The following is a 57671-nucleotide window of genomic DNA, read 5'->3' as shown; positions in this document are numbered from 1 at the left end:
GTCTTAACAGCTGTACAAACTCCTCTTTTCTGTGGTGAAGAGATATCGGTTGACTTCTTGTGAAGTGAGTTGAATCCCTTCTGAAGAGCAGGAGCTGTAGACTTTTTTACTGAAGTCTGTCTGCCTTTTCTAACTAACTGGTTAAATGTTGGCATTCCTTTTTCCTCCTTTTTTATTGGTTGCTTTACATTTTTGTTTTAGTGAACATCATCGCCTATTCACTGTATGTGCAAATATCATCGCCTACTTACACAGTATTTAATTCTACTAAAATAAATCTGTATTGTCAATTGTATTTACCGGTGATAAATCTGACTATTTTCTTACAATGTAACAATAAGTCCCGACCTTTCAGCCGGGACTTATTTAAAAGATTTAGTCTTCCTTATTTTTTACTCTTGCAAATGCCGTCAAAGATAATGTAAGCATCAACAGATAAATATATATATTATTTCTGTCTTCTGTCTTCGGTACAGGCAGCTTCTCTCTTCCTACCGCACTTCCTTTTGCAACAACCTGTCTGTCTACAGTTGCAGGCTGTGCATTTGGAGTTTCTATAGGTTTAACTTCAGGATTCTCTTTCTTTATTCCTGAATCTATAAGCTGTACCACTCTTTCAGCTCTTATATTTGCATTTGAGCTTCCTCCGGAACTTCCGCTTCCGCCTCTTCCTGCATTTGATCTTGTTGCTGTTGACGGTGTCGCTCTGTTCGGTCTTATGATGTAATCATTGTTTCTGTCCCCCGGTATTGTTACATTGCTTGGGGTTGCAGGTATCAGAGGGTTTGGTATTATGATTACACTTGGATCTTTTAAGTATACATAGGTTACTTCCTGATCATTTACTCTAAAGATTCCGTCCGTATCTCCTTCCGATCTTAAGAAGTGATAGCCGTTTATCTCTATTGCGCTTGTACTGTATGGTAAGCCAAGCTTTCTGCTTCCGTTTAATACATCATCCGCGCTTAAGCTTCTTCCTGCAGGATCTACATAATGAATTGTTACATTTCCTGCATTCTTTCTTCTATATACATACACTACTGTCTGCTCATCTTCTACAAATACTCCGTTTGCATTTGCAGGCATACTTATTAGATCAAGGTTTTCTATTGTTTCTGCATCTGTTGTATAGCTAAGGCCCAGCTTTCCGGCTCCATCTATTACCTTTGGTGCCACCAAGTCTTCTCCGCTTTCCTCATCCACGTAGAATACTTTAACGTTTCCTCCGTTCTTTCTTCTATATGTATAGGTTACTGTCTGTGGACTTGATGTTATTACTCCGCTTGCATTTGCAGGCATACTTATAAGGTCATAGTGAGCTATTGTCTTTGCTGTTGTTGTATATGGCAGGCCTACGTTTTCCACTCCTGATATACTCTCAGCATTTGCAAGCTCTACTCCCGCCTCATCTACATATACAGCTTTTACTTCACCTCCATCCTTTCTCTTATATACATAAGTTACATTCTGAGTTGAAGTTGTATATACTCCGTTTGCATTTGCAGGTAGGCTAAATATCTCATAGTCAGGTATTGTAGCCATGCTTGTGCTGTATGCAAGGCCAAGCTTTCTGCTTCCGTCAAGTACTTCATTTCCTATCAGATCACTTCCGTCATACTTTGATATATGATGGACTATTACATCTCCCGCATTCTTTCTTGCATACTCGTAGTTTACTGTTTGGGCTCCTACACTAAACACTCCTGTTGCATTTGCAGGTACCGTTATAAGATCGTATAGATTTATGTTTTCACTGTTTGTACTGTATGGTAAGCCAAGCTTTCTTGTACCGTTAAGTATTGTAGAGGCATATAATACATCACCTGTTCCAACCTCTATATGATTTACAGTTACATCTCCGGCATCTCTTCTTCTGTATACATATGATACCGTTACATTTGTATTTGAGAAGGTGCCTGACTTGTTTGCAGGTAGAGCTACCAAGTCATAGTCTGCAAAGCTCTTTACCTCCGTATCATATGGGAGTCCGAGCATTCCGTCTCCACTTTGTCCTACCGGCGCGGTAAGTGCGCTTCCGTCAGCTTCGTCAGTATATGTTGCTATTACATTTCCTGCATTCTCTCTCTGATAACGATAGGTTACTACTATTTCCGCTCCTGAACTGTATGTTCCTGTTGCATTTGCAGGTATACCGCCTACAAGCTCATAGTTTGGCAAATCTGCAGCTGTCTTTGCTGATGTTGTATATGCAAGTCCAAGTCTTCCTGTTCCGCTTAATACTTCATCAGGTGCAAGGCTTGCTCCTGTTATTGCATTTATATGCTTTACTCTTACATTTGCAGCATCTCCACGCTTATATTTGTACTCTACCAATACCGGTGTTGTAGTAAAGGTTCCACTCTTGTTTGTAGGTACTGCTATTAAATTATAGTTTGCAAAGCTCTTTTGATCTGTGTCATATGCTAATCCAAGCTTATTTGTTCCTGACTGTACTACAGGGGCATGTAGTACACCTCCGGTTATATCATCTACATAGGTTGCCGTTACATCACCTGCATCCTGTCTCTTATAAAGATATATTATCTCTACAGGTGTTGCCTGCTCTATATAGCTTCCCGTTACCGATGCAGGAACTCCCGCTACCAATTCATAGTTTGGCAACTGGGCTGCTGTCCTTGCTAAGGTTGTATATGGAAGTCCAAGCTTTCCTGTTCCGTCCAACACCTCATTAGGATAAAGTACTGCATTAGTTCCCTGCTCAAGATGCTTTACTATTACATTTGCAGCATTCTTTCTTCTATATACATAGGTTACTGTCTGCTCTGTTGTAGTAAATGTTCCTGTTGCATTTGCAGGATTTGCTGTCAACTCATAGTTTGCTACTGTTTTTGCTACTGTAGTATATGGGAGTCCAAGCTTTCCTGCTCCGTTTTGGGTCTCATCACTTGCAAGTACCGTATTTGTTGTATCCTCTAAATACTTTGCTACTACATTTCCCGCATCCTTTCTCTTATAGTAATAAGTTATGGTTATCGGTGCTGTAGTATATACTCCGTTATCATTTGTCGGAAGATTTGTAGTATCAAGGTCAAAGTTTGCTATAGTTTCTGCACTCTCTGAATATGGGAGTCCAAGCTTCTTTGTTCCGTCCAGTATCTTATCCGCATGTAGCTGGGCATTGCTACCTACTTCTAAGTACTTAACTGTTATATTTCCTGCATTCTTTCTTCTATAGTAGTAATCCACTGTCTGAGCTGCTGCTGTGAAGGTTCCGTTCTTATTTGCCGGCTGGGCTACCAACTCATAATTATTTATGGTCTCTTCACTTGTAGTGTATGCTAAACCAAGCTTATTTGCTCCGGGCTGTACCACTGTTGTTGCAAGCTCTGTCGTAGAGTTCTCCTCATAGTGATGCACTGTCACATCTCCCGCAGCCTTTCTTACATAGTAGTAAGTTACTGTGGTATCTGTAAGTCCATACTCTCCGGTTGCATTTGTCGGAAGTGGAGTCTCCGCCTCATAGAAGTTATCTGTTACAGGGGCTGTTGTATATGGTGTGCCGTTTGGCTGTCTTGTTGTTACTGTCGGTGAAAGTTCGGTATTGTCCTCCCTCTTTATATGCTTTACAACAAGATTTGTATATACAGACTTAAGTCCCAGATTCTTTATTTTACTTGTATTTGTTCTTGTAAGAGGAACTTCAAGTTCTACCCAGTTTACATTCGGTACAGGAACCTGATTTTCCTTCATCTTTGACGGAAGACTTACTGTATTTGTAAAGTCATTTCCTATCGTTGTTGCCGTACTTGCATTTAAAGGTCTGATAATATCTCCTGCTAAAGTCTCGATATATACCTTATAATCACCCTCTGTACTTATCTTATCTTTAAATGTATAGTTTCCGTCATTGTCTGTAAGTATTGTATCTATAACAGTCTCAACACCGCCGTCTACCTTTACAAGTCTTACAGGTCTGTTTGCCGCTACAATATCTCCCGTATTGAAGCTTCCGTTCTCATCTACATCATAGTATGCCTTACCGGCTATGATGTATTTATTTATAGTAACCTTTGAGATAAGTGACTCAGACGCACCGTTTAGATTGTTTCCATACCATGATGCTACTGAGTTGTTTGCACTTGAACCTGCTTCCAGCTCCTTGGTCTCAGGTATCTTCACTCTATAAGTGAATACATCTGTACTTCCCGGAATCAACTGATAAGAATTATTCATCACAGCCTTAAACATAGTAACACTTGACCAGTCTGTGATATCTCCTGCCTGCACCCAGTTGGCTGCAACATTCGCTTCAATAGTTCCTGCAGGTTCATCAGTAGAATAGTAAACTGTATATCCGGCAGGAGCAGTCACAGGCCCTTGCAATATAGGATACATCTTTGAGCCTCTGGCTATATAGTTTCCATGCTCATCCTTTACTATTTCCTTATCGTTTTCATATGGGAATATATCCATTACATTAAGCTGTCTCGCATTATCTATGGAGTTATTCCATGCTGATAATTTGTACTCTACTATATCTCCGCTCTCTGCATTGATAGCTGCACTATAGTTTGTTTCTGTAGTAAGCTTCTGCCTCTTTGTTAAGATAACTGCCCTTGGTGGTATAAAGTTAAACTTAAAGCTCTGGTATGAAAGTCTGTCAGTAGTGCTTCCGTTATTATTTGCATCATACTTATCAAGGAAATCTACAGTTGCACTGGAATATACTGTATTTGGAGCATATCCGCTTGCATCGGTTGAGTTATTATCCCAACTAAGGAATGCTTCTACAGTATGCTCACCCTCTTCAAGACTTGTGGTAGGTTTAAAATCTATATATAATCTATCCACTCCCCAAGCCTCACCTTTTGGATAAGTAAAATTATCCAAATCAAACACATAGGCAGTTTTTCCGGTACCCTTATAATTATCCACTCTCTGTGGTGTGGTATTTAGGGTAAATCTATATTGAGCCTGATATGGATGGTGCAATGCACTTTCAAACTCCAACTCAGGATCTACCAGGAATATAAGTTTACCGTTTTGTACGGTTCTCTCTGTCCCAAGAGATGAATAATATGTAGGTACCACATGATAACGTATGGTATCTCCCAGTTGTGCGTTTGTAACTGACGGATTTCCCTGAATGTTTTGAGAATGCTTATCCAATCTCAACTGTGCCGTATCATTCTTATAATGTCTTCTGATAAGATTTTCTCTTATTACAGAACCTGTATTTGATAAAGCATATGCCCTATTGTACACAGTATAATTCTGTCCTATTGCCAACTTGTTTTCTATAGTTGTAACAACAGGTGCTGTAAGCTTGGACTCTACGAAAAGTCCGATAGCATTTTCAGCATAACCTGATATGGTTATTTCATCATCAAAGTCAAGTCTTATAGCTTTATAATACTTGGCTGTCATACTATGCTCTGTATTCCATGCAAAAAATTCATTTGTATCTGTTACAGGAGTATAGTTTATATTTGTAGCAATTACTTCTTCACTACCGTCATCATTTATTCCTATAAGTTTATTATGATTTAGCTTTGCCAAATTTGCCGCATCAAATCTGTCTTCCCAAACTCTGATACCATAGCCTGTAAACTCTACTTTTTCATTTGGTACATCTTTTATAGACTTAAACTTTGTTGTAGAACCTGTTACCGGCGTAGTACCCCAGTACTGTGCCACATTGATTATCCACTTATCCTTACCGCCATTATCACCTAAATGTACATATCTATCACCTGTAACAACTGCCTTTGTCTGACCGTTCTCTGTTGTCTCAGGGAATATATTTCTCTTATAAATATAAAGCTTAGGTACATACCTGTAAGTTTTATAAACAAATGACTTTCTCTCTGTACTCATATCCACAGTACCGTTATCATTTATAAGATATGTAGTCTGCGGTATATTAACCGTGGTATAATTTGTTCCGTTTACACTCTGTGTACCGTTATGCTTTGCAGTAAACTTTAATAAATAGCTTAATGCACCTACATTCATAGTTACATCCTGTGTAATGGTATGATTTACCGGATCATAGGTCCAGTTTGCATTATCAGGTAGACTTGGATCCCATACTATGCTTGATGGCAAAGTCAAAACAGTTCTTTTCTTTCTTCTATCCACACCATAGTTATTACCGTTTATCTCTGTATCATGTATATGCTTTGTACCGTTTTGTGCATATGAATACCATGTATCTGTAAATCCGTTCTTTATATGTGTATGGCTTGCATCCGTCTCATCATCTGATACTGCTACATTGGCATCTGTACCACCCCTGCTCCATCCATTGATTGTACCATTATCCGGACTGTTTATACCCATAACATAGGTTTCTGCAGTAACTTGCTTTGTATCATTTGCAAGTTCTACACCATCCTTTGTATAAAGTCTGGTCTCTATAGTGGCGGTCTCGCCCTTTGCAAACTTACCATTTATCATGGTTGCTCTGAAAGGGTTAGATACCATCGGCCCCGGTGCAAGTATATTATATGTCACCTTTATCTTCCAATATGTAGCATCCCATGTCACAGACACATTCTTTATAGTAGGAGAGCCTGAGACATCCGCAACGCTTGGCTGATTGAACTCACTTCTTTTTAAAGTAATTATTGAATACGGTTCCGTATAAGTGTCACTTGACACGGTTACATTCAAATAATATGATTCCGGCTTTCCCGGAAGAGAAGTGGTCTGAGTTCCCTCCACATACGATATATTCGTAGTGGCTGAAGTTCCACCACCGGTTGCCAGTGCTTCAATGGCGAAGAATTTCGACATCAAAAACAGAATTGTTACCAGTGTAAACAATAGAATATTTACTCTTTTACTAATTCTAAACAAAATACACCTCCATAATTTTTTCTCTTATCACTCCATATTTTTCGATCACCAAGTCTAAATACCGAGTCTTTTGCATTAAATAAAGAGCCACATTTCCACAAAATTTTATATAATATGTAACCCTTTAAAACACTTCTTTACTTATATAGCATAACATTTTAAAGAAATGAATTCTATGCTTTTCTTTCCCATTCATAAATTTTGGCAAATCGCATTATTTATATAAAAAACCTCAAATATTTTTTATCCGAAGTTTTTACAAATAATCATATAATCTTTTTTATGATGATTTTCTATTCTTATATTTATAGAATACTGAAAGTTTTTATCAAATCAATATTCATCTTTATTTTGGTGTACCTAACATTTTTTCAATATTAATCATTTTATTAAATAGGTTTTGTTTAGATTGTTAACTTTATTGTATTTTAGGTTGACATTTCTTTTCTTTTATAATATCATTTTCTTGTATTTTATTTTTACAGTAGGAGATTTTTATGACAAAGACTATTACAATAAAGAAAATGGCCATAGTATCGCTTATGACAGCAATACTATGTATTTTATCACCCATTTCCGTACCTGTTTTTATAAGTCCGGTACCTATTTCTTTAGGTGTACTTGCAATTTATCTGACTGCATATGTACTTGAACCTGTAGAAGCTCTTATATCGGTAGTTATCTTTTTATTGCTTGGTGTATTCGGTTTACCTGTCTTTTCAGGATATTCAGGCGGTATAGGAAAAGTACTCGGACCTACAGGTGGATATATTATCGGATTTTTATTTACAGTATATACAAGTTCTGTTTTTATTCACTTAAAGAAGGGTATTGCCTTTGATATTATAGGAATGATTATCGGACTTGGAATTTGTTATTTCCTTGGTACAATGTGGTTTTCATTACAGCAGGGAAAGGGATTTATAGCTTCACTATTATTATGTGTGGTACCTTTTTTGATAGGAGATGCAATAAAAATAGCTATTGCCGCTATTATCGGACCTGAAATAAGTAAAAGATTGAATAAAGCAAATATATAAAAAATACGGCTATGAAATTTGATTTTCATAGCCGTTATTTTATCTTTCTCTATATCCCAAAGCCTGCTCCAATACTATTTTTTCCTCATCTGTAAGTACCTGATCTGTCTGACCGTTTTCAACTATTTTTATATAATTAAAAGTAGTCTCTCTGGAGTGAATACTGTTTATTATATATCCGGAATTTCTGTAATCTAAAAGACAAAGCGCAAAACTTAATTTACCGCCCATTCCTTCAAATGCGTCATATTTTAATATTCCAATTTTTTGCAGACAGTCCCTTTCAAGTCTGTTAAGCTCTCTTATGGCCTCTCTGTTTAATCTGCTTTCACTTTTTAAACTGCGAATATCTTTTCTAAGCAAAATTATAACATCCTCAAGATTCCTTGCAGATTTTCCTGCCATAAAATTATCATAACTCTTGAAAAGTCTTCTGTACTTTACTCTATGTCTTACCATAGATATAAATAATATAAAGTTAAAAATAGCTACCACCAGGATAAAGCCAAACAAAATCCTATTATCAATTGTCAAATTTATCATCTTTTTATCCTAATGTCTTAAAAATATCCATTATTCTATCAAGCTCCACTTGAGAATAATATTCTATTTCAATTCTTCCCTTATTTTTATCTTTCTGGTTTATATGTACCTTGGTTCCCAGAACACCCTGGATACTGTCTTCATACTCCTTATAAAATAAAGATAAATCTCTTGCAGTATCATCATCCCCCTTACTTAACTCTTCAAGATCTACCTTTTTCTTTTTTGATAAAGCCTTTGCAGCTTTTTCAGTATCTCTTACACTGAGACTTCTCTTAATTATATCCAGAGCAAGCAATTCTCTTTTTCCTTCATCTTCAAGACTTAATAAAGCTCTTGCATGTCCTGAAGAGATCTGCCCGTCTATCATATACTGCTGTATATTTTTACTGAGTTTTAAAAGTCTTAGAGAATTGGTAATAGTAGAGCGGTTTTTTGCTACCTTATCTGATAATTCTTCCTGAGTTAAGTTATATTCCTCAATCAAACTTTTATACGCCAAAGCTTCTTCAATAGGATTCAAATCAGTTCTCTGAATATTCTCTATGATAGCAATTTCCTTAGCCTTTTGCTCATCATAATCTCTGACAACAACCGGAACTTCTGAAAGTCCTGCCGCCTGTGCGGCTCTCCATCTTCTTTCACCGGCAACTATTTCATATCTGTTTCCTACTTTTTTTACCAAAATAGGCTGTAATACTCCATATTGTTTCACCGAATTTGCAAGTTCATCAAGGCTTTCCTTATCAAACATCTTTCTGGGTTGATTTCTATTCGGCTCTACCAATGAGATTTTTACCATCAACTCACCGGCACCTTTACCTGCATCTTCTTCTATATTTCTGTCAGTTGTTTCATCAATAGACGCTTTGGTTCCGTTAATATTTCTAAGAAGAGCATCAGCTCCCTTTCCAAGTGCCATTCTCTTTGCCATTTTTACCTCCCGCTTTTACTTAGTACTTCTGATGCCAACATTCTATATGCCTGTGCTCCGGTTGAAGTAGTGTCATATTCTGTTATTGGCATACCGAAGCTGGGAGCCTCCGCCAATTTAACATTTCTCGGTATTATAGTTTCAAAAATATTCTCATCAGATATAACGCTCTTAACACCTTCTATAACCTGTCCGCTTAAGTTGTTTCTTGCATCATACATTGTAAATACAATGCCTTCAATTTCGAGGGTAGGATTAAGTCTTTCTCTGATAAGATTTACAGTTCTAAGCATCTGATTTAATCCTTCAAGAGCGTAATATTCACATTGAATAGGAATAATTACACTGTCAGACGCCATAAAAGCATTTATAGTCAAAAGGCTCAAACTTGGTGGACAGTCAATCAAAATATAATCATACTGCTTATATATTTCACCTATTTTTCTTCTTAAAGTTCTTTCTCTGTCTTCAAGTTCCAAAAGCTCGATTTCTGCACCTGATAAATCCACATTACTTGGAATAATATCAAGATTTTCCACCTCTGTATTTAGTATGGTATCATTTATATCTTCATCACCTATAATAACCTCATATATAGTCTTTTCGGTATTGGTTTTATCTATTCCAAGTCCACTTGATAAATTCCCCTGTGGATCAAAATCTATTGCCAAAACACTTTGTCCTGCCTCAGCTAAGGCGGCTGATAGATTAACAGCAGTAGTAGTTTTACCTACACCACCTTTTTGATTTGCAAATGAAATAATTTTTGTCATAATATCATTCAAGCAATTGCTTGTCCTTTCTATATTTATGTTTCCCGTGAAACATTTTTATTTTTACTATTTTTGTTCTTTATTTTATCCGAAAAGAGCTATATATTTCCTTGTCTTTTTCGAATTTCCACTATAATATATTTTTAAATAAATGTTTCCCGTGAAACATTCTCTATAGATATATATTCAAAGCTTTTAAAAATTCCTTTTCATTCTCTATGTGAGGATATTTGTTGGAATCATCTATTATCACAGCTTCAATAGCAGGATTTATCTTTACATATTCTTTGGTTATATCCGAAGAATCTCTGTTAAATCTGCCCTCAAATATTATAATACTGTTATCTATTTGAGATAATTCAAACTTTATGTTTTTCTTAGTATAGAAACATACAATACTGGAATATAGTGATTTTGGAGACAAACCTCTATGTGCAGCTTCATAACATTTATCCAACATATCATCTGTAAATTTTTCTTTTCTATAGAAGTCCTGCTTTATATTATGTTTTATATTAATTTTGTATACCGCTATATTATATAGTAGAGTTCCTAAAATCGATGTACTGAGTATTGCCTTATATGTTCTGGCCCTTTTTCCCGGTATAAGATGACCGTTTGACAATTTTTCAGGTGAGATAAGTATTATTTTCTCAAATAATGTGCTGTCATTATCACATGCTGAAATAACAAAAGAAGAGCTGTTTCCACTGGTTATTACTGTTGTCCTTTTACCTATAACCACCTTTATAAAATCAGAAATCAACTGAGAAAATATATGATTTGTATATGTCATAAAAGGCTTTTCAGAAAGGCCGCAACCAAGCAAATCAATAGTATATATAGTATGTGTTTTAGCAAGATTATCTATCACCTTGAACCATTCCTCAGATGATGATGCCACCTCCAAAGAGTGTACAAGCAGAATAGGATTACCATGCCCTTTTTTTCTGTATTTTATATTTCCAAATCTCCACTCAAACTCTTTTGTTTTATCTTTCTCAAGAAGATTTTTTGAAACCGCATGAATTTTTGTAATTTTATTTAATAATGATACACCTATCAATGTAGAGGATGAAATCACCATAGCAGTTAAAATTTTTAGGTATTTTTTCACTTTTTAAACCCCTTATTTTATAGAATAATATAAGCCAATAATTAAATTCTGTACTTATATTAATTCGATATATAATTACTTTTATATTTTATCATACTAGTATTTTCTAATCAATGCGATACAGTTAAAATAAATTTATTATTTTTAATGTTTCACATGAAACATTACTTTGTTTCACACTATAAACTATTCAATTATTTATAATTATATATAAATAAAAAACACTGAACATAAAACCGGTTATATCTGTACTTTTTCTAACTTACACCATGTTAAAAAATACATTATGACTATAAAATATACAGACAAAAAAATCCATACAGTACGATGTTTCACATGAAACATTACTGTATGGATAAAATATATGTTTCATGTGAAACATATATTTACTTTATAGGTTCCTTGGTCGGTAAACCGGCTTTTCTGGGATATTTATTAGGTGTAGATTTAATTTTCTTTATATTAAGTAAAATTCTTTCACCATATTCACCCAACTCAAACTTTTCAATATTTCCTGTTTCTCCACCCAACACTTTTATTGCCTTTTGTGCTTCGGATATTTCTACTTCATATCCCTTTGATTTGTATGATACAAAACTTCCTCCAACCTTTACCAGAGGTAAACAATATTCTGAAAGTGATGCCAGATTTGCAACGGCTCTGGATACACATATATCAAATTTCTCTCTGTAATCTTTATTTCTGTCTATATCTTCAGCTCTTGAATGTATTGCATCAACATTTTTTATATCCAAAACATCACAGGTTTCTTTTATAAATTTAATTCTCTTATTCAGACTGTCTATCAAGGTTAAATTCAAATTTGGATATACTATAGCCAAAGGTATGCCGGGAAAACCTGCACCTGTTCCAAGATCTGCTATATTATAGTTATTACTGTCAAGGTCTTTTACTATTTTTTCCAAAGCAATACTGTCTATAAAATGCTTATATGTAAACTCCTTAATTTCTGTTATTGAAGTAAGATTCATAAACTTATTTTTCTCGACCAAAATCTCATAGAATTTATATAGCTTTTCTTTTTTTTCATCAGATATATCTACATCCAAAATATTGCTTTCTGATAAGTATTTTACCATATCATTATACATTCTTTTTCTCCTTATAGGTCTCTAAATATACCAATAATACTGTTATATCTGCAGGTGATACTCCCGATATTCTTGATGCCTGACCGATAGAGCTTGGTCTTACTTTACTTAACTTTTGTACCGCCTCTATTCTAAGACTGTTTACATTATTATAATCTATATCTACAGGTATTTTCTTGTTTTCAAGTTTTTTAAACTGCTTTACCTGTGATTCCTGCCTTTTTATATATCCCTCATATTTTATATTTATATTTACCTGATCCCTGACTTCTTTTCTTAGCTCTTTTCTGTCTTCATCAAGTTCTTTTGTAAGATCGTAATTTAACTCAGGTCTTCTTATTATTTCTGCCAAGTTTGCCGAAGTTTGAAGCGGTGTAGATCCGTTTCTTACTAAAAATTCCTGTACTTTGGAATTTGCTCCTATATGTATATTTTTGAGTCTTTCTATTTCTTCATCTATCTGTTTTTCTTTTTCCAGAAGCCTTTGATATCTTTCCTCAGATATAAGTCCTACTTCATAGCCTATTTTTGAAAGTCTGATATCAGCGTTATCCTGTCTTAAAAGAAGTCTGTATTCAGATCTTGATGTCATCATTCTATACGGCTCATGACTTTCTTTTGTAACAAGATCATCTATAAGCACGCCTATATATCCTTGATCTCTACCTATTACAACCGGTTCTTTTCCCATAACTTTCATGGATGCATTTATACCTGCCATAAGTCCTTGAACTGCAGCCTCTTCATAGCCTGAACTACCGTTAAACTGACCTGCTGCAAACAAACCTTCAATAGCCCTAAACTCCAAGCTGTCTTTTAACTGTCTGGCATCTATGCAATCATATTCAATTGCATATCCGTTTCTTACTATTTCTGCATTTTCAAAACCTTCTATACTTCTGATCATAGCATACTGTACATCCTCAGGCAGAGAACTTGACAGTCCTGACAGATACATTTCATTTGTATAAAGTCCTTCCGGCTCTACAAAAATCTGATGTCTATCCTTTTCAGGAAATTTTACAACCTTATCCTCTATAGAAGGGCAATATCTTGGGCCTGTTCCTTTTATAGCACCTGAAAAAAGTGGTGATCTGTCTATATTTTCTCTTATTATTTCATGAGTCTTTTCACCTGTATATGCAAGATAGCATTTTACCTGTTCTTTTTGTATACTGTCCGGATCGGTTTCAAAAGAGAAAGGTACCACCGGATCATCTCCATATTGCTCCTGCATTACACTGTAATCTATAGTTCTGCCGTCAACTCTGGCAGGAGTACCTGTTTTAAATCTGTTTAAATCTATACCATATTCTAAAAGAGAGGATGTGAGATGATTTGCCGATTTTAGACCGTTCGGTCCTGTATATTCAGCCACCTCTCCATATATACATCTTGCATTCAAATATGTACCTGTCGCCAAAATGACAGCTTTAGCAAAGTACTTACTTCCTGATACGGTTTCAACACCTTTACATATATTATCCTCAATTATAAGCTTTGTTATCTCTTTTTGACATATAGTAAGATTTGGAGTATTCTCCAAGGTTTTTCTCATTTCTTTGGAATATTCCTGCTTGTCAGCCTGCGCTCTGAGAGAGTGCACCGCAGGACCTTTTGATGCATTCAACATCTTAGACTGTATAAATGTTTTATCAATACATTTTCCCATTTCTCCGCCAAGTGCATCAAGTTCTCTTACAAGGTGTCCCTTAGAACTCCCACCTATATTTGGATTACATGGCATCAAAGCTATGGAATCCACGCTTACTGTAAATATTACAGTCTTTAGTCCAAGTCTTGCACTTGCAAGTGCCGCCTCACATCCTGCGTGACCTGCTCCAACGACTACAATATCATATACTTTTTCTATTATATTCATTAGTTACCTCTATTAAATTGTATACAATTATATTACTTACCCATACAGAACTTTGAGAATATTTCATTTACAACATCATCATCCACTGTTTCACCTATTATCTCACCCAGTGCTTCATAGGCATTCAAAAGATCTATTGTAAAGAAGTCCTCTTCATATCCTTCTTCGATACTTGAAAGACACATTTCCAAAGATTCCGATACTTCATTTATTATTTCCTGATGTCTTATATTTGTTATGATTACTTGATCATTGAAATTTATCTCTTTTGAAATAAACTTAGCCTTGATCATATCCTCCAATTCATCTACTCCTATATTTTCCTTGGCTGAGAATATTATAACATCTTTATCGCTGTACTTTTTTATATCTTCAATACTTAATTTCAGCTCTTTATCAGATTTATTAAGAAGTATTATTGCATTTTTATCCTTTACACTTTCAAGTAGCTCTATATCTTCTTTATCTATAGGTAAAAGTCCGTCTATTACTACCAAGTTCAAGTCTGCATTATTACTTGCTTCTATTGCCTTTTGTACTCCTATACTTTCCACCACATCATCAGTCTGTCTGATACCGGCTGTATCCGTGATATTCAAACTGATACCTGACAGTTTTATATTCTCTGTCAATGTATCTCTTGTTGTTCCCGCTATATCGGTAACTATTGCCCTGTCTGTTCTTGAAAGAAGATTTAAAATCGAAGATTTTCCGGCATTCGGCTTTCCTATTATTACCGTATTTATACCTTCCTTTATAATACTTCCATCTTTAAATGACTTCTTTAAGTATTCTATTCTTGTATATAATTTCTTTACTATTTTTTTCAGTTTATCACTATATCCGTCCAGCGAATAATGCTCCGGATCGTCAAGTGCGGCTTCTATAAATGCTATCTGCTCCAGTATCTGAGCCCTTATTGTCTTTATATTCTCTGTTACAGCTCCGTTTAGCTGTCTGATTCCGGCTTTTAATGCCAACTCATTCTTTGCCTCTATTATATCTATTACCGCTTCCGCCTGACTGAGATCCATCTTTCCGTTTAAAAAGGCTCTCTTTGTAAATTCTCCCGGAAGTGCCATCCTTGCTCCCGACTCCAGTACTGCATGCAATACTTTTTCGAGTATCAATATGCCACCATGACAGTTTATCTCTACTGTATCTTCACCTGTGAATGTTCTTGGTGCTTTCATTATCATTACCAAGACTTCATCTATTATCTCTTCATCAAAAAAAATATGTCCGTAGTTGATAGTATGTGAGTCCGCCTCAATCAGTCTTTTCTTTCCGCTGTATATCTTATCGGCTATACTTACGGCATCTTCTCCGCTTATTCTTATTATACCTATTCCACTTTCTCCAAGTGCTGTTGCTATAGCGGCAATAGTATCTGTTCTCTTCATATTTATATAATCCTATTTTATTACCTTTATATTATTACTAAAATAAAAGAGGACTATCAATAACTATGTTATTAACAGCCCTCTTTCACAAGACCGGTTTTTATTGTATTTCCCTTTTAGGGCTTCTTCTGTTTTGTTTGAAATTCTTTTTAGGATAAACTGTTATATGTCTGAAAGGTTCCTCGCCCACACTCTTTGTGGATACCATATTGTCTCCCTGGAGTGCCGCATGTATGATTCTTCTCTCATAAGCATTCATAGGTTCAAGCTCTGTGAACTTACCTGTTTTCTTTACCTTTGCAGCTATATTCTTTGCAAGTATTTCAAGTTTATCTTTTCTCTTTTTTCTGTAGTTTTCAGTATCAAGCTTTATTCTTATATAGCTTTCACTGTTCTTATTTACTACAAGGCTCAATATATACTGAAGTGAATCAAGAGTCTGACCTCTTTTTCCTATCAATACGCCTAAGTCTTCTTCACTCTCTATTACGATAGAAAGCTCATTTGTCTTAAATGAGAAATTATATACCGCATGTGCAGGAAGATTCATTGCTGTGAAGAAATCCTTTAAGAAAGCATCTGCTCTGTCTCTTATCTGCTCAAGCTCATCATTTGTAAGTACTCGTCTACTTGTAGAAGAAGGCTCTTCCTCACCGTAAAACTGTGCATATTCATCTACAGATTCTTCAGACTTTACAGAAGCCTCTTTTTCTTCTACTATAACTTCCTCTACAACAGTCTCCACCTTTTCCGGTGCGGTTTCCTTTTTCTCTACTTCTTTTTTCTCAATAGGAGATTTTTGTTCCTTCTGCTTTTCATACTTCTTTTCTGATGAATTCTTTTTCTCAGTATCAGCAGATTTCTTTATTGTAACCTTAAGAGTCCATGGCTTTACACCGAAAACTCCCAAAAATCCATTAGTGCCTCTTTCAATTATCTCTACATCCACATTATCACTTGTGGTTCCAAGCTCTATCAAAGCCTTGGTTAAAGCTTCATCATAATTTCTTGCTGAAACTCTAGCACTGTCCATCTCTTTCCTCCTATTTATTTTTCTTAGAATTTGCCTGCTTCTCATTGTACTTGGCTACCATATTAGCCTTTGAAGCAAGTGAACCCGGTTTTGCATCCTTATTGTAATACTCTGTTGAATCCTTTAAATTCTTAGCATTCACTTCGTATTTTTTTGCTCTTTCTTCTTTTTCCTGCTTTTCAATTTCATCCATATGCTTTGCATTTTCGATAACTTTCTTATTTGCACTTAATGCAGGAAGTCCTTGCTTTGCTCTCTTTGCATTTTGCTTTGCAAGATTTGACTCTACAAGCTTATCAATATCAAGATCTTTAAGTCTGTAGTTTACAAGTAACTGAATAACTGTTCTTGCAAGTGCGGAAGCTATCCAGTATATACCGATACCTGCAGGGAGAGTAAAACAAAATACTACAGACATAATTGGCATTACAGTATTCATACTCTGCATCTGTTTTGCCATCTCATTCTCAGGCTCTCCGTTCTTTGGCTGGTTTGTTGTCATTACCTTAGTTGATATAAACTGTGTAACTCCGGCCAATATCGGTATTATCCATGCTATATTTATATTATTCATTCCCTGCCATGGTGATACTGACAAATCAATACCGAGGAATGAATTCATCTGCTTAATAAGAGGAAGACTTGTCTCCAATACACCGCTCATATTCGGGAATGTCTCCGACAATGTAGTCCACTTTTCAGGTGTGAATTTATATAATAAATCTATTACTTTATTTGTAACCGTATAGTCATTATTTTCTATAGGAAGCCTTACAGCTTTTGCCAAATCACTTATCTTATTTATATAATCAGACTGTTGCATAAGTGAAGTAGCTACGGTTTCAAATACGCTACGAACACTGGTTACATATGCCGGTATTCTGTATATAACCTGATAAAGACCGAACAATATCGGCATCTGTATAAGAAGCGGAAGGCATCCTCCGGCCATACTTGTACCATATTTACTGTATACGGCTCTGGTCTCAGCATTCATCTTCATTGCCGATTCATTATCTGTTTTTCCCTTATATTTATCCTGTATAGCCTTTATTTCAGGCTGAATTACAGACTGAAGTTTTTGTGACTTCTGCTGATTTATAGTCAAAGGTATCATTATTATATTGATTACAAGTGTAAAAATTATAATAGCGACACCGATATTTGTAATTCCCATATCAAATATCAGATTCATTATAAATCCAAGTATTTCAGCAAACCAACCTATAATAGGTGTGGATGACTTTGTTAACAGTACAATGTCCAAGCTAATTCCTCCAAATTTCATTAGATTTTCTAACTTACTAAATTCCATAAATATACTTATGGCACAGGATCGTATCCACCCTTGGCTAAAGGATTACATCTAAGTATTCTCCATATACTAAGTAATGACCCCTTTATTATGCCATGTTTTTTTAAAGCCTCTATGGCATATTGTGAACAGGTAGGAGTATAAATACAATGTGTTCTGACCTTTAACGGTGACAGATATTTTTGATAGAATCTAATAAGCTTAATCATACCCTTTAATACTAAGCTATTTACTTTCTTCAACATTTTCTCTATCCAGTCTATGTGATTTCAACAAATGTAAGTAGGCACTCTCCAATTTATGGTAATCACCTACATCTGCACCTACTCGTACTACTACTATTATATCTAATCCCTTTTTCTCAATCTTATTCAACCTGAAAATTTCTCTGATTTTCCTTGCAAATGTATGTCTTACTACACTGTTACCGTTTTTCTTTGAAACCGATATACCTATCCTGTTGTAATTCAAATTATTTCCATATACATACATCACAAGAGTTTTATTGGCATATGACTTTCCGTTCTTGTATACTCTTTGAAAATCAGCATTACTTCTTAAAGAAGGAAAATTTTTCACATAAACTCCTCAAATGCAAAATGCATCTTATATTAGATTATTAGATTAAATGTAATACTACCATAAACTAAAAGGATAGTCATAAGACTATCCCTAAGTAATCTTCGACAGATAAACCCTTTACTACATAATGTAGTACTCATCTGTTTTACGGCTGTTGCCTTATTTTTTTAAGCTGATAATCTAGCTCTTCCTTTTGCTCTTCTGGCAGCTAAAACTTTTCTACCGCCTGCTGAACTCATTCTTGCTCTAAAACCATGAACCTTAGATCTTTGTCTCTTCTTAGGTTGGAATGTCATCTTCATGATCTGATACCTCCTTATTTCTTTTCGTTTGTTTAGTCTTTCTCAAGTCTATGTTCTTTACTTTTCCAAAGAACGCACCCTAGTATTATATATAAAGAAGGTATACAAGTCAATAGCTTTATCGCTCTTCACTGATTTTTAATAATGTACCTGCTACAGCTAAAGTAAGGATTGAAGATACTATTGCCTCTGCTACTCCCTGTGTTCCTATTATACCTACTATTACAACCGGCAACTGTGTCAACTCTCTCCCTGTTGCACTTGCGTAATGCTCTCCGAACAGGAAGTATATACCGCTCATTACCAATATTGTGTTTGTTATTGCCGCCATGGCACCTGATACCAGGAGTGCTATTTTCACCTTTCCTGTTTTTCTGATTGCTCTGAAAACAAGTGCAGCCACTATACCTACAAGTATTCTCGGAACAAAACATACTATTACAGATCTTATTCCACCTGTGTATCCCGCTATGGCCGGTGCAAACGGTGAAAAACAAAATGATGTAGGGTTCGGCATAAATGTGTTCTTCCACATACTGCCCAGTCCGAATACAAATCCCAGTCCTGCTCCCTCTTTCCATCCAAGTAAGATTGCCCCTATGGCTACAGTCACATGAATGATAGTTGCGTTCATTATACCAAGCGGTATAAATCCCAAAATAGGTACCAATGTCTGAATAATAATTATAGCTATAAAGATAGACATGATTACCATTCTTTTTGTCTTCTGATAAGAATCTCTCTTCATTTTTTTCTCCTCTCGCTACTACTCCTACTGGATATAATGCACTTAATATTATATATTTAATACTCCGTTTTATCAATGTTTTTATTATCTCAAAGTATGATTATTGTTCCCCGAATTTTTGACTGTTAAAATTCTTATCAACATAATTATCCACATTTACCGGTATATTTTCATTGTTTAAAATGCAAATGTTTATATTTTAGTTATCCACATTTTGTTGATAGTGTGTGGATATTTTATTTTATCGCAATGTTGACATTTCTTGTTTTGGTATATTTTAAGCCATTTTTCTTTGTCAACATCGTTATCAACATTCTGTGTATAAGACTTTTTTACATCTATTTTTATCATTTTTTAATATGGATAATTTATTTTATAGTTTTTAATCAACTACATTGTCCATAACTTTGTGAATATCTATGTTGATAATTTTCTTTTTTACTTTTTCTTTACATTGATATGAATACCTTTTTTTGATATACTTTACCTAGTTTATAATTATCCTAAAGGAGTAAAAAGGATGATAGATAAGATAAAATCCAGTTGGGAGGAAATAATCACATTTTTAAGGGATGATTATGAGCTCTCACCTGTATCATACAATACATGGATAAAACCCATGATTCCTACGTCAATCGATAAGGATTCAAAGGGAGTTTATACATTGGTCATCACTGTTCCTTCACAACCTTTTAAAACTTATGTTACAAAAAAATACTCCCTATACCTTTCGGTATCCATAGAGGAAGTTACCTTAATAAAATGTAATGTTGTTTTTAGAGAAAAGTCGGAGCAGGAAGCAAAAAAATATCAAAATACACTGATAGACAATAAGAGACATCCGGTAAACAACCTGAAGCTTTTAAGTGCAAATCTGGATCCGCTTTATACTTTTGATACATTCGTAGTAGGCAAAAGTAATGATCTGGCACATGCAACCGCTATAGCTGTAGCGGAATCTCCGGGAAGTCAAAATCCGGGGGAACATTACAATCCCTTCTTTATATATGGAGGCGTTGGTCTTGGAAAAACTCACTTGATGCATTCCATTGCACATTACATATTGGAACACAATCCTGAGGCAATCATTTTATATGTCAGCAGTGAGAAATTCCTTAATGAATATATTGATGCGCTTAAAAACAGTAATTTACAGGAATATCGCTCAAAATATCGTAATGTTGATGTACTTCTTATTGATGATATTCAGTTTATCGGCGGTAAGGATGCAATACAGGAAGAACTTTTCCATACTTTCAATGCATTGTATGAGCAGAAAAAACAGATAATACTTTCTTCAGACCGACCTCCTATGGAACTTAAAAACCTTGAAGAGAGACTTCGCTCAAGATTTGCCTGGGGTGTGGCAGTAGAGATTTTTTCTCCGGACTTTGAAACAAGAATGGCAATTCTTAGAAGTAAGGAAGAAAGAGACGGCAAAAACATTGATAATGAAGTTATTCAATTTATTGCTACCAATATAAAGAGTAATATCAGAATGCTTGAGGGAGCTCTAAATAAGCTTTACGCTATGAGCAGACTTAATAAAAATCAGGAGATTGATATAGAGCTGGCAAAAACGGTACTGAAGGATATGATTACTCCTGATGCTCCTACAAAAATAACTTCAGAATATATTGCAACCGTGGTTGCGGATCATTTCAATATCACCTTGGCAGAGTTAAAAGCCAAGGGCAGAAAAGAGCCTGTAGCCACTGCAAGACATATTACAGTTTATCTTTGCAGGAAAATGACCAATGATACTCAAACTAAAATAGGTCAGTTTTTGGGTGACAGAGATCACTCTACGATAGTCAATTCAGAGGATGTAATTACTAAGAGAATCGTCTCTGACAGTGAACTGAATCAGACAATTGAAACTATCAAAAAGAAGATTTCTCCACAGTAATCCAAATTATACGGGTAGTTCCCAAACATGGTGATGTTTACAAAAAACAGCTAAAAAGCAAGTATCTACAAGGCTTTTAAGACTTTTGCACTTATCCACACACTATAATAATACTAATACTAAAATATATTTAATTATTTATCATGGCGAGCGAGCTCTTTCCTGAGTAAAAAATCGCCAACCGGAGGAACAATGAATTTAAAATTTCAAAAAGCACAATTGGTAAATGCTTTAAGCATTGTAATGAAGGCTATATCTACCAAGACTTCAAGTGTTATTTTAGAATCAATACTTATAACGGCAGCTGATAACAGAGTTGTTTTGGATGCTACAGATACCGAACTGTCAATCAGGACAGAAGTTGACGCAATTATAGTAAATCCGGGAGGTGTAGTTTTGAATGCAAAACTCTTCTCCGATATTATAAGAAAATTTGAGAATACGGATTCTTTAATAGAGCTTGATGTAGATAAGGATTTCAAGACCACTATCAGATGTGAGCAGGCGGTATTTAATATTATGGGAATTGATCCTGTAGAGTTTATACCGATGCCGCAGGTAGACAGGGATGATTTTATCAAGCTTTCACAGTTTAGTTTAAAAGAAGTTATCAGACAGACAGAGTTCTCAACAGCCATAAGCGATATAAACAGAATGATGGGTGGAGAACTTATAGATATTAAAGATAATGTGGCTAAATTCGTTACTCTTGACGGACATAGAATGTCTATAAGAAATATCGAATTAAACGGAAGTTTTGAGAATCAAAGATGCGTAGTTCCTATAAAGTCCTTACAGGAAGTTATGAGGATAATTGACAGTGATACTCAAAAAGATGTTAATATTTATTTTTCAAAGGATCATATACTTTTTGAGTTTGACAGAACACTCGTATTATCGAGAATCCTTGACGGTGAATATTTCAGAATTGAGACCATGCTCTCAAGTGATTATGATACAAAAGTTACCGTCAGCAGAAACAGATTCCAAAGTGCTATAGAACAGGCCATGATACTTATCAGGGAAAATGAGCATAAGCCTTTGGTTCTTGATATAGCAAACGGAACACTTACATTGTCTGTAAATTCGTCACTTGGATTTATGGATGCCAAAGTAAACATTGAAAAAAGCGGAAGTGATTTAAAGATTGCCTTTAACCCTAAGTTCTTAGTGGATGCATTAAAGGTAATTGATGATGATTTTGTAGATATTTATTTTACAAATGCAAAATCTCCGTGTTTTATCAGAGATGATAAGAATTCGTACACATATCTGATATTGCCGGTAAATTTTGTAGGATAAAGGTGAAGTATGCAGGAAGTTAGAATTAGAGATGAATATATAAAGCTTGAGCAGGCTATGAAGCTTGCAGGTGCCGTATCAATGGGTTCAGAAGCTAAGATGGTAATACAGGCCGGAGAGGTTTTGGTAAATTCGGAGGTAGAGCTTAGAAGAGGCAAGAAACTTAGAGACGGCGATATATTTACATACGAGAATAATGATTATAGAATCGTTGGAGCTTAAGGACTATAGAAACTATGAGAGTTTGAATATCAAGCTTTCAAGCGGTGTAAATATATTTTACGGTGACAATGCGCAGGGAAAGACAAATATTTTGGAGTCAATATATCTTGCCACCACTTCGAAGTCTCATAGAGGAAGTAAAGATAAAGATATTATAAAATTCGGAAGCAATGAATCGCATATTAAGCTGATGATAGAAAAAAACAGCTCGTCTGTAAGGCTTGATATGCATTTGAAAAAAAGTAAGTCTAAGGGAGTTGCAATAAACGGTATTCCGATAAGAAAGCTCAGTGAGCTTTTCGGTACCTGCAATGTTGTATTTTTTTCTCCTGAAGATTTGAACATTATCAAGAGAAGTCCTAAGGAAAGAAGAAATTTTGTGGACATGGAACTTTGTCAGTTAAATAAGCTCTATGTTTCCACTTTGGTTACCTACAATAAGGTGCTTGATCAGAGAAACAAGCTTTTAAAAGAAATCGGTTTTAAGAGCGGTGTTGAGGATACTTTGGATATCTGGGATATGCAACTTGTGAAGTACGGTAAGGATTTGATTGCTTATAGAGAAGCCTTTATAAAGGAATTAAATGAGGTCATTTACGGTATACACTCTTTACTCTCAGGTGGTGAGAAGATAAATGTAGTATATGAAAAGAATGTTGAAAAAGATGATTTTGAAGAAGAACTGAAAAAATCAAGAACAAGTGATATAAGGTATAAGACTACAAATGTAGGACCACATAGAGATGATTTTTCATTTTTTCTAAACGGAGAAATGGATTTGAAAAAATTCGGCTCACAAGGTCAACAAAGAAGTCTTGCATTATCATTAAAATTATCCGAGATAGAGCTTATAAAATCAAGATACGGAGAATTTCCGGTACTTTTACTGGATGATGTATTATCCGAGCTTGACGGAAAAAGACAGTCTCATCTTTTGGAGTCCATAAAACATATTCAAACTTTGATTACCTGTACAGGTGTTGAAGATTTTTTGAATAAATCTTTGGATATTGGAAAGGTATTTAAAGTAACAAATGGTACAATAAAAGAAAGTGAATATAATTAAATAATTGTATACAAGGATTTTATAAAATTGTTTAAATTTTGAGTAATAAAAAAATCCTTTTTTGTGGTGTTATGTGGATGTAAAATAAAAATAAAAAACTTACACCTTGTTAAAAACTAATAAAAATACAGAATGCAAAAACGATAATATATAAAAAATAATGTTAAAATCTTCGTAAAACTCTGTTAAAATTTGCAACCTTCAAAATTGTGTGTTATATTATCACACATGTATATTTATAAACTGATTTCGGAGGTAATATTCAATGACAAAAAAGAGAATTAATACATTCATAGGATCTATAGGAGCATTTATCGGAGTTTTAGTATTCTTATCTTATATACCGCAAATTATAGCAAATATAGGTGGTGAGAAATCTCAACCGCTGCAGCCGCTTGTAGCGGCAATATCTTGTTTGTTATGGGTTATATATGGCTTAACAAATGAACATAAAATAGATTATATCCTTATTATACCGAATGCGGCAGGTGTAGTTTTCGGATTTTTGACTTTTATAACAGCTTTGTAATAATGTATATTTTAGGGGTGCGTGGCACCCCTTTTTTCTTATTTATATGTAGTAATTTTATTCCACATTTTCAAAAAAAATGTTATAATATATCGATATGACATTAAGAGTAAATTTTCCTGAGAATGTATTCTCAGATGATTTAAAGGAGATAGTATGAGTACAGAGTATGATGCATCCCAAATTCAAATACTGGAAGGTTTAGAGGCCGTTAGAGTAAGACCCGGAATGTATATTGGTTCAATATCATCAAGGGGTCTTCATCATCTTGTTTATGAGATAGTAGATAACTCTGTAGATGAGGCTCTTGCAGGATTTTGTACCGAGATAAAGGTAAAAATAAATGAAGATAATTCAATCACTGTAAGAGATAATGGTAGAGGTATACCGGTAGACATTCAGCAAAAGGCAGGAAAGCCGGCGCTTGAGGTAGTATTTACAATACTGCATGCCGGGGGAAAATTCGGTGGCGGAGGATATAAGACCTCAGGCGGACTGCATGGAGTAGGTGCATCTGTAGTAAATGCATTATCTACATGGTTGGATGTAAAGGTTTATAAAGAAGGCAAAATTTATCATATGCGATTTGAAAAAGGTAAAGTCGTAGAAAATATGCATGTGATAGGTGAATGTGATCCCGGTGAAAGCGGTACCGAGGTAAGCTTCTTACCGGATGCAACTATATTTGAGGAAACGGTATATGACTTTGATATATTGAAAGTCAGATTGAGAGAGACAGCTTTTCTTACCAAGGCATTAAAAATTGTTTTGATTGATGACAGAGTAGAAAAAAAAGAAATGTCTTTCCACTATGAGGGTGGTATCAAGGAATTTGTTACCTATCTAAATAAGGGTAAGGCACCTATATACGATGAAGTAATATACTGTGAGGGTGTGAAAGAAAAGGTGGTTGTTGAAGTTGCAATGCAGCACAATGACACTTATACAGAGGGAATTTATACTTTTGTAAATAATATAAATACTCCTGAGGGTGGAACTCATCTTTCAGGATTTAAAAATGCACTTACAAAGACATTTAATGAATATGCCAGAAACAATAAACTGCTGAAGGAAAATGAGGATAATCTTTCAGGAGAAGACATAAGAGAAGGACTTGTAGCTATAATCTCTGTGAAAATACAGGACCCACAGTTTGAAGGTCAGACAAAGCAAAAACTTGGAAACTCCGAGGCACAGACTGCAGTTAATGCTATAGTAAGTGAGAAGCTTACTTATTTCCTTGAGCAAAATCCAGGAATAGCAAAGCTTATAAGTGATAAGGCTATTACAGCACAAAGAGCAAGAGCTGCGGCAAGAAAGGCAAGAGATCTTACAAGAAGAAAGTCTGCACTTGACGGTATGAGTTTACCGGGTAAATTGGCTGACTGTTCAAGTAAGAATCCTGAAGAATGTGAGATATTTATAGTCGAGGGAGATTCTGCGGGAGGTTCCGCAAAATCTGCAAGAAAGAGAGATACACAGGCTATTTTGCCTCTTAGAGGAAAGATACTCAATGTGGAGAAGGCAAGACCTGATAAGGTATATTCAAATGCCGAGATTAAGTCAATGATTACAGCATTCGGTACAGGTATACAGGAAGATTTTGATATCAGTAAGCTTCGCTATAATAAAATCATTATAATGACTGATGCAGATGTGGACGGAGCTCATATTGATACTTTGATGCTGACATTTATATACAGATTTATGCCTGAACTTATAAAGGAAGGTCATGTATATCTGGCTCAGCCTCCACTGTATAAGTTAGAGAAGAATAAAAAGGTATGGTACGCATATTCTGATGAAGAACTTGATAATATCTTAAAAGAAGTCGGAAGAGATCAGAATAATAAGATACAAAGATATAAAGGTTTGGGAGAGATGGATGCCGAGCAACTTTGGGAAACAACCATGGATCCTGAACGAAGAGTACTTAAAAAAGTGGTACTTGACGAGTCTATGCTTTCAGAAACAGATTTAACATTTAATACTCTTATGGGAGACCAGGTTGCTCCGAGAAGAGAGTTTATAGAGACAAATGCGAAGTACGTATCGAATTTGGATATTTAAAAAGGTAGGTTAAAATATGGAACCAAATGTTTTCGACAAGTTTAATGAGATCGACTTAAAGAAAACCATGGAAAAGTCATATATTGACTATGCAATGAGTGTTATTGCAGCAAGAGCGCTTCCCGATATAAGAGACGGTTTAAAGCCTGTACAAAGAAGAGTGCTCTTTTCTATGATAGAACTGAATAACGGTCCTGATAAGCCGCACAGAAAATGTGCCCGTATTGTCGGAGATACAATGGGTAAATATCACCCACACGGAGATTCTTCAATATACGGTTCATTGGTAAATATGGCACAGGATTGGTCCATGAGATATCCTCTTGTGGACGGACACGGAAACTTCGGATCTGTGGACGGTGACGGCGCGGCTGCCATGAGATATACCGAGGCAAGACTTTCAAAGATTGCGATGGAGATGCTCGCCGATATAAATAAGGACACTGTTGATTTTGCTCCAAACTTTGATGAGACTGAAAAAGAGCCTACAGTACTGCCGTCAAGATATCCGAACCTCCTTGTAAACGGTACCACAGGTATTGCGGTAGGTATGGCTACAAATATTCCTCCTCACAATCTAAGTGAGGTAATAAATGCCGTAGTAAGGATAATAGATAATAAGATAGAAGAAAAAGAATCTACTATCGATGAGATGCTTGATATCATAAAGGGACCTGACTTTCCTACAGGTGCACATATACTTGGACTTAGAGGAATCAGAGAAGCCTATACTACAGGTAGAGGCAAGATAAAGGTAAGAGCGGTATCTGAAATAGAAGCTATGCCAAACGGCAAAAACAGAATTATAGTTACCGAGCTTCCATATCTTGTAAATAAAGCAAAGCTTATCGAAAAGATTGCCGAACTTGTAAAAGATAAAAGGATAGACGGTATTACAGATCTTAGAGATGAATCAAACCGTGAAGGAATGAGAGTCGTTATAGAACTTAGAAGAGATGTAAATGCTGGGGTTATATTAAACAGATTATATAAGCATACACAGTTACAGGAAACTTTCGGTGTAAATATGCTGGCGCTTGTAAATAATCAGCCTAAGGTGCTTAATATTTTACAGATGCTTGAGTATTATCTTGCACATCAGGAGGATGTAGTAACAAGAAGAACAAAGTATGATCTCAATAAAGCTAAGGAAAGAGCTCATATTTTGGAAGGCTTGCTTATAGCCCTTGATAATATTGATGAGATCATAAAGATTATCAGAGGCAGTGCAAATGTAAGCATTGCAAAAGAAGAACTTATAAAGAGATTCGGACTTAGCGACGTACAGGCTCAGGCTATAGTTGATATGCGTCTTAGAGCTCTTACAGGTCTGGAAAGAGAAAGACTTGAGTCTGAGTATAATGAGCTTTTGGCTAAGATTTCATATTTTGAGGGAATATTGGCAGACGAGAAAAAACTTCTGGGTGTGATAAGAGAGGAAATCCTTACTGTTGAAGATAAGTATAAGGATGACAGAAGAACGGGCTTTATACAGGATGATGATATGGAGGACGAGGACCTTATTCAAAGAGAAGATATCATCATTGCAATGACAAAGCTTGGATATATAAAGAGAATGAGTCCTGACAATTTCAATGTACAAAACAGAGGAGGTAAGGGAATCAAGGGAATGCAGACCATTGATGACGACTTTATCGAAGACATTGTTATGTCAACCACTCACAATGATATTTACTTCTTCACAAATAAGGGTAGAGTATATACTATCAAGGGATATAAGATTCCGGAAGCTTCAAGAACCGCAAGGGGTGTTGCAATAGTAAACTTATTGAATTTGCAGCCGGATGAGAAGATTTCCGCTATTATTCCAAGTGAGGCAAAGTCAAAGGACGGATATCTCTTTATGGTAACAAAGAAGGGTACTATAAAGAAATGTCAGATAAATCTGTTTGACAATATTAGAAAGAACGGACTGGCGGCTATAAATCTTACAGAGGATGATGAGCTGATAGAAGTTAAGGTAACTCATGGTGATGACGATCTTATCATAGTTTCAAAAGACGGTATGTGTATAAGAATCAATGATAAGGATATAAGAGCTATGGGCAGAGGTGCTACAGGTGTTCGCGGTATGAGACTGAATAAAGATGACGAGGTCATCGGAATGCAGCTGGCATCTCAAGGGGAATATTTGCTTCTTGTTTCTGAGTATGGATATGGAAAGAGAACAAGGATATCCGAGTTCAAAGTCCAAAACAGAGGCGGTAAAGGTATCATATGCTATAAAGATAATGAAAAGACCGGAAAGTTGGTCGGAGCAAAACTCGTTAATGAAGACAGAGAACTTTTGCTTATAACCACAGAGGGAATCATTATCAGAATAGAAGTAAGCGGAATATCAGTGCTTGGAAGAGCCGCATCAGGTGTTAAGCTTATGAATATAGACAGAGAAAGCGATACCAAGATTGCAAGTATTGCTAAGGTCAGAGAGGAGAAAAACACCGAATCTGAAGAAGAAAGCAATACATAGAAAGGAAATAAAATGCAAAAAATACCATTTTTGACATTAGATAAAGTAAGAGAAATTGTAAAAACATATCCGACTCCATGGCATATATATGACGAAAAAGGAATCAGAGAGAATGCAAAAAGATTAAATGAAGCTTTCAGTTGGAATAAGGGATTTAAAGAATACTTTGCTGTAAAAGCCACTCCGAACCCTTTTATAATGAATATATTAAAGGAATGCGGTTGCGGTATGGACTGTTCTTCTATGACAGAACTGGAATTAAGTGATGCATGCGGTTTTAGCGGAAAAGATATAATGTTTTCCTCAAATGACACTCCTATAGAAGAATTTAAGTTTGCAAATGATCTCGGTGCAATAATAAATCTGGATGATATAACACATATAGAATATGTGGAAGAAATTTGCGGGAAATTGCCTGAGACTATGAGTGCCAGATACAATCCGGGTGGATTCTTTACTATGTCAAACGGTATAATGGACAATCCGGGGGATGCCAAATACGGCATGACTCCGGAACAGATTATAGAAGCATTCAATATAATGAAGTCAAAAGGTGTAAAGTACTTCGGTATTCATGCATTTCTTGCGAGCAATACAGTTACAAACGAGTACTATCCTAAACTTGCAAAGGAACTGTTTGAGTTTGCCGTAAGAATAAAGAATGAGTGCGGTATATGTGTAAGCTTTATAAATCTGTCAGGTGGAGTGGGTATACCATATACACCTGATCAAGAGCCTAATGATATATTTGAGATAGGCAAAGGTGTAAAAAAGGTCTATGACGAGGTACTTGTAGCAAATGATATTAAAGATGTCGCTATATTTACAGAGCTTGGAAGATATATGCTTGCACCATATGGAGCTTTGGTAACAGAGGCAATACATGAAAAGCATACACATAAAGAATATATAGGTGTGGATGCCTGTGCGGTGAATCTTATGCGACCTGCCATGTATGGAGCATATCATCACCTTAGCGTACTTGGTAAGGAAGAAAAAATTTCAGATCATACATATGATGTTGTAGGTTCACTGTGTGAAAACAATGATAAGTTTGCTATAGACAGAAAACTTCCAAAGATAGACAAGGGTGATTATATCTATATTCATGATACAGGAGCACATGGATTTGCAATGGGATATAATTATAACGGAAAATTAAAGTCGGCAGAGCTTTTATTACAGGAAGACGGAAATGTAAAACTTATAAGAAGAGCCGAGACTGATAAGGATTACTTTGCAACATTTGATTTCTGTGACATTATGGATAAATATTTGAAATAAAATGAAAGATATTCTTTTCAGGTTTAAGAAATAATTCATAATAAGTTCAACAGTATTTCAATTCTTTTACGAAGAAATATGATAATATTACATCATCATAAAGAAGCACTTACAATGAATCCTATATATAGAAATCCTTAAGAAGGCACCCCGTAAAAAGGGTGCTTTTTTAATTTGTTGAAATATCATTCTTGTATTGCTTAAAATAATATAACTTGATAGAATGTACAAGACTAAAGCATTATATATTGATAAAAATCGATATATAGGTATATAGAAAGAGGAATGAAGATGATCGATAAAATATCATATCTCTTTGGCTTTGTAGGCGGTCTTGGTATGTTCCTTTACGGAATGCATATAATGGCAGACGGTATGCAAAAGACTGCAGGCGGTAAGATGCAGCAATTTTTGAGCAAAATAACCGATAACAGATTTACAGCTATTATGCTCGGAGCCCTGATAACAGCCATAATACAAAGCTCAGGTGCTACTACTGTAATGGTAGTAGGTTTTGTAAGTGCGGGAGTGTTAACACTGGTACAGGCAGTTGGTGTAATAATGGGTGCAAATATAGGTACCACTATTACAGCATGGGTAGTTTCCATAGGTACTATAGGAGAATCCATGGAGCTGTTAAAGCCGGGATTTTATGCACCGGTGCTCATAGGAATAGGTGCGGGACTTATAATATTTTCTAAAAAAGACAGAAAAAAAACTATAGGCGAAATTCTTATAGGTCTTGGAATGCTCTTTATGGGACTTGATCTCATGGCGGGGAATATAAAGCCTTTCACAACTTTACCGATATTCTCAGAGGCATTCAGAGTGCTTGGAGGAAATCCTATACTGGGAATCATAGTAGGTATAGTAGTAACTGCCCTGATGCAAAGTTCATCCGCATCGGTAGGTATCTTACAGACATTGGCATTTAACGGAGTAGTAACCACTTCAGCTGCTATATATATTACATTGGGACAAAATATCGGTTCTTGTGTGACTGCCATTATCTCAAGTATGGGAAGCAGCAGAACGGCAAAGAGAGCAGCCGCAATTCATTTTTTGTTTAATACAATAGGAGCTATAGTTTTTGGTATATTGGGATTTGCAGTGTTTACAATAAACAAAAATCTTGCAAATCATACGATAAATGCAGTGGAGATATCACTGTTCCATACATTGTTTAACTTTACAATGACTACCTTATTGTTCCCGTTTGCAAATCTCTTGGTTAAACTTTCAGGAATGATAGTAAGAGGTAAGGATGAAGAAATTGTGGAAGAAGAAAAAGAGCCTGTACTACAGCTTGATGAAAGAGTGCTATTAAGCCCTGCTTTTGCGGTACAGACAGCCAATAATGAAGTATCCCGTATGGGAGAAATAGCATTAAAGAGTGTGAAAGCCTCTATCAGTGCAATCACAAATAAGAGCCTTGAAGATATAGAAACAGTTGCAAAATGTGAAAAGAAGCTTGATGATATGCAGGAAGCTTTGACTGAATTCCTTATAAAGGTAGACAATCTTTCATTAAGTGAGAGTCAGAAGAAGCATATTAACAATCTCTTCAATATGGTAACCGATATAGAAAGAGTCGGTGATCATGCCGATAACCTGTCTGAAAATGCAAAGTATATGATAGATAACGATCTTGAATTCAGTGATCTCGGTAAAGAAGACCTTGCAGAAATTTCAAAAGACAGTATAGAAGCCTTTGAAGTCGCAATTAATGCAAGAAGCGGTGATGCTCTTAGAGCTGTGAGAAAGGTCAATAAGCTTGAGGATGAAGTGGATATGCTTGAGGATGAAATGAGAGAAAAGCATATAGAAAGATTGTCAAAAGGAGATTGTAATCCACAGGCAGGAATCGCATTCCTTGACATCATAAGTAATTTGGAGCGTATCTCAGATCATGCAACAAATATTGCAGGATATGTAAAGAACGAAATATAAATAAGAAGTTTTAAAGATTTACTTGCAATTATGTTTATAATTTTGTACAATTGGAATCAATTGATGAATAATTATCAATTGAGATAAACATCATTTTAAGTACTAATTTTAGGAGGAACTAAAATGTCAGTAAAAGTAGCAATTAACGGTTTTGGACGTATTGGTCGTTTAGCTTTCAGACAGATGTTTGAGGCTGATGGATATGAAGTAGTAGCAATCAATGATCTTACAGATCCTAAGATGTTGGCGCATCTTTTAAAGTATGATACAGCACAGGGCGGATTTGCAGGACGTATAGGAGAAGGAAAGCACACAGTAGAAGCAGGTGAGGATTCAATCACAGTTGACGGAAAGAAGATCACAATCTATAAAGAGGCAGATGCTTCAAAGCTTCCTTGGGGACAGATCGGTGTAGATGTTGTACTTGAGTGTACAGGTTTCTACACATCAAAGGATAAGGCATCAGCACATATCACAGCAGGTGCTAAGAAGGTTGTTATTTCAGCTCCTGCAGGAAATGATCTTCCTACAGTTGTATTCAGCGTAAACGAGAAGACACTTAAGGCAAGTGATACAGTTATTTCAGCTGCTTCATGTACAACAAACTGTCTTGCACCTATGGCTGATACACTTAACAAACTTGCTCCTATCCAGAGCGGTATCATGAGCACAATCCATGCTTATACAGGTGATCAGATGATTCTTGACGGACCACACAGAAAGGGTGACCTTAGAAGAGCAAGAGCAGGTGCTGCAAATATCGTACCTAACTCAACAGGTGCTGCAAAGGCTATCGGTCTTGTTATCCCTGAGCTTAACGGAAAGCTTATCGGATCTGCACAGAGAGTTCCTGTTCCAACAGGTTCTACAACAATCCTTACAGCTGTTGTAAAGAAGGCAGGACTTACAAAAGAAGATATCAATGCTGCAATGAAGGCTGCCGCATCTGCATCATTCGGATACACAGAGGATGAGATTGTTTCATCAGATGTTATCGGTATGCAGTATGGTTCATTATTTGATGCAACACAGACAATGGTAACACCTATAGCTGATGATTTATATCAGGTTCAGGTTGTTTCATGGTATGATAACGAGAATTCTTACACATCACAGATGGTTAGAACAATCAAGTACTTTGCTGAATTAGCATAATTATAAATAGTATAAGAGACCAAGGTGGTCCGGTCATATTGGGCCGGACCGCCTTTTTTATTAATAAGGAGAAGCTATGCTTAACAAGAAAACAGTAGATGATTTAAAGAATTTAAAAGGTCAGAAAGTATTGGTTCGTTGTGATTTCAATGTTCCTTTAAAGGACGGAGTTATTCAGAATTACAATCGTATAGACGGAGCAATACCAACAATAAAGAAACTCCTTGACGGCGGAGCTAAAGTTATTCTTTGCTCACATCTTGGAAAACCGAAGGGCGAGCCATTACCTGAGATGAGCCTTGCACCTGTTGCACCGGCACTTTCAGAGAGACTTGGAATAAATGTAAAGTTCGTTTCAGATCCTAAGGTAACAGGTGAGGAGACAAGAAAGCTTGCAGCAGAACTTAAGGACGGAGAAGTTCTCTTATTGGAGAATACAAGATACAGAGCTGAAGAGACAAAGTACGGTAAGGAAGATTCAGCTGTAGAGTATGCAAAAGAGCTTGCCGCACTTTGTGATGACAATATCTTTGTAAACGATGCATTCGGTACAGCACATAGAGCACATTGCTCAAATGTGGGTGTAACCAAGTTCTGTAAGGAGAATGTAGTAGGATATCTTATGGAGAAGGAAATCAAGTTCCTCGGAGAGGCTGTAGAGAATCCTGTTCGTCCATTCGTAGCAATCCTTGGTGGTGCTAAGGTTTCAGATAAGATCAATGTTATCAATAACCTCTTAGAGAAGGTAGATACTCTTATTATCGGTGGTGGTATGGCATATACATTCTTAAAAGCAAAGGGAGAGGAAATCGGAAACTCACTTTGTGAAGAGGATAAGCTTGACTATGCACTTGAGATGGTAAACAAGGCAAAGGAAAGAGGAGTAAACCTTTTACTTCCTGTAGACCATGTAGAGGGTAAGGAATTCTCAAATGATACAGAGTCAAAGGTAGTTGATACTATAGATGCAGGATGGTCAGGATTTGATATCGGACCAAAGACAATAGAGAACTATAAGAAGGCTCTTGAGGGTGCAAAGACTGTAGTATGGAACGGACCTATGGGTGTATTTGAGTTTGAGAAGTTTGCAGAGGGAACACTTGAAGTATGCAGAGCCGTAGCAGATCTTAAGGATGCTACAACAGTTATCGGTGGCGGAGATTCTGTAAATGCGGTAAAGAGACTTGGATTTGCTGATAAGATGACACATATTTCTACAGGTGGAGGTGCTTCACTTGAATTCTTAGAGGGTAAGGAATTACCGGGTGTAGCTGCAGCTGACAACAGATAAAATTTTTAAAATATAGGGGAATGCCAAGGCATTCCCCAAAAAGAACGGAGAATATTATGGCAAGAAGAAAAATTATTGCAGGTAACTGGAAGATGAACAAAACTCCTTCAGAGACAACTGCATTAATAAATGAGTTAAAGCCTTTAGTTGCAAATGATGAAGTAGATGTTGTATTCTGTGTACCGGCAATTGATATAATACCGGCTATAGAGGCTGCAAAGGGAAGCAATATACAGATCGGTGCAGAGAATATGTACTATGAAGAGAACGGTGCATATACAGGAGAGATTGCTCCAAATATGCTTACAGATGTAGGTGTTAAGTATGTTATCATCGGACATTCAGAGAGAAGAGAATACTTTGCGGAAACAGATGAGACTGTAAACAAGAAAGTACTTAAGGCATTTGAACATGGTATCACACCAATCATCTGTTGCGGTGAGACTCTTACACAGAGAGAGCAGGGTATTGCAATAGACTTTATCAGAACACAGATAAAGATTGCATTCCAGAATGTAAGTGCCGAGAACGCTGCAAATGCTGTTATCGCTTATGAGCCAATCTGGGCAATCGGTACAGGCAAGACTGCTACAACTGCTCAGGCTGAGGAAGTTTGTAAGGCTATCAGAGAGTGCATATGTGAAGTATATGGAAGCGATGTAGCTGAGAAAATCAGAATTCAGTACGGCGGTTCAGTAAATGCAGGAAATGCGGCAGAGCTTTTTGCAGAAGCTGATATCGACGGCGGACTAGTAGGTGGAGCAAGCCTTAAGCCTGATTTCGGAAAGATCGTAAATTATAAATAATAGAAAAAAAGATAGAGGAGTAACTCAAAACGAGTCACTCCTCCATAAGCTTTTAATAAATTTATAATGATGAATACTTTTCTCTGTAGCCGGATGGAGATATACCTAATTGTTTTTTAAAACTTGTGCTGAAATAATATTGGTTTGCGTAACCGCATTTAATACTTATTTCTTTTAAAGATAAGTTTGTTTTAATTAAATATTCCTTTGCTGCATCAATGCGGTATGATGTGATAGTATCGCTTATACTTTGGTTGTTATTTTTTTTATACAATGCACTTAAGTATGATGGACTCATATTTGCATATTTTGCTATGTCATTCAGACTGAGAGTATTATCCTCAAAATTATTTTTAATATAATTATCTACCAATTCATATGTATGTTCATGGTAGGATTTTAGAGAAAAATTTAGTTTATCACATACCAAATTGCAAAGTTCTCTCATCCATAATAAAAATTGCTCATATGTGTGAAATGTATCAAAACGGCTATATACAGATATTACTCTTTCTTCCAAGTCCTTAGTATCAATATTTATTTCATATAGAAATCTCAATATTTTGCCAAGCAGAGAATATATACGTATAAACATAATATTTTTATTTTTATATTTTGTTGATAAATCATCAAAGAAGTTTTTAAGCCATTCTTCAATTGATGAATTATCTTTTTTGCATAGCAGTCCGATAAGTTCATCATCATCTGAATCTGATGTGGATAATAAACTGAATTCTTTACCGGTAGCTTCAACAGCATCAAATATACTTTGGTTAGGATAAAAAAACCTATATTTTAGAGCATGACATGCATTTTCATATGATACATGAAGCTTTGATATACTATCAACAATAGTACCAATTCCAACATTTATATTTAATATTGGAGATTTATAATTATCTATAAAAGATGAAATTACATTATGGATTACATACTGGAAATGTGCAGGTGTTTTACTGTTTTGTGCTATTATAAAGATTAAATTATTTAAGTCCTGTATATAATAGACATTATCAAAAATTTTACATTTACTTAGGAATACATCCGATATATTTAGTATTTCCGTTTGAAATGTTAAAACCCCGTTATTTTCTTCAAGCATAGAAGAACTTTCAATTTCCATTTTGATTATATTGAAATGCGAATAACTTATATCCAATTCCAGATAGCTTATATATTTATCAAAATATCCTAATGTTTTATCAGTTGAGAAATATAGTAACTCCTGGAAAAATTTGGTTATCATAAGTTGTCTGCTTTCCTTTACAATAGACAGATTACGTTGCTCTCTATCTATTATTTCAAAAGAACTTTTTATCTTTTTATATAAGAAATCATAATCTATAGGCTTTTCAATATAATCGTAAACTCCAATACTGACAGCCTGTTTTGCATATTCAAATTTATCATATGCACTAATCAAGATTATTTTAATGTATGGATTAATTTTTATAGCCTCACGGCTTAGAGAAATTCCGTTTAAGTTCGGCATTTCAATATCAGTTATTATTAAATCAACATGATTATCAATTATATAATTAAGTACTTCCTGTCCACTTTTTGCAATTAAAACTATTTCTGCATTTAATTCATTCCAGTCAATATTTAATTTTATACCTTCTGAGACAATATAATTATCATCGGCTAAAACTACTTTTTTCAAGAGAAATCCTCCATTTGAGCATATTTTATTATAATTTTTGTACCTTTTCTTTCTTCACTTTCAATCAGGACAATACCGTTTCCAAAGTCAGTATTTGAAATTCTTTTATTAACATTACAAATGCCGAAATGTTGGTTATAGTCTACTATATGATTACTTAATTTATATCGGATTTGTTCTAACTTATCATTTGGAATACCACAGCCATTATCCTCTATAGTAATAATAACTTCATCATCTCCATAGCAAATATTTATATTGATATGTATATTTGTTTTTTCAGATGAGTATCCATGTAAAATTGAGTTCTCCAAAAAAGGTTGTAATGTAAACTTACATATTAAAAAGTTCTCTATACCTTCTTCAGCATTTATAGTCCAGCTAAGTGTATCTTGACGACAAAGTTGTTCCATTTCCAGATATAATTTAGAAATTTCCAATTCGTCTTTTATTTTTATCTTTTCATCAGATTTTCTAAGTGACATTCTATAAAAACGAGTAAGGTTACTGATCATACGATTGGCTATATCTATTTTTCCTATTGTTTGACAAGTTTGTATTGTTCCCAAAATATTATATAAAAAATGAGGATTTATCTGGGATTGAAGAAGCTGGTACTTAAGCTTTTCTTCGGATAAAGTAAGCTCCAAAATAGATTGCATATTTTTATTAATTGATGATTGCATATTTAAAAATGTCAGTCCAAGTTTATCCACCTCATCAAAAGAATAATTGTTATCTAATGCAGATATATAATCCAAATCAATACTTTTTTTACCAAATTTAAAATTATCCATAGCGGAAGACAGTTTACTGATTCTATCGGTTAAATTGATTGAAGTAAAAAAAATAACCAACAGTATTATAGGAACAGATAAAAATATTATTATAATAAACGTTCTAAGTAATGTGTATATATGCTTAAAAATATAATTTTTAGGAATTTCAGTTATATGATACCATCCATTATCAAGAACAACTATGTGATAATATAAGCTGCTGTTCTCAACTATAGTATTATCAGGATTTATATTTAAATCAATGTTATTTATCTTGGTACCTATGAGTTCTTTACTTGTATGTGAAATAACAGTCCCATTTTTATCTATTATATATCCTGTTAAATCGACACTTTCAAAACTGTCCTGCAGCATTTTTGAAAGCTCATCAGTGCGTAAGAGTACTAAATAAACGTATTCGGTATTACCTGAAACTTGATTATTTAATACATTAAAACAAGCTATTACATCTTGAGGATTTTTTGTGTTATCAATAACATAAGGAAGAGTGTACTGTTTTTTATAAATCCATTTTTGATTAGAATTTATAATATCTTCAAGGCCTATTTTTCTTAGATCGGATAAAGGATGGAAAAAAAGTCCCTCTGAAGCCGCAATATTTTTATCGTCTAAAAAAATATCAATATGATAAAAATCAAAAGTTGATTTAAGTAGAGAAATATTGTCTCTAACATTCGAAACTATTGCAAAATCTTCTCTACTATCAGACATTTTTTGCATCAAAGAATACATATCATATTGAATAGTATTAGATACTTTTTCAGCTTGATTTAATCTGTTATTGATTCTTATATTTAGTTGATCATCTGCAAGTATAATAGAATTTAATATGCTGTCACCTGCAATTTTATGTGTAATACTGTACAACACTGAGCCCATTAAAATAAGAGGCAGTAAAGTACAAATCAAAAAAGAAAAAATCAATCTATGATGATATTTTGAAAATATAAAATTTTTGATATATCTTATAATAGGCATAAGAACCTCCTTGTAAACATATAAGCAATTATAGACTGTAAAAAAAAACAAAACAATATAAACAAAAATAATATAAATGAATCATAATATATTGTATTTTTGAAAATTATAAATTCTACTATGATGTAATTATCAAAAAGCATACGTCCTATATGTGTAAGTGAAGTGTTTTAGGGACAATAAGGAGGAAAGATGAATAAAAGAATAAAGAGTGTAATGTTAAGTACAGTACTATTAACAGGTCTGTTAGCCGGCTGTGGATCCGGAACAACACAGTCAAGCAAAAACTCGGAAAACGGTGGAAATTCCAAATATGATTTGACATTATATAGTATCAATACTACAGATGCCGATTTTGATGAATGGTTAAATAATGTTCAAGATGCTACAGGATTAAAGATTAATGTAATTGCAGCACCTACAGACTCTGACACGAGACAGCAAAAGATTACAACTATACTTTCTACAGGTGATTCAAGTGTAGATATATTGGAAATTAATGATGAAATGAGTGCATCATTTAAAAATTCAGGTTGGCTTGATGGACTTAATGATACAGTTATGACCGATGATATTCGTGGTGAATTTGCAAAGGGATATTTGGAGCAGATGATTACCGATAAAGAAGGAAATGTTATCGGAGTACCCGGATATTCAGGATATTTGGCCTTTTGGGTAAATCAAAAAATAATGGATAATGCCGGAATAACTTCTATAGATACAAAGGAAGATTTTAAAAAATATATGTCAGCTGCTTCAGTAAACGGTACTTATGGGTATGGTGGATCTTGGGAAAAAACATATGTGTTTAATGAAATAGCACAATTTGTAAATATGTTCGGTGGCGATTATTTTGACTGGACAAGACCTGAAAATAAGGAAGCAATACAATTCTTATATGATATGGTAAAAAATAATGAAACACCAATTGATCAAATTGCGGATAAATATGAGCAGATGAATCCAAAGGCAAATGATGGAAAATATGGTTGTTGGTTTATGTGGGGATTGGGATCTGATTATCAGAAAGCAGGTATGCTTGGTGATGACAAGATTCATATGGCTATGGTGCCCTCAATGACAGATGACGGTAATAGAGCTATATTTACAGATTCATGGAGTTATGTATTGAATTCTGCATCAAAAAATAAGGAAGCGGCAATAAAGTTTTTAAAGTATATGGCATCTGAGGGTGGAATGGAAGCGTCATATAAGGCTTTTGATCGTTACCCTGCAAGAAAAGATGTTGCCGAGAAGGTAGTTCCTGACAGCGACCCTGCAAAGGAGATGTACACCAGATATGCTTCAGAATGTAATGTACAGGGACGCCCAATGCTTCCGCAAACTATGGAGTTTATCACAGATATGGGAACAATTTACCAGTCTTGTATGAAGGGTGAAATATCAGTAGATGATTTTTGCAAAAAAGCACAGGATTTGGTAGATAAATATAAATAATATATAATCCAAAGAGTGCTACAGTGTAGGAATTTATAAATAAAATATTACTGCAGCACTCATTTTATTTATAGGAGGAATTATTTTGAACATAAGCAAAAAGTCAATAAGGTATATACCTATAATTTTGATTTTACCTGTACTTTTGATAAGGGGATTTACCACAATTTATCCTATAATTATTACTTTTAAAAATAGTATGTATAATATTAAAGTTCTGTCAGGTATAAACGAGTTTGTAGGATTTAAAAATTATATAGAGGTGTTTAAAGATGATAAAGTAATTTCCTCTATTGAATTTACTTCTATTTTTGTAGTAGTATCAATGTTCTTTCATGTTATATTAGGTACTATACTTGCATTGATACTTAATTTGAAATTCAGAGGTAGGAGGTTTTTAAGAACAATAGTACTTATACCTTGGGCTATGCCGGCTGTAGTTATAGGAATGGCGGCAAAATGGGGATTTAATAATGATTATGGATTGGTAAATGATTTAATTAGAAGATTCATACCGGAGTTTCAATTTAATTGGTTAATAAATACCGGATCTGCTCGTAGTGCTGTTATAGCAATGGATTTATGGAAAGATTTACCATTTTTTGCAATACTTGTATTATCCGGACTTCAGTTCATTTCAGGTGATATTTATGAGGCGGCTAAAGTAGACGGAGCAAATTCTTTTCAAATATTCTTTAAAATCACATTACCTTTAATTATAAGGAATATTATTACATTATGTATACCTTTTACATTATGGAGATTAACATCATTTGATTTGGTATATGCAATGACATCCGGAGGGCCGGGAGAAGATACATCATTGATAGCTTATCGTATAGCAATGGAGTCTTTTACAAACTTGAATATAGGGTATGCTTCTACTTTAGCTATCATGCTTTTTATTTTAATGGCTTTATTTAGTTGGTTTAATATAAGAGTTATGAATAAATACAGTGAATGACAGGAGAATAATATGAGTAGTAATACTAAATATAAAATATATAAAAAATGTATATCTATAAGCAGATGGTTATTATTTATAGTGGTTGCATTTCTTATCTTATTTCCTGTATATTGGATTTTTATATCATCAATTACTCCTGCAGGAGAATTATTTAAGAAGCCTATAGATTATTTGCCAAATAATCCGACACTTGACAGTTATAAATTTCTTATTGAAAATGTAGGGTTGTTAAGTAAAATAGGAAATACAGTAATAATAGTAGGAAGTACATTAATAATAAGCACAATATTATGTACAATGGCAGCTTATGGATTTTCAAGGTTTAATTCAAAATGGATAAGTGTAGCGTTTGCATTTATTCTTGCAACTTTACTTATACCTGAGGTGGTTACTGCAAGGCCTTTATATGAATTTATGAAAAAGGTTGGATTGTTCGATACATATCAAGGTTTGATAATACTATATGTAAGTTCGGTTATTCCGTTTACAGTTTTGATATTAAACAATTTCGTCGGTAAAATACCTGTTTCACTGGAAGAGGCTGCTGCTATAGATGGAGCAAATTTTATACAGATTTTATTTTATATAATATTGCCTTTGATGAAACCTGCTATTGCCACAGTGTGCATTATTAATTTTATAAATTGTTTAAACAATTTTTTTACACCTTTATATTATTCAAACGGAATACAGGTTTTATCTGTAGCGATAGTTCAACTTCCTTTAAGAGATAATATGTATGGTGTACCATGGGATTTAGTCAGTGCAATGGGATGGATAATACTTTTACCGATAATATTATTTGTTGCTGTTTTTGAAAAGCAGATAATGGATGGAATTATGGCAGGTGGTGTTAAATCTTAATTTAGATAGGGAGTTAAGTTTATGTATGATTTATACGGAAGTTTAGGAAATTTAGCAATTTTAAAAAACAGAAAAAGTAGAGCTGTAAATGCAGAAAATCCTACAGGAGAAAAAGGTAAAGGCGGGATGGCATCAAGCAATCTGGGGCCTTCAAGAAAAGGAAGTCCTTGTTTAAAAGATATACCGAGTGGAGAAACTGTAACACTTGCCGATATAGAGGGACCGGGTATAATAAATCACATATGGATTACGGTTACAAATAAAACAACAGAAGCAGATTGTTTTGTTTTAAGTGATCTGATTATAAGGATATATTGGGACGATGAGGAAACTCCTTCTGTAGAGAGTCCACTTGGAGATTTCTTTTGTTGTGGATTTGCAAGGGAATGTGTAGTGAATTCAATGCCGATTGTTGTAGTACCAAATAGAGGAATGAACAGTTATTTTCAAATGCCTTTTAATAAAAGAGCAAGAATAACTTTGGAAAACCAGCATCCAAATCCGATACCGGCATTTTTCTATCAGATTGATTATTGTGTTGTAGATAATCTTCCTAACGATATAGCTTATTTTCATGCTCAGTGGAGAAGAGAAAGAGTTACAACTTTAGGTAAAGATTATGTAATATTGGACAATGTAAAAGGAAAGGGACATTATATCGGGACATATATTGCATTGACCACATTGGAAAGGTACTGGTGGGGAGAAGGAGAAGTAAAATTTTACATAGACGGAGATATAGAATATCCTACAATTTGCGGTACAGGAACTGAAGATTATTTTGGAGGTTCATGGAGTTTTGCAAAACAGATAAATGGAAAAACAGTTGAGCAAAATTATAGTACATCATATTTGGGATATCCGTACTATTCATCACATGATGAATTGATTCATAATGATTATCACAATGATGATTGCTTACCGATGAGAGGGTTCTATAGGTGGCATATACAGGATCCTATATGCTTTGATGAAGATTTAAAGGTTACTATACAGCAAATCGGTGTTGGACATGGAGGTCTTTTTGAAAGACAGGATGATGTTGCAAGTGTAGCATATTGGTATCAGACAGAGCCTCATTCATCATTCTTACCTCTTGTAGGAAGAGAATGTAGGCGTCCAAGATAGGAGCTGATTTGTATAAAAAAATTTTTTGTATTTTATTATGTATCGGTTTAATTCTATCTTCTTGTAATAATTATAAGAAGAATGAAGAAATAGAAATAAGCAACTATTATGAAGCTGAATTAAATATCATGCATATAGAAGCTGATAATCCTGATTTTAAAAATTATATTAACGATGTATCAAGAAAATTAAATATGAAAATAAATATAATTCCTTGTCCGGCTGATGCAAATAATAGACAGGCGGAAATTTCAACATTACTTTTATCAGGAAATTCAGATATTGATTTGATTTCAGTTAATGATGAGATGGTAAGTGAGTTTAAAGTAAAAGGATATATTGAAAATTTAGATGATATAATGAGTAAAAATATTGTGGAATCATATCCTAAAGACTATGTAGAATCAGTGGCTATGTATAAAAATCATTTTTATTCTGTTCCATACCTTATGGATATTATGATGTTTTGGGTAAATGAAAAATATATAAAATATTCAGAACTCGAAGGAGTTAAAAATTTGGATGATTTTTCATTATTTGTCGGTAATGATTATGGTACAAACATGTATGGATATGGAAGTGCATGGGATTAAACATATATATATAATGATTTATCACAATTTATAAATATGTTTGATGGAGACTATTATAATTGGAATAATGATAATACAAAGGAAGCTGTTAAGTTTTTGCATGATATGCTGAAACATGGTTATACACCTCAAAATCAAATGATAGACAGATACGAACAAATGGAACAAAAATTTATTGACGGCAAGTATGGATGTGTATTTATGTATAGTGGTGCTATAAATATCTTTTTGAATTCAGGAAAGTATGGAGAAGATGGAATACATGTGGCAGAACTTCCTATGTTCAAAAAAAATGCAACTAATATAGCAACGTGGCAGTATGTACTTAATAAAGCTTCAAAAAATAAAAATGCGGCAAAGAAATTTTTAAGTTATATTTCAAGTAGAGAAGGGAGCATTGAATATAGTAACGCAATGAAGCAGATACCTGCAAGAATTGATGTTATCTTAGAGGAAGATATAGATGTTCCTGATATTGATATTATAAGAAAGTATGTTGAGAATACAAACTTTAAAGTCAGGCCGCTGTCATCTAATCCAATGAATGATATCTCGGAAATGGGAAGAATATTTCAAAAGTATTTATTAGATGAGATAACATTGGATGATTTTTGTAAATTAGCTCAAGCAATAGCTGATAGAAAATAATTTCAGTATGTAGAGAAAAACGGTCGGCACTTTAAGTGCCGGCCGTTTTTAATACAGTCTTAATATACACCGTTAGCAATATCTTTATTTACAGAACTCATATCTTCAGAAATATAAGGATGAATACCAAATCCGCATCCATATCCCATGGCATCGGCATATCCTGCCTGATTGTCCATATTTACGATACACCATTGATGAGTTTTTGTATTAGGATTTGCATGTTCCCAATCATACCCCATAAAATCAAGAACTCTTCCAAGTGCTCTGGTACCGCCTGCACTTGTACTTATTCCTGCTATAAAAACACCATAAGGACTTCTGTAGTACTTATTTTCATCATTTTCACGTGAACTTTCTATAATATACTCTTTGTAAATAATAGATGAAGCCTTCTTTATTTTTGCAAGATCTGTTATAAGCGAGGAGTCTGATAAAACTCTTGTAGCGATACTTCTTGCAACAGCATCCGCCTGCTCGGCCTGTTCCTTAGTACAATATTTATAATAGGCATGTTTTTCAAGTGTAGAGGCTGCCCTTGCCTCATCAAGCACAACTTTTTCAGAAATTCTTTTACCATCATTTCCGACTTTATAACCGTCAGGAGTAGTGGTATCGGTTAACATCATTCCGTTAGGACCGATGTAATAGTCACCAACCCATTGATTAGTCACCATTCTTCCCTCATTATCAAAGTAGAATCGATGATTTAAAATATCTTTCCATCCTGTAGAAACAATTCCTTCGGAATCAACATAACACCATGCATCATTATGAATCATCCAGGTATCTTTTAATGCGTACCTTTGTTTTTTATATCCTTGACTTGCAAAAACAGTTGAAGTTAAAGATAATGTAGCAAATATCATCATAGTACAAAAAAGCGGCTTTTTCATATATACCTCCTATAAAATATAGACATACATTAAAATACAAAATTAACTCTATATTAATTATATATAATAAGACGATTATATTCAATAGCATATGTAATGTTTGCAACTTTATTTTTGTAAATATAGCAAATAAATGAAACAAAAACAGTAATTTATGGACATATGCTTTTTATTGAAAGAATATTTAATAAAAGGACAATGTATTAAAAAGCAACATATAATGACAAAATGTTCCAATCATAATAAAAACATGAAAAATCTCATGTGAACCGAAATAAATATGTTTTTCATTAAAAGCTTTTAATTTAAAGGCATAGATTACAGCTCCGAGTGTGTAGGAGACACCTCCAAACAAAAGCCATAAAAATCCGGTTAGAGGTAGTGCTTTGAATATAGGTTTTAATGCAAATACACAAAGCCATCCCATAATGAGATAAATTAAAGATGACAGCCACTTAGGACAGTTTACAAAGAAAATTTTCAGTATAATTCCGCCTATAGCGAGTGTCCATATGGAAGTCAGTAATATATATCCGACTTTTCCTTTAAGAGCGGTAAGGCATACAGGTGTATATGTTCCGGCAATCAAAACAGAAATCATTATATGGTCTATTTTACGAAAAATCATTGTCTTTTTAAGGTCTAAAACTACGGAATGGTATGTTGTACTTGCCGCATATAATAATGTAGTTGATACAATAAAGACAAACATAGATATTGAAGTTAAAAAGCTTCCATGTTCTACAGTCCTTTGAATAAGCGGACCGGCTCCTATCCATAAAAGAATAAGTCCCAAAAAGTGAGTAAGTGCTGAGCCCGGTTCCCTTATTTTTATTGATATAGTTCCGGGAAGTACACCGAATCTTGTCTTTTCTTTATATTTTGAGTTCATATTTATCCCTCCTTGATGTAGTTTTAAAAACTATATGTAATGTATTTAAATACTACATCAACAATTGGGACATTTCAAGTATAAAAAATTAAATATGATTTAATTATGATACTTTAACAGTGCTCTGAATTTTTGTCTTTGATAAATTTTCATACAAAAGTCTGCGATGTCTTGCAGATTTTATAAGAGCTGTAAGTAATATCATAAAGTATAAAATAGTTGCTAAAAGTTCAAGAGTTGCATATGCCATATCTTTATAAGAATCTGTATTTGTAAGTATTAAACTTTCAAGAAGTCTTCTTACATTTAAAGGAATAAAAAAATAAAATCCGTAAAAAAGTATATACCTTAGAAAATATGAATAGAATGCAGGACGTTCTTCATTTAAAGATACAATGGCTGTACTTGTGATAAATTTTCCTAAAGTTCTTCCTTTAAATAATATCGGAAAAACAGAAAAATAAAATAAGATACTTGCTTCAAATGAGAACAATAAGGCAAATTCAGGTATTAAAATTTCACAAATAAAAGTCAAAAAAGCAATAAATGCCATATCAAAAAAGAATGATATAAAGCGTCTTGTTAATGATACTTCCATTCCTTTTTTATAGCTTATTTCATCCAGCTCATTTCTTGAAGGCAAAAATTTCATAAATATTCCCATTAAAAGAAATCCAAGTACTCCACCTGAGGTGTTTACTATAAGATCATCCACATCAAAGAGTCTGTAACTTCCGGAATATGCAAAATACAGTCCTGTAAGTTGAGTTATTTCAAAAAATAAGGACAACAGAAATGATAAAACCATAGTTTCTATAAAGGATCTTTTAAAATAGTAACGTAGATACATTCCAAAAGGTAGCGCTAAAAACAAATTCAAAATATTTACAAGAAAAGCCTTGTTTAATACTACACTTAACCATGTTTTTGGCTGATCTTTAATAATATCCGATCTTCGTAAAATATCTTTTATAAATAAAAAAGGTTCAAGCTGCATTTTATGACTGTGCAGCGTTGCAGCCTTTTCCGGAGACGGAAGAGGCAGTATCACCAGACAGTACATACACAGAATATAAAAAATAAAAGAATAAACGATTACAACTTTAAGACTTATAACAGATCCGTATTTGTGGTAGTTATAAGCAATATAAGGCAGTGTAAATATAGCGACCACAAAGGGAAACAGTATAACAGCCTGCAAAGATACTTCTATATATTGATTCATATTTGCTCCTAAAAATATAGCAATTTAAAATGATATTGTAACATATAAATTCTATATCAAAATGGATACAAAAACAAATTAAATAAAGCTAAATGCTTGATTTTCACCTCTAAGTACAATAAAATGATACTTAGAGGTGAAAATATATTAAAAAGGATTTATCAATTAAATCTCTTTTACATACTGTTGAATTGCATCACACAGATACTGTGCCATACCTTCTCCGAATTTATCCATATTATTTTTAAATTCCGGATTTTTAACATATCCATAGCCTATGCTTGAAAACACATCCGCACTACAGTCAAAAGAGTATTCACAAATATGTTTATGAAGCTTTTTTGCCAGTTCGGTATTTTCTTTTGATGTAGACTTAAGTCCCTTTGACATATTACCCGATATGGCAAAAAAGATATTATTAAAACCGTCGGCAATTTCCTGTTCTCTTCCTTTTTGTTTTTTAACGGCTTCCTCAATAACTTCCTTTCCATAAAGGTCTATTGCTTTTTGTTTATACTTTTCATTATCCTGATATGTAAAACCTTTGAATTTTTCTTTTATTGACATAGTAATTTTCCTTTCTCTTGATTCAATAGTCTTTTCCAATGTATCAATAAGTGTTAAGAGTTTTTGCTTTTCTTTCTGCATCAAAACGAGTTGTTTCTTTAGATGATGGAGTATTTCCGGATCTTCCTGTTTTAATAAATCCTTTATCTGTTTTAAAGGAAATCCCAGATATTTATAAAACAATATCATTTGCAAAAAAGACATATCATCCTCGGAGTAATATCTGTACCCGTTTTCACTTTTTTTAGGTGAAAGCAAACCTATTTCATCATAATGGTGTAAAGTGCGCACCGATACACCGCTTATTTCACTAACCTTTTTAATTAAAAACATTTGAAAACCTCCTAACAAGGATAAGTATAAACTATGACGCAATGTAATAGTCAATACCTTAAGTTAAAGATTATTTATAAATTTAATATAAGATTAAATATCAAAATAGAAATAATTCTTGGGGTATGATTTGTCAAAATATGATTAATTGATTTTTGAATAATACAATAATATAAAGGATATACTTAAGGTATAAGATAGAAATTTTTCATTAATTGTGTTATAATGTTTTGCATTTGATTGACTACAGTTTATCAAGTCATTTAGGTAAAGTGTTTTACCTTTATGTCGGATTGCTTTACACAATGTTCTTGCAATCCTCAAAAATATCAAGGATTTAAGTAGGAGGATATTTTGGAGAGAGAAAGATTAAAGTCCAGGCTCGGATTTATACTTATTTCAGCCGGATGTGCAATTGGTATAGGTAATGTGTGGAAGTTTCCGTACATGACAGGAAAAGGTGGAGGCGGTGCATTTGTACTGCTGTATCTGATATTTTTGGTAATGCTCGGTCTGCCGATAATGACTATGGAGTTTTCTATAGGAAGAGCGGCAAGAAAGAGTCCGGTGCTGGCATACCAAAGGTTGGAACCTTCAGGAAGTAAGTGGCATATACATGGAATAGTGGCACTTATAGGAAACTATCTTTTGATGATGTTTTATACTACTGTAACAGGATGGATGCTTCATTACTTCTACCTTACAATAACAGGACAATTTGAAGGTCTGGATTCGGACGGAGTTCTAAATGTCTTTAATACAATGCTTTCACATCCGACTATTATGATTTTTTGGATGGTAGTTGTAGTTGTTGCAGGTATGTTTATAGTGTCAAGAGGACTTGAAGCGGGGCTTGAGAATATCACAAAGATAGTAATGGTTACGCTTCTTGTGGTAATGATAATACTTGCAATAAATTCATTCTTCTTAAAGGGTGCATCGGAAGGACTTAAATATTATCTTATACCGAACATAAGCAGAATAGAAGAAACAGGTATCGGAAATGTAATCACAGGTGCAATGAATCAAGCATTCTTTACACTAAGCCTTGGAATAGGTGCAATGCTTATATTCGGAAGTTATATAAGCAATGACAGAAGTATGCTTGGAGAGTCTGTGACAATAGTTATACTGGATACATTTGTAGCTATAGTTTCAGGACTTATTATCTTCCCGGCTACATTTACATATGGTGTAGATCAGACTTCAGGTCCTTCGCTCATATTTATAACTCTACCGAATATCTTTAATAAGATGCCTCTTGGAAGACTATGGGGAAGTTTCTTCTTTATTTTTATGTCATTTGCGGCATTTTCTACAGTGCTTGCAGTATTTGAGAATATAGTTTCATGCGGTATGGACCTTACAAAGAAGTCAAGAAAACAGGTAAGTCTTTTTAATTTGATATTAATAATAGTACTTTCATTACCATGTGTATTCGGTTTTAGTGCATGGGCGTTTGATTGGCTAAAGCCTTTTGGAGGAACAATACTTGATCTTGAGGATTTCCTTGTAAGTAATATAATATTGCCACTCGGCTCATTGGTATATCTGTTGTTTTGTGTAAGCAGATATGGCTGGGGATGGGATAACTATCTCAAAGAATGCAATAAAGGTGACGGTCTTAAGATGAAAAACTGGATGAGATTCTACCTTACATTTATATTGCCTATAATAGTATTATTTATATTCGTGTTTGGAATATACGACAAATTTTTTAAATAAGAAACAGAAAAAATCAGCCGGTAACTGTCAAAGTTGTGGCTGATTTTTAATTTATTAAGAATATTAGCACTCAAACCTTGACACTGCTAATAAAAAGTGGTATAAAATTTCATAGTTAAGTTTATAAACATTTAGGAGGAATACAAAATGAAGTTAGTACCTTTATTCGATAGAGTAGTTTTAAAGCAATTGGTTGCTGAAGAGACAACAGCATCAGGTATTGTACTTCCGGGACAGGCAAAGGAAAAGCCGTCACAGGCAGAGGTTGTTGCAGTAGGTCCGGGAGGAGTTGTAGACGGAAAAGAAATAAAGATGCAGGTTAAGGTTGGCGATAAGGTTATTTATTCCAAGTATGCAGGTACAGAGGTAGAACTTGACAAGGTTGAGTATATCGTTGTAAAGCAGAATGATATTTTGGCAGTAATTGAATAATAATTTTATATAGATTAGACGGAGGTAAATATGGCTAAGGATATTAAATATGGCGTTGAAGCCAGAAAAGCATTGGAAGCCGGTGTAAATAAGCTGGCTGATACAGTTAGAGTTACATTGGGACCTAAGGGAAGAAATGTTGTACTTGATAAATCATTCGGTACACCGCTTATTACAAATGACGGTGTAACTATTGCAAAGGAAGTAGAACTTGAAGATGCGTTTGAGAATATGGGAGCACAGCTTGTAAAGGAAGTTGCTACAAAGACAAATGATGTGGCAGGTGACGGTACAACAACAGCTACAGTTCTTGCACAGGCAATGATAAATGAAGGAATGAAAAACCTTGCAGCAGGTGCAAATCCTATAATTTTACGTAAGGGAATGAAGAAGGCTACAGATGTGGCAGTAGAGGCTATTGCAAAGATGAGTGAGCCTATAAAGGGAAAAGAGCAGATTGCAAGAGTTGCAGCTATATCTGCAAGTGATGATGAGGTTGGAAGCCTTGTAGCGGATGCTATGGAGAAGGTAACAAACGAGGGTGTTATCACTATTGAAGAGTCAAAGACTATGAAGACAGAGCTTGACCTTGTAGAGGGTATGCAGTTTGACAGAGGTTATGTTTCTGCATATATGTGTACAGATATGGAGAAGATGGAAGCAAATCTTGATGATCCATATATACTTATTACAGATAAGAAGATTTCAAATATTCAGGATATCTTACCTGTACTTGAAGAACTTGTTAAATCAGGACAGAAGCTTCTTATTATAGCTGAGGATGTTGAGGGTGAGGCTCTTACAACACTTATAGTAAATAAGCTTAGAGGAACATTCAATGTTGTAGCTGTAAAGGCTCCGGGATATGGTGACAGAAGAAAAGATATGTTAAAGGATATCGCTGTTCTTACAGGCGGTACAGTGATCAGTGAGGAACTTGGACTTGATCTTAAGGATGCTACACTTGCAAGCCTTGGTCGTGCAAAGAGTGTTAAGGTTCAAAAAGAGAATACTGTTATTGTTGACGGACAGGGTTCAAAGGCTGATATTGAAAAGCGAGTTGCTCAGATTAAATCACAGCTGTCAGAAACTACTTCAGAGTTTGATAAAGAGAAATTACAGGAAAGACTTGCTAAGCTTTCAGGTGGTGTAGCGGTTATCAGAGTCGGTGCGGCTACAGAGACTGAGATGAAGGAAGCTAAGCTTCGTATGGAAGATGCACTCAATGCTACAAGAGCGGCTGTTGAGGAAGGCATCATTGCAGGAGGTGGTTCAGCTTATATCCATGCAAGCAAGGAAGTTGAGAAGCTTGTAGCTACCCTTGAAGGTGATGAGAGAACAGGTGCAAAGATCATACTTAAAGCACTTGAGGCACCACTTTTCAGAATAGTTGAGAATGCCGGACTTGAAGGAAGCGTTGTTGTAAACAAGGTAAGAGAGTCAAGTGAAGGTGTAGGATTTGATGCTTTCAGAGAAGAGTATGTTGATATGGTTAAGGCAGGTATCTTGGATCCTGCAAAGGTTACAAGATCTGCACTTCAGAATGCAAACTCAGTTGCATCTACACTCCTTACAACAGAGTCGGCAGTAGCTAATATAAAAGAAGATGCACCTGCAATGCCTGCAGGCGGCGGAATGGGAATGATGTAATTAAAACTTTATAATAAAGTTTATAGGGCATACCTTGGAAACAGGGTGTGCTCTTTTTGTGTTTAAAGTTTTAAAAATTATGCAATAAGCTGTACTTAGGACTGCAACAAAGCAATATTGTATAAAATAGAGGACATAATTTCGTTATTGTGCATAATATATTTTTGGCTGAATGAAGAATATAATTTTATTAAAATGTATTTGAGCAATAGAGAACTTTTGTTGGAGTTTGTATTTTGCACATAAGGAGGAAAAATGAAAAGAATATTTAAAATTTCTGTTATTGGCTTGATGGCTGTATCTATGTTATCTATGAATGCCTGCGGTAAGAAAAGTGAAGATTTTGAACAAAAAGTAGAAGTTACAAAAAAAGTTGAATCAAATTATGTTGTAGATTCAGATACTTATAAAGAATTCTCTGTTGGAAAAGTAGAGAACGGCATATATACAAATAAGATGTTCAATATAAAAGTTAACGGAAAAGAAAATAAGTATAATTTTGAAAATGATGATTCAATCAAAAATCAATTCGGATTTAATGATTCAGACAGATCTGATATTGATTCGGTAAAAGAGGTATTGGATAAGGGTGATGCCTTTGTAGATATGTATGCGACTACACCAAAAAATAAAAGGGCTGTTTCAGTGATGATCCTTAAGTCTGATTCAGACCTTGATACTTTTTTAGATAAACAATTATCGGATTTAGACCCAAGTTTAGATGCGAGTAAGACAACTGTAAATGTCCTTGGAAAAGAAGTTAAAGGCATAAGATACACAATAAACGGAAAAGATTCAAAAGTATATCAGAAACTTGCCTTTATAAGAAGAGGAGAATATGTAATGGTTATTATCTCCGGTGGAATTTATGCAGCCGCTCCACAGACAGGTTTTGATTCAATTGAAATATTGGATAATCAGGAAGAATTAGAAAATGCGGAAACAAAAGACAATTCAAATGAAGTAATAAGTACTGCTGAAAGTACAGAAACTGCAAGTGAAGATGTAGAAGTACAAATAGGTGAGATAGAAAATGATATTTATACAAACAAAATGTTTGGATTAAATTTTGACGGAAAGTCAAATGATATGATATTTGCAAGTAAAGAAGAGGCAAATAAAAACTTCTATGATACAGGAAAAAATGAATCTGATATTAAAGCAGTAATAGAGTATCTTGATACGGGTAAAAAATTTGTGGATATGCATGCCGTAAGTGAAAAAGGTTCTGTAAGTGTAATGATAAAAAAGGAAGAAAATATAAAAGATACCGATACTTATGCGGACAGAGCTGTAGTAGGAATAAAACAAGGTATGGAGAGAATGGGAATGGAGGTTGAAACACAAAAAGGCAGTGGTGAGTTCATAGGTGAAACTATGCCTTATGTAACTGTAAGAGCAACCGATAATGGAAATACAGCATATCAAAAAATAGTATTTCTTAAAGTAGGAAATTATGTTGCGGAGATAACATCATATGCGGACAGTGAAGAAGGTGCAAGTAAATATATAGATATGTTTACAAAACTTGAAAAATAATATTTAATAAACTAAATTATCTTAAATAAAAATTAATACAAATCCTAAAGCTTTTATATGTTCCGGTTTGTATTTTGCACATGAGGTGGAGTCTATGAAACGAACCTTAAAATTAGTAATTATATGGTTTATTGCAGTAATTATATTACTGATTTCAGGTTGTAGAAATAATTTAAAAAATGTAGAAAATTTGGATTCAGAACATCAGGATTTAAAATACTCAGATACGGAATATTCAGATGATTATATTGGAGAAGTCCGTAAAGATGTATATATAAATGAAATGTTTCAGTTAAAACTTAACGGTAAAATACATAATATGTATGTGCTCGGCAGAAAAGAAATAGAAGGTATGGAAGTATACTCGGATACTGACTCTACAAAGGCCGGTAAAGACAAAAGAAATTATATAAATGATATGGAAGCCTCGGATAGGTCAGGTGCATCCAGATATGTCAGCATAAAGATATATAGAGAAACCGAAGAAAAAGGCATGGAAAAACATATTGAAGCTGAGCTCCAAAAACAAAAAAAAAATATGAAGGAGAATATGATAATGCTGAAGTGAAATTGTCAACCGGAATATTATTAGATAAAGAAGTACAGAGCATAGATATTCGCTTAAACGGAGAAAGAATAGAATATGCTGAAAGTATTTTATATATGAAAGTTGATGACTATTTTATTGAGATAAAAGTTGAGGGCAAAGACAGCAAGGATATTCAGGAAGTTTTGAGTATGTTTGTAGCTCCGGATTATGAAGAGCATGTAGAGCCAAAATATATTTTTGATTTAGATGCAAATGTAAAGTTCACCGTCGGTGAAATTGAAAACGGTATATATACAAATAAGATGCTTAACTTAAAAGTTGACGGTAAAGCTAATAATTTAAGGTTTAGAAATGATGAGGAAATTAAAAAGAAGTTTGGATATAATGATTCTGACAGAGCAGATATAGAGTCTGTAAAAGAGGTTTTAAATAAAGGTGATTATTTTGTAGATATGCATGCTACTACACCTGATAATAAATTAGCTATTTCAATATTTGTTTATAAATCCGAATATGATTTGAATACATTCCTTGAAAAAGAACTTAATAAACTGAAAAAAGACTTTGATTCAAAAAAGAAAACAATAGAGTTATTTGGAGAAGAGGTTCCGGGTATAGAATTTAAAAAGGTTTATTATGACGGAACAGCAACCATAGAGTTGGCATTTATAAAAAGAGGAAAATATATAACCATTATTTCTTCAGGGGGAGAATATTCATCGGCACCAAAAGACGGATTTAAATTATTTGAAGTATTAGATAATAAAGTTGAGATTGATAGTGATGAAACAACAGATTCATCAGAGAGTATAAATGAGGGGGAGGAAGTTGATAATAATTTTGAGTTTTCTATCGGTGAGATAAATAACGGTATCTATACAAACAAGATGTTCGGAATCAGATTTGATGAAAAATCACTTGGAATGAAGATAAAAAGTAGGGAAGAAGCAAATATTAAATATGATAATACCGGTGAAAAAAAGTGGGATATTGATGAGGTATCGCAACTTCTGGAAAATGGTGACAAGTTTATGGATATGCGTGCAGATATCGAAAATAAAAGTATATTAAGCGTCATTATAAAAAAGGAGGATACACTAAAGGATCTTGACAGTTATATAAACAGGCAAATGGTAGGCTTAAAGGATATATATAACATGAAGGGTGAATACGTAGAAATCAAAAAAGGTAAAGATGAATTTTTGGGAGAAACCCGAACATATATAAGTCTACACGCAAATATATATGGACAGGACTTATATGAAAGAGCTGTATATTTAAAAGTTGGGAATTATATTGCTGAGATATCTGCATTTGCCGGTGATGAGTTATCAGCAAAGCAAATGATTGATGCAATCAGTAAAATTGAGGAATAAATATATTTGGAGGAGACTATGAAGAGAATTTTTAAATTAGGAATACTGGCTGCTGCTTTATCACTTTGTTTTTCAGGATGCGGTATAAAAGCAGGTAGAAAAACAAGTGAAACCGAAGAGTCATTTACAAGTGTATCAGGCGATACAAATAAAGAATCCGTTGAGGATACCACCGAGGTTAACGACTCTGAAGGTACTCTTGTGCTTGGAAGCATAAGTGATAAAGTTTATTCAAATAAGATGCTTGATATAAAGTTTGATATAAGCAAAACAGGTCTTGATTTTGTAAGTGATGAAGGACTTAAAAGTATGGGAAATGACGGCATAGAAAGATCGGATGTAGCTGCCGTAAAGAAGCATATCGAAGACGGCAAATCATTTATAGATATGTTTGCAGTCGACAATACCGATACTACAAAGAGAATCAGTGTTTCGTTGGCAAAAAATAATGTGTTAATGCCTATGGACGAATATTTGGATGCACAAAAAGAGATAATGGAAAGTCAACTTAGTAAAGTCCCTAAAGATCAGCTAAAAAGTTCAGAGGTAAAGAAATCGGATGCATATTTTCTCGGTAAGGAATTATCATGTTTGGATATTTATGTGGATACAACAGTTGCAAAACAGTGTCAGAAATATCTCTTTGTAGTAAAGGATGATTACATGATGATTATAGTATCAAGTGGAAAGGATGAAAAAGAGGCACAGGCCGGACTTGATTTATTTCAGAAATACGAATAAATCATATTAAACCTAAATTATCTTAAATAAAAATTAATATAAATCCTAAAGCTTTTATATGTTCTGTCTTGTATAATCAGTACGAAAAAAGTTATATAAATCGGAGGACATTATGAGAAGAAGTTTTAAATTAGCGGTATTGGCTATAGCATCGGTATTGGCTGTAACCGCATGTGGAGGTAACAAAAAGGCTGAAACAACAGTGGGAAGTGAAAGTGTTTCTGAAGCACAAAGTAAAGAAACAAGCGCAGAAGCAGCTACTGAAGAAAAGAAAGAAGAAAGCAGCGCAGAAGCTTCAAGTGAAGCCAATATCCCTGCAGAGGATTTGGCAGGGGTTACTGCAGATAATGTTTATACAAATAAGGCTTTGAATTTGAAGTTTGATGCCACAGCCAATGATATGAGAATAGCAGATCAAGCTGAGCTTGAAGCTATGGGAATCCAGTCTGAAGGAAAATTGGAACTTTATGCTTACAACAATAATTATACTAAAATAGCTATGATAGGCATATTGGATGAAGGTACAGATTTAAAGACCTATATGGATGAGTATATTGAGACAACAAAGAAAAATAATGAGTCCTTAGGAAAGGATGCTTTAAAGATTGAAAGCACTACAACAAAATTAATGGACAAGGATGTACCTGCTATAGTTGCAGATTTAACTATGGGTGGAGTAACTCAGTATACAACTCAGGCTTTTGTTGAGGTTGGAGGAAGAATATATACAATTGCTACAATAACAACAAATGCTGAAGAAAGCTCTAAAGGACTTGATATGTTTACAAAGGCAGAGTAAACATTATTTATAATAAAAGGGGCTGTGAAATAAGTCCCTAAAAGAAATAGGACCATTCGTTCATGCGAAAGGTCCTATTTTTGTGGTAAAATTAACTTATGATAAAAACTTTACAAAATAATCATTATAATTCAAAACAAGGATATTTACCACTGTTTCTTTCAGA

Annotated in this window: 46 protein-coding genes and 1 pseudogene (1 of these 47 running past the window's edge); 26 read left to right on the top strand and 21 right to left on the bottom strand. The window is 34.3% G+C overall.

The features are described from left to right. Both rpsL and HMPREF1140_RS00730 read right to left on the bottom strand, forming a co-directional pair. Positions 1-155 carry the start of a 30S ribosomal protein S12 gene (rpsL, locus tag HMPREF1140_RS00735; RefSeq protein WP_007594901.1) on the bottom strand. 265 nt of this gene lie to the left of the window's left edge, so 155 of the gene's 420 nt are visible here — the first part of the coding sequence; the start codon lies at positions 153-155; its stop codon lies off the left edge, out of view. A gap of 220 nt (positions 156-375) precedes the next feature. Beyond that, a complete protein-coding gene (locus HMPREF1140_RS00730) occupies positions 376-6822 on the bottom strand; it encodes a MucBP domain-containing protein (RefSeq protein WP_009661985.1) in 6447 nt (2148 codons plus the stop codon). Between the two features lie 497 nt (positions 6823-7319). On the opposite strand from HMPREF1140_RS00730, the gene HMPREF1140_RS00725 reads away from it, so the two are divergent. Then, positions 7320-7862 carry a biotin transporter BioY gene (locus HMPREF1140_RS00725; RefSeq protein ID WP_009662015.1) on the top strand — a complete coding sequence of 181 codons (543 nt, stop codon included), beginning with the start codon at positions 7320-7322 and terminating at the stop codon, positions 7860-7862. A gap of 39 nt (positions 7863-7901) precedes the next feature. Here the strand turns inward: HMPREF1140_RS00725 and HMPREF1140_RS00720 are convergent, their stop codons facing one another. The 13 genes from HMPREF1140_RS00720 to HMPREF1140_RS00660 form a co-directional block, all read right to left on the bottom strand. Further along, complete coding sequence (locus HMPREF1140_RS00720) at positions 7902-8405, bottom strand: DUF4446 family protein (RefSeq protein WP_009662014.1); 504 nt, start codon at positions 8403-8405, stop codon at positions 7902-7904. Between the two features lie 4 nt (positions 8406-8409). After that, positions 8410-9339: a ParB/RepB/Spo0J family partition protein gene (locus HMPREF1140_RS00715; RefSeq protein WP_009661992.1), complete on the bottom strand. Its 930-nt coding sequence runs from the start codon at positions 9337-9339 to the stop codon at positions 8410-8412. A 2-nt stretch (positions 9340-9341) separates the two neighbouring features. After that, entirely contained in the window at positions 9342-10112 is a 771-nt protein-coding gene (locus HMPREF1140_RS00710; protein WP_035619632.1) for a ParA family protein, read from the bottom strand. Positions 10113-10284: 172 nt separating this feature from the next. Next, positions 10285-11229 (bottom strand): alpha/beta hydrolase, encoded by a 945-nt coding sequence (locus HMPREF1140_RS00705; protein ID WP_035619627.1) that lies wholly within the window; start codon positions 11227-11229, stop codon positions 10285-10287. Between the two features lie 386 nt (positions 11230-11615). Beyond that, the gene (gene rsmG / locus HMPREF1140_RS00700) at positions 11616-12341 is read right to left on the bottom strand and encodes a 16S rRNA (guanine(527)-N(7))-methyltransferase RsmG (RefSeq protein WP_009661995.1); all 726 of its coding nucleotides are present in this window, start codon (positions 12339-12341) and stop codon (positions 11616-11618) included. Beyond that, a complete protein-coding gene (gene mnmG / locus HMPREF1140_RS00695) occupies positions 12334-14223 on the bottom strand; it encodes a tRNA uridine-5-carboxymethylaminomethyl(34) synthesis enzyme MnmG (protein ID WP_009662017.1) in 1890 nt (629 codons plus the stop codon). Before mnmG ends, rsmG begins: the two co-directional genes overlap by 8 nt. A gap of 32 nt (positions 14224-14255) precedes the next feature. Further along, positions 14256-15626 carry a tRNA uridine-5-carboxymethylaminomethyl(34) synthesis GTPase MnmE gene (gene mnmE / locus HMPREF1140_RS00690; RefSeq protein ID WP_009662024.1) on the bottom strand — a complete coding sequence of 457 codons (1371 nt, stop codon included), beginning with the start codon at positions 15624-15626 and terminating at the stop codon, positions 14256-14258. A gap of 100 nt (positions 15627-15726) precedes the next feature. Next, complete coding sequence (gene jag / locus HMPREF1140_RS00685) at positions 15727-16659, bottom strand: RNA-binding cell elongation regulator Jag/EloR (protein ID WP_009662030.1); 933 nt, start codon at positions 16657-16659, stop codon at positions 15727-15729. A gap of 10 nt (positions 16660-16669) precedes the next feature. Continuing rightward, a complete protein-coding gene (locus HMPREF1140_RS00680) occupies positions 16670-17926 on the bottom strand; it encodes a YidC/Oxa1 family membrane protein insertase (RefSeq protein ID WP_009661999.1) in 1257 nt (418 codons plus the stop codon). Positions 17927-17982: 56 nt separating this feature from the next. After that, complete coding sequence (gene yidD, locus HMPREF1140_RS00675; RefSeq protein WP_035619625.1) at positions 17983-18219, bottom strand: membrane protein insertion efficiency factor YidD; 237 nt, start codon at positions 18217-18219, stop codon at positions 17983-17985. Continuing rightward, entirely contained in the window at positions 18200-18553 is a 354-nt protein-coding gene (rnpA, locus tag HMPREF1140_RS00670) for a ribonuclease P protein component (RefSeq protein ID WP_009661993.1), read from the bottom strand. The genes yidD and rnpA overlap by 20 nt, the downstream gene beginning before the upstream one ends. A 170-nt stretch (positions 18554-18723) precedes the next feature. After that, positions 18724-18858, bottom strand: coding sequence for a 50S ribosomal protein L34 (gene rpmH, locus HMPREF1140_RS00665; RefSeq protein ID WP_007594921.1), 135 nt, complete (start codon positions 18856-18858; stop codon positions 18724-18726). Between the two features lie 118 nt (positions 18859-18976). After that, a complete protein-coding gene (locus HMPREF1140_RS00660; RefSeq protein WP_009662008.1) occupies positions 18977-19606 on the bottom strand; it encodes an ECF transporter S component in 630 nt (209 codons plus the stop codon). 520 nt (positions 19607-20126) lie between these two features. On the opposite strand from HMPREF1140_RS00660, the gene dnaA reads away from it, so the two are divergent. From dnaA to tpiA, 12 genes are all read left to right on the top strand, one after another. After that, the gene (dnaA, locus tag HMPREF1140_RS00655) at positions 20127-21515 is read left to right on the top strand and encodes a chromosomal replication initiator protein DnaA (protein ID WP_009662010.1); all 1389 of its coding nucleotides are present in this window, start codon (positions 20127-20129) and stop codon (positions 21513-21515) included. Positions 21516-21707: 192 nt separating this feature from the next. Beyond that, the gene (dnaN, locus tag HMPREF1140_RS00650; RefSeq protein WP_009662033.1) at positions 21708-22817 is read left to right on the top strand and encodes a DNA polymerase III subunit beta; all 1110 of its coding nucleotides are present in this window, start codon (positions 21708-21710) and stop codon (positions 22815-22817) included. A gap of 9 nt (positions 22818-22826) precedes the next feature. Further along, a complete protein-coding gene (locus tag HMPREF1140_RS00645; protein ID WP_009221218.1) occupies positions 22827-23039 on the top strand; it encodes an RNA-binding S4 domain-containing protein in 213 nt (70 codons plus the stop codon). Then, complete coding sequence (recF, locus tag HMPREF1140_RS00640) at positions 23014-24105, top strand: DNA replication/repair protein RecF (RefSeq protein ID WP_009662006.1); 1092 nt, start codon at positions 23014-23016, stop codon at positions 24103-24105. Before HMPREF1140_RS00645 ends, recF begins: the two co-directional genes overlap by 26 nt. Positions 24106-24370: 265 nt before the next feature. Beyond that, positions 24371-24634 carry a SemiSWEET family transporter gene (locus HMPREF1140_RS00635; protein ID WP_007594929.1) on the top strand — a complete coding sequence of 88 codons (264 nt, stop codon included), beginning with the start codon at positions 24371-24373 and terminating at the stop codon, positions 24632-24634. 156 nt (positions 24635-24790) lie between these two features. Further along, positions 24791-26704, top strand: coding sequence for a DNA topoisomerase (ATP-hydrolyzing) subunit B (gene gyrB, locus HMPREF1140_RS00630; protein ID WP_009662016.1), 1914 nt, complete (start codon positions 24791-24793; stop codon positions 26702-26704). Positions 26705-26720: 16 nt separating this feature from the next. Beyond that, positions 26721-29195 (top strand): DNA gyrase subunit A, encoded by a 2475-nt coding sequence (gene gyrA, locus HMPREF1140_RS00625; protein ID WP_035619622.1) that lies wholly within the window; start codon positions 26721-26723, stop codon positions 29193-29195. Between the two features lie 12 nt (positions 29196-29207). Continuing rightward, entirely contained in the window at positions 29208-30479 is a 1272-nt protein-coding gene (locus HMPREF1140_RS00620) for a diaminopimelate decarboxylase (protein ID WP_009662025.1), read from the top strand. A 291-nt stretch (positions 30480-30770) separates the two neighbouring features. Further along, positions 30771-32429 carry a Na/Pi cotransporter family protein gene (locus tag HMPREF1140_RS00615; protein ID WP_009662009.1) on the top strand — a complete coding sequence of 553 codons (1659 nt, stop codon included), beginning with the start codon at positions 30771-30773 and terminating at the stop codon, positions 32427-32429. A gap of 123 nt (positions 32430-32552) precedes the next feature. Beyond that, positions 32553-33584, top strand: a complete 1032-nt coding sequence (gap, locus tag HMPREF1140_RS00610) for a type I glyceraldehyde-3-phosphate dehydrogenase (protein WP_007594946.1) — start codon at positions 32553-32555, stop codon at positions 33582-33584. 76 nt (positions 33585-33660) lie between these two features. Then, positions 33661-34875 carry a phosphoglycerate kinase gene (locus HMPREF1140_RS00605; RefSeq protein ID WP_009662032.1) on the top strand — a complete coding sequence of 405 codons (1215 nt, stop codon included), beginning with the start codon at positions 33661-33663 and terminating at the stop codon, positions 34873-34875. 56 nt (positions 34876-34931) lie between these two features. Then, a complete protein-coding gene (gene tpiA / locus HMPREF1140_RS00600) occupies positions 34932-35681 on the top strand; it encodes a triose-phosphate isomerase (RefSeq protein ID WP_009662021.1) in 750 nt (249 codons plus the stop codon). 61 nt (positions 35682-35742) lie between these two features. Here tpiA and HMPREF1140_RS00595 read toward each other — a convergent pair whose 3' ends face one another. Further along, entirely contained in the window at positions 35743-37344 is a 1602-nt protein-coding gene (locus HMPREF1140_RS00595; protein WP_009661988.1) for a response regulator, read from the bottom strand. Continuing rightward, positions 37341-39122 (bottom strand): sensor histidine kinase, encoded by a 1782-nt coding sequence (locus HMPREF1140_RS00590; protein ID WP_009661994.1) that lies wholly within the window; start codon positions 39120-39122, stop codon positions 37341-37343. Before HMPREF1140_RS00590 ends, HMPREF1140_RS00595 begins: the two co-directional genes overlap by 4 nt. A gap of 192 nt (positions 39123-39314) precedes the next feature. Between HMPREF1140_RS00590 and HMPREF1140_RS00585 the strand changes: the two genes are divergently transcribed. The 5 genes and pseudogenes from HMPREF1140_RS00585 (at position 39315) to HMPREF1140_RS00565 (ending at position 44780) form a co-directional block, all read left to right on the top strand. Then, entirely contained in the window at positions 39315-40580 is a 1266-nt protein-coding gene (locus tag HMPREF1140_RS00585; RefSeq protein WP_009662013.1) for an ABC transporter substrate-binding protein, read from the top strand. An 85-nt stretch (positions 40581-40665) separates the two neighbouring features. After that, on the top strand, positions 40666-41544 hold the full coding sequence (locus HMPREF1140_RS00580; RefSeq protein WP_007594961.1) for a carbohydrate ABC transporter permease: 879 nt from the start codon (positions 40666-40668) through the stop codon (positions 41542-41544). 12 nt (positions 41545-41556) lie between these two features. After that, entirely contained in the window at positions 41557-42411 is an 855-nt protein-coding gene (locus tag HMPREF1140_RS00575; RefSeq protein WP_007594962.1) for a carbohydrate ABC transporter permease, read from the top strand. Positions 42412-42432: 21 nt separating this feature from the next. Next, positions 42433-43539, top strand: a complete 1107-nt coding sequence (locus HMPREF1140_RS00570; RefSeq protein ID WP_009662007.1) for a glycoside hydrolase family 172 protein — start codon at positions 42433-42435, stop codon at positions 43537-43539. Between the two features lie 128 nt (positions 43540-43667). After that, a pseudogene (locus tag HMPREF1140_RS00565) lies at positions 43668-44780 on the top strand (extracellular solute-binding protein). Positions 44781-44839: 59 nt separating this feature from the next. Here HMPREF1140_RS00565 and HMPREF1140_RS00560 read toward each other — a convergent pair. The 4 genes from HMPREF1140_RS00560 to HMPREF1140_RS00545 form a co-directional block, all read right to left on the bottom strand. Then, positions 44840-45676: a cell wall-binding protein gene (locus HMPREF1140_RS00560; RefSeq protein WP_009662034.1), complete on the bottom strand. Its 837-nt coding sequence runs from the start codon at positions 45674-45676 to the stop codon at positions 44840-44842. A gap of 184 nt (positions 45677-45860) precedes the next feature. Then, positions 45861-46568 carry a PAQR family membrane homeostasis protein TrhA gene (gene trhA, locus HMPREF1140_RS00555; RefSeq protein WP_009661997.1) on the bottom strand — a complete coding sequence of 236 codons (708 nt, stop codon included), beginning with the start codon at positions 46566-46568 and terminating at the stop codon, positions 45861-45863. 103 nt (positions 46569-46671) lie between these two features. After that, a complete protein-coding gene (locus HMPREF1140_RS00550) occupies positions 46672-47793 on the bottom strand; it encodes a VanZ family protein (protein ID WP_009662020.1) in 1122 nt (373 codons plus the stop codon). 165 nt (positions 47794-47958) lie between these two features. Then, positions 47959-48693 carry a MerR family transcriptional regulator gene (locus HMPREF1140_RS00545; RefSeq protein ID WP_009662019.1) on the bottom strand — a complete coding sequence of 245 codons (735 nt, stop codon included), beginning with the start codon at positions 48691-48693 and terminating at the stop codon, positions 47959-47961. 354 nt (positions 48694-49047) lie between these two features. On the opposite strand from HMPREF1140_RS00545, the gene HMPREF1140_RS00540 reads away from it, so the two are divergent. From HMPREF1140_RS00540 to HMPREF1140_RS00505, 8 genes are all read left to right on the top strand, one after another. Then, entirely contained in the window at positions 49048-50418 is a 1371-nt protein-coding gene (locus HMPREF1140_RS00540) for a sodium-dependent transporter (protein ID WP_009662002.1), read from the top strand. Positions 50419-50565: 147 nt separating this feature from the next. Next, on the top strand, positions 50566-50850 hold the full coding sequence (locus tag HMPREF1140_RS00535) for a co-chaperone GroES (RefSeq protein ID WP_009220291.1): 285 nt from the start codon (positions 50566-50568) through the stop codon (positions 50848-50850). 30 nt (positions 50851-50880) lie between these two features. Continuing rightward, on the top strand, positions 50881-52500 hold the full coding sequence (groL, locus tag HMPREF1140_RS00530; RefSeq protein WP_009662027.1) for a chaperonin GroEL: 1620 nt from the start codon (positions 50881-50883) through the stop codon (positions 52498-52500). Positions 52501-52755: 255 nt separating this feature from the next. Then, entirely contained in the window at positions 52756-54039 is a 1284-nt protein-coding gene (locus tag HMPREF1140_RS00525) for a hypothetical protein (RefSeq protein ID WP_009662035.1), read from the top strand. Between the two features lie 94 nt (positions 54040-54133). Continuing rightward, entirely contained in the window at positions 54134-54607 is a 474-nt protein-coding gene (locus HMPREF1140_RS00520) for a hypothetical protein (protein WP_009661989.1), read from the top strand. Positions 54608-54609: 2 nt separating this feature from the next. Then, complete coding sequence (locus HMPREF1140_RS00515; protein ID WP_009661987.1) at positions 54610-55965, top strand: hypothetical protein; 1356 nt, start codon at positions 54610-54612, stop codon at positions 55963-55965. An 18-nt stretch (positions 55966-55983) separates the two neighbouring features. Continuing rightward, positions 55984-56706, top strand: a complete 723-nt coding sequence (locus tag HMPREF1140_RS00510; protein ID WP_009662018.1) for a hypothetical protein — start codon at positions 55984-55986, stop codon at positions 56704-56706. Positions 56707-56818: 112 nt separating this feature from the next. Beyond that, on the top strand, positions 56819-57505 hold the full coding sequence (locus HMPREF1140_RS00505; protein WP_009662031.1) for a hypothetical protein: 687 nt from the start codon (positions 56819-56821) through the stop codon (positions 57503-57505). Positions 57506-57671: the final 166 nt, after the last annotated feature.

It is taken from the genome of Lachnoanaerobaculum sp. ICM7 (assembly GCF_000287675.1).
Taxonomy (GTDB): Bacteria; Bacillota; Clostridia; order Lachnospirales; family Lachnospiraceae; genus Lachnoanaerobaculum.
This window is presented reverse-complemented; position numbering and strand designations above follow the sequence as displayed.

What these genes read in the sequence shown, in the direction of transcription:
- HMPREF1140_RS00620 (WP_009662025.1), top strand. Translation starts at nt 29,208, where the DNA reads ATGCAAAAAATACCATTTTTGACATTAGATAAAGTAAGAGAAATTGTA.
- yidD (WP_035619625.1), bottom strand. Translation starts at nt 18,219, where the DNA reads ATGTTGAAGAAAGTAAATAGCTTAGTATTAAAGGGTATGATTAAGCTT.
- HMPREF1140_RS00710 (WP_035619632.1), bottom strand. Translation starts at nt 10,112, where the DNA reads ATGACAAAAATTATTTCATTTGCAAATCAAAAAGGTGGTGTAGGTAAA.
- HMPREF1140_RS00590 (WP_009661994.1), bottom strand. Translation starts at nt 39,122, where the DNA reads ATGCCTATTATAAGATATATCAAAAATTTTATATTTTCAAAATATCAT.
- HMPREF1140_RS00510 (WP_009662018.1), top strand. Translation starts at nt 55,984, where the DNA reads ATGAAGAGAATTTTTAAATTAGGAATACTGGCTGCTGCTTTATCACTT.
- gyrA (WP_035619622.1), top strand. Translation starts at nt 26,721, where the DNA reads ATGGAACCAAATGTTTTCGACAAGTTTAATGAGATCGACTTAAAGAAA.
- gap (WP_007594946.1), top strand. Translation starts at nt 32,553, where the DNA reads ATGTCAGTAAAAGTAGCAATTAACGGTTTTGGACGTATTGGTCGTTTA.
- rpmH (WP_007594921.1), bottom strand. Translation starts at nt 18,858, where the DNA reads ATGAAGATGACATTCCAACCTAAGAAGAGACAAAGATCTAAGGTTCAT.
- HMPREF1140_RS00605 (WP_009662032.1), top strand. Translation starts at nt 33,661, where the DNA reads ATGCTTAACAAGAAAACAGTAGATGATTTAAAGAATTTAAAAGGTCAG.
- HMPREF1140_RS00550 (WP_009662020.1), bottom strand. Translation starts at nt 47,793, where the DNA reads ATGAATCAATATATAGAAGTATCTTTGCAGGCTGTTATACTGTTTCCC.
- HMPREF1140_RS00575 (WP_007594962.1), top strand. Translation starts at nt 41,557, where the DNA reads ATGAGTAGTAATACTAAATATAAAATATATAAAAAATGTATATCTATA.
- HMPREF1140_RS00525 (WP_009662035.1), top strand. Translation starts at nt 52,756, where the DNA reads ATGAAAAGAATATTTAAAATTTCTGTTATTGGCTTGATGGCTGTATCT.
- tpiA (WP_009662021.1), top strand. Translation starts at nt 34,932, where the DNA reads ATGGCAAGAAGAAAAATTATTGCAGGTAACTGGAAGATGAACAAAACT.
- HMPREF1140_RS00505 (WP_009662031.1), top strand. Translation starts at nt 56,819, where the DNA reads ATGAGAAGAAGTTTTAAATTAGCGGTATTGGCTATAGCATCGGTATTG.
- HMPREF1140_RS00615 (WP_009662009.1), top strand. Translation starts at nt 30,771, where the DNA reads ATGATCGATAAAATATCATATCTCTTTGGCTTTGTAGGCGGTCTTGGT.
- HMPREF1140_RS00725 (WP_009662015.1), top strand. Translation starts at nt 7,320, where the DNA reads ATGACAAAGACTATTACAATAAAGAAAATGGCCATAGTATCGCTTATG.
- mnmG (WP_009662017.1), bottom strand. Translation starts at nt 14,223, where the DNA reads ATGAATATAATAGAAAAAGTATATGATATTGTAGTCGTTGGAGCAGGT.
- HMPREF1140_RS00585 (WP_009662013.1), top strand. Translation starts at nt 39,315, where the DNA reads ATGAATAAAAGAATAAAGAGTGTAATGTTAAGTACAGTACTATTAACA.
- HMPREF1140_RS00720 (WP_009662014.1), bottom strand. Translation starts at nt 8,405, where the DNA reads ATGATAAATTTGACAATTGATAATAGGATTTTGTTTGGCTTTATCCTG.
- HMPREF1140_RS00535 (WP_009220291.1), top strand. Translation starts at nt 50,566, where the DNA reads ATGAAGTTAGTACCTTTATTCGATAGAGTAGTTTTAAAGCAATTGGTT.
- mnmE (WP_009662024.1), bottom strand. Translation starts at nt 15,626, where the DNA reads ATGAAGAGAACAGATACTATTGCCGCTATAGCAACAGCACTTGGAGAA.
- trhA (WP_009661997.1), bottom strand. Translation starts at nt 46,568, where the DNA reads ATGAACTCAAAATATAAAGAAAAGACAAGATTCGGTGTACTTCCCGGA.
- jag (WP_009662030.1), bottom strand. Translation starts at nt 16,659, where the DNA reads ATGGACAGTGCTAGAGTTTCAGCAAGAAATTATGATGAAGCTTTAACC.
- rsmG (WP_009661995.1), bottom strand. Translation starts at nt 12,341, where the DNA reads ATGTATAATGATATGGTAAAATACTTATCAGAAAGCAATATTTTGGAT.
- HMPREF1140_RS00545 (WP_009662019.1), bottom strand. Translation starts at nt 48,693, where the DNA reads ATGTTTTTAATTAAAAAGGTTAGTGAAATAAGCGGTGTATCGGTGCGC.
- HMPREF1140_RS00715 (WP_009661992.1), bottom strand. Translation starts at nt 9,339, where the DNA reads ATGGCAAAGAGAATGGCACTTGGAAAGGGAGCTGATGCTCTTCTTAGA.
- HMPREF1140_RS00645 (WP_009221218.1), top strand. Translation starts at nt 22,827, where the DNA reads ATGCAGGAAGTTAGAATTAGAGATGAATATATAAAGCTTGAGCAGGCT.
- gyrB (WP_009662016.1), top strand. Translation starts at nt 24,791, where the DNA reads ATGAGTACAGAGTATGATGCATCCCAAATTCAAATACTGGAAGGTTTA.
- HMPREF1140_RS00635 (WP_007594929.1), top strand. Translation starts at nt 24,371, where the DNA reads ATGACAAAAAAGAGAATTAATACATTCATAGGATCTATAGGAGCATTT.
- dnaN (WP_009662033.1), top strand. Translation starts at nt 21,708, where the DNA reads ATGAATTTAAAATTTCAAAAAGCACAATTGGTAAATGCTTTAAGCATT.
- dnaA (WP_009662010.1), top strand. Translation starts at nt 20,127, where the DNA reads ATGATAGATAAGATAAAATCCAGTTGGGAGGAAATAATCACATTTTTA.
- HMPREF1140_RS00520 (WP_009661989.1), top strand. Translation starts at nt 54,134, where the DNA reads ATGAAACGAACCTTAAAATTAGTAATTATATGGTTTATTGCAGTAATT.
- HMPREF1140_RS00660 (WP_009662008.1), bottom strand. Translation starts at nt 19,606, where the DNA reads ATGAAGAGAGATTCTTATCAGAAGACAAAAAGAATGGTAATCATGTCT.
- HMPREF1140_RS00560 (WP_009662034.1), bottom strand. Translation starts at nt 45,676, where the DNA reads ATGAAAAAGCCGCTTTTTTGTACTATGATGATATTTGCTACATTATCT.
- recF (WP_009662006.1), top strand. Translation starts at nt 23,014, where the DNA reads ATGATTATAGAATCGTTGGAGCTTAAGGACTATAGAAACTATGAGAGT.
- groL (WP_009662027.1), top strand. Translation starts at nt 50,881, where the DNA reads ATGGCTAAGGATATTAAATATGGCGTTGAAGCCAGAAAAGCATTGGAA.
- HMPREF1140_RS00570 (WP_009662007.1), top strand. Translation starts at nt 42,433, where the DNA reads ATGTATGATTTATACGGAAGTTTAGGAAATTTAGCAATTTTAAAAAAC.